The sequence below is a fragment of the Brachybacterium endophyticum genome (assembly GCF_003130585.1).
Taxonomy (GTDB): domain Bacteria; phylum Actinomycetota; class Actinomycetes; order Actinomycetales; family Dermabacteraceae; genus Brachybacterium; species Brachybacterium endophyticum.
On record NZ_QFKX01000001.1, the window covers coordinates 909,001 to 964,603 of the forward strand.

Sequence of the window (55,603 nt, forward strand, 5' to 3'; positions counted from 1 at the left end):
CCAGGACGACGTGCTCACCTCGATCCACATCGAGGAGCACGAGGTCGACGCCCGGGACACCAAGCTGGGGCGTGAGGAGATCACGCGCGACATCCCGAACGTCGGCGACGACGTCCTGGCCGATCTCGACGAGCGCGGCATCATCCGCATCGGCGCCGAGGTCGACGCGGGCGACATCCTGGTCGGCAAGGTCACCCCGAAGGGTGAGACCGAGCTGACCCCGGAGGAGCGCCTGCTGCGCGCGATCTTCGGCGAGAAGGCCCGCGAGGTGCGCGACACCTCGCTGCGCGTCCCCCACGGCGAGTCCGGCACCGTGATCGGCGTCCGGGTGTTCACCGAGGAGGACGAGTCGGACATCCTGCCGACCGGCGTCAACGAGATGGTCCGCGTCTACGTGGCCCAGAAGCGCAAGATCACCGACGGTGACAAGCTCTCCGGGCGTCACGGCAACAAGGGCGTCATCGCCAAGATCCTGCCCGTCGAGGACATGCCGTTCCTCGAGGACGGCACCCCGGTGGACATCATCCTGAACCCGATGGGTGTGCCCGGCCGTATGAACATCGGCCAGGTGATGGAGGTCCATCTGGGCTGGGTCGCCAAGCACGGCTGGTCCCTGGACCCGACGTCCGAGGCCGCGAAGGACCTGCCCGACTCGGCGCTGACCGGTGAGCCCGGAACCCCCGTCGCGGTCCCGGTCTTCGACGGCCTCTCTGGCGCCGAGCTCGAGGGCCTCATCGCCAACCACACGCCGAACCGTGACGGTGAGCGGATGGTCAAGGAGGACGGGAAGGCGCAGCTGTTCGACGGCCGCTCCGGCGAGCCGTTCCCGCGTCCGATCTCCGTGGGCTACATGTACATCCTGAAGCTCCACCACCTGGTCGACGACAAGCTCCACGCCCGTTCGACCGGTCCGTACTCGATGATCACGCAGCAGCCGCTGGGCGGTAAGGCCCAGTTCGGCGGCCAGCGCTTCGGCGAGATGGAGGTGTGGGCCATGGAGGCGTACGGCGCCGCCTACGCCCTCCAGGAGCTGCTGACCATCAAGTCCGACGACATCCCCGGCCGCGTCAAGGTCTACGAGTCGATCGTCAAGGGCGAGAACGTCCCCGAGCCCGGCATCCCGGAATCCTTCCGCGTGCTGCTCAAGGAGATGCAGTCCCTGTGCCTGAACGTGGAGGTGCTCTCCAGCGACGGCACCGCCCAGGAGGTCCAGGAGAACGATGAGGAGGTCTTCCGCGCCGCGGAGGAGCTCGGCATCGACCTGTCCCGTCGTCCCCACGAGGGCGTCGGCTCCATCGAAGAGGTCTGAGGCGTCGGCCCGGGGGAGCGCCGCCTGAGGCCGCTCCCCGGGTCCGCCCCGGTCCACTTGGACATCGATTCCACCAGTCTTCAGATTCGAGAGAAGGACACCTGTGCTCGACGTCAACACCTTCGACGAGCTGCGCATCGGACTCGCGACCGCGGACGACATCCGCACCTGGTCCCACGGCGAGGTCAAGAAGCCCGAGACCATCAACTACCGCACTCTCAAGCCCGAGATGGACGGTCTGTTCTGCGAGCGCATCTTCGGTCCCACCCGGGACTGGGAGTGCTACTGCGGGAAGTACAAGCGCGTGCGCTTCAAGGGCATCGTCTGCGAGCGCTGCGGCGTGGAGGTCACCAAGTCCTCCGTGCGCCGTGAGCGCATGGGCCACGTGGAGCTCGCGGCTCCCGTCACCCACATCTGGTACTTCAAGGGCGTGCCGAGCCGTCTCGGCTACCTGCTGGACCTGGCGCCGAAGGATCTCGAGAAGGTCATCTACTTCGCGGCCTACATGATCACCTCGGTCGACGAGGAGGCTCGTCACGAGGACCTCCCCGACCTGCAGGCGCGTCACGACCTGGAGGTCAAGGAGCTCGAGAACGAGCGCGACGCGGCCATCAACGACCGCGCCGTCTCGGCCGAGCAGGACCTCGCCAAGCTCGAGGAGGAGGGTGCCAAGGCCGACGCCAAGCGCAAGGTCCGCGACTCCTCCGAGCGCGAGCAGGCCCAGATCCGCAAGAAGTACGACGCGGAGATCGCCCGCGTCACCGCGGTGTGGGAGCGCTTCAAGGAGCTCAAGGTCGCCGACCTCGAGGGCGACGAGCAGCTCTACCGCGCCATGAAGCTGCGCTTCGGCACCTACTTCGAGGGCGGCATGGGCGCCGAGGCGCTCCAGCAGCGCCTGCGGGACTTCGACCTCGAGGCGGAGACCGAGACGCTGCGCGACGTCATCGCCAACGGCAAGGGTCAGAAGAAGGCCCGCGCCCTCAAGCGCCTCAAGGTCGTCACCGCCTTCCGAACCACCACCAACTCGCCCGAGGGCATGGTGCTGGACTGTGTCCCGGTGATCCCCCCGGACCTGCGTCCGATGGTGCAGCTGGACGGCGGCCGCTTCGCGACCTCCGACCTCAACGACCTGTACCGCCGCGTGATCAACCGCAACAACCGTCTCAAGCGGCTGCTCGATCTCGGCGCGCCCGAGATCATCGTGAACAACGAGAAGCGCATGCTGCAGGAGTCGGTCGACTCGCTGTTCGACAACGGTCGACGTGGCCGTCCGGTCACCGGGCCGGGCAACCGCCCGCTGAAGTCGCTCTCGGACATGCTCAAGGGCAAGCAGGGTCGTTTCCGCCAGAACCTGCTGGGCAAGCGCGTGGACTACTCGGGCCGCTCGGTCATCGTGAACGGTCCGCAGCTCAAGCTCCACCAGTGCGGTCTGCCCAAGGGCATGGCCCTCGAGCTCTTCAAGCCCTTCGTGATGAAGCGGCTCGTGGACCTCTCCCACGCGCAGAACGTGAAGGCCGCCAAGCGGATGGTCGAGCGTGCGCGCCCCGAGGTCTGGGACGTGCTCGAGGAGGTCATCACCGAGCACCCGGTGCTGCTGAACCGTGCACCCACCCTGCACCGTCTGGGCATCCAGGCGTTCGAGCCGCAGCTGGTGGAGGGCAAGGCCATCCACCTGCACCCGCTCGTGTGCGGCGCCTTCAACGCGGACTTCGACGGCGACCAGATGGCCGTCCACCTGCCGCTGAGCGCCGAGGCGCAGGCCGAGGCCCGCATCCTCATGCTCTCGAGCAACAACATCCTGAAGCCCTCCGACGGTCGCCCGGTGACCATGCCCGCGCAGGACATGATCATCGGTCTCTACCACCTCACCACGGTGCGCGACGACGCCGAGGGCGCCGGCCGCTCCTTCGCCTCGGTCTCCGAGGCGATCATGGCGCACGACGGTGGTGACCTCGAGCTGAACGCCCCCGTGCGGATCCGCTTCGAGGACATCGTCCCGCCGCGCGGCTGGCAGGCGCCGGAGGGCTGGAGCGAGGGCGACCCGATCACCCTGGACACCACCCTCGGCACGGTCTACTTCAACGAGACCCTGCCCGTGGACTTCCCGTACGTGGAGGGCCAGGTCGGCAAGAAGCGTCTGGGCGGGATCGTCAACGAGCTCGCCGAGCGCTACGAGAAGGGGCAGGTCGCCGCGTCGCTGGACGCGCTCAAGGCCTACGGCTTCTCGTGGTCGACCCGCAGTGGTGTCTCCTTCGCCTTCTCCGACGTCATCGCGCCGGAGAACAAGCAGGAGATCCTCCAGAAGTACGAGGAGCAGGCCGCTCGCATCCAGGAGAACCGTGACCTCGGTCTGGTCTCCGAGGCCGAGCGCAACGCCGAGCTGATCGACATCTGGTCCAAGGCGACCGACGAGGTCGACGCCTCCATGCAGAAGAACTTCGAGGAAACCCCGACCAACTCCATCTACCGGATGGTGAACTCGGGCGCCCGAGGTAACTGGATGCAGGTCCGTCAGATCGCCGGTATGCGTGGTCTGGTGACGAACCCGAAGGGTGAGATCATCCCGCGTCCGATCCTCTCCAACTACAAGGAGGGGCTGTCGGTCCTGGAGTACTTCATCGCCTCGCACGGCTCCCGCAAGGGCCTGGCGGACACCGCGCTGAAGACCGCCCAGTCGGGCTACCTCACGCGTCGGCTCGTCGACGTCTCGCAGGACGTCATCGTCCGCGAGGGCGACTGCGGCACCTCGAAGGGCCTCACCCTGCCGATCGCCTCGGAGGAGGCGGGCTCGCTGGTGGCCGACGAGAACATCGAGACCACGGCGTACGGCCGGACCCTCGCGGTCGCGGCGACCGACGCCGAGGGCAACGAGGTCGCCGCCGCGGGCTCCGACGTGGGCGACGTGCTCATCGACAAGCTGATCGCCGCGGGCGTCACCGAGATCAAGGTGCGCTCCGTGCTCACCTGCGACTCGGCCGTCGGCACCTGTGCGCTGTGCTACGGCCGCTCGCTGGCCACCGGCCAGCTCGTGGACATCGGCGAGGCCGTCGGCATCGTCGCGGCCCAGTCGATCGGCGAGCCCGGCACCCAGCTGACCATGCGTACCTTCCACACCGGTGGTGTGGCGAGCGCCGACGGCGACATCACGCACGGTCTGCCGCGTGTGCAGGAGCTCTTCGAGGCCCGCACCCCGGCCGGCTTCGCGCCGATCACCGAGTCGGCAGGCCGCGTGGAGGTCGAGGAGAACGAGAAGCAGCGTCGTCTGACGGTCACGCCCGACGACGGCACCGACCCGGTCACCTACAACGTGCCGCGTCGCGTGAGCCTGCTGGTCGCCGACGGCGACCACGTCGGTGTCGGCCAGCAGCTCTCCCAGGGCTCCGTCGATCCCAAGCAGGTGCTGCGCATCCTCGGCCCCCGTGCGGTGCAGAAGCACCTCGTGGACGAGGTCCAGAAGGTGTACATCAGCCAGGGTGTGGACATCCACGCCAAGCACATCGAGGTCATCGTGCGCCAGATGCTGCGTCGCGTGACGATCATCGAGTCCGGTGAGACCGACCTGCTGCCCGGCGACTACTCGGATCGAGTGGTCTTCGAGCGGGAGAACCGTCGGGTGCTCTCCGAGGGCGGGCAGCCGGCCTCCGGCCGTCCCGAGCTGATGGGCATCACCAAGGCCTCGCTCGCGACCGACTCGTGGCTCTCGGCGGCCTCCTTCCAGGAGACCACCCGCGTGCTCACCGAGGCGGCCCTGAACCGCAAGAGCGACCAGCTCATGGGGCTCAAGGAGAACGTGATCATCGGCAAGCTGATCCCCGCCGGCACCGGACTTCCCCGGTTCCGTCGGATCTCGGTCGAGCCGACCGACGAGGCGAAGGCGCAGATGTACCAGGTGCCGGGCTACGACGAGCTGGACTTCTCCGGCTACGGCGCGGGCGCGGTCAACCTCGACGACATCGACTACTCGGATCCGTTCCGCAGCGACTTCCGCTGATCCTGCGGCGCCGTCTGACGCCGGCGCCCGCAGACCCCAGGACGGGCGGTCCCACCACGGTGGGGCCGCCCGTCCTGCATGTGCGGAGCTCCCCGGCGAGGGCGGCGCGGGGGAGCGGCCGCACGCACCGGGCACGGCCCGAGTGACCGGCGCTACCCCGACGGTCATGCGGTGGTAAAGGAACGCACCGCACGTACTCAAGTTCCATCCAGGGACCTCGCACTGTCCGTACAAGGACGCCAGGATGGAGCCGGAGCAGCAGCCCGGCCACGATGTGTCGGCAGCGCTCGAACCGCCCCTCCTGCGCGATCACCGCGCCCTTCCCTCGGGGCACTGTGACGATTCGAGACCGACAGGTGGGTAGGACGACGTGAAGAAGACTCCGTGGATCATCTCTGCGGCCGTGGCAGGGATGCTGGTCGCCGGGGGCGGCGGCACCGCCTATGCGGTCTCCAACGAGGCGGCCGTGAACGTGTACGGCGAGCAGAGCAGCGTGCGCACCTTCAGCCCGACGGTGCGCGGCCTGCTGGACTCCCAGGGGGTGAAGATCCGCTCCACGGATCTCGTGACCCCGTCCCTCGACTCCAGCGTGACCGACGGGATCGACATCCAGGTGGTCCACCGCAACCTGGCGACGGTGACCGTCGACGGCGAGGAGCACGAGGTGCTCACCACCGGCGACACCGTCCAGGATGCCCTCGACGAGCTGGGCGTGCCGAAGAAGGCCCACGTCAGCCCGGATCCGGAGACCGACCTCAGTGCCGAGGGCACCGCGGTGGACGTCCAGACCGCGAAGTCGGTGACGTTCAAGGGCCAGTACGGCAAGAAGACCTTCGAGGTCTACTCCGACACCGTCGGCGACGGCATGGAGGAGGTCCTGCGGAACATCGAGGACACCGACACCGCCGAGCCCGGTCGGGACGAGCAGCTGAAGGACGGCATGACCGTCACCGTCCAGCGCGTGCGCAAGGACAAGGAGACGAAGACCGAGTCGATCGACTACTCGACCACCACGAAGGACTCCGGCGAGCTCCTCGAGGGGACCACGAAGGTCGACACCGAGGGCAAGAAGGGGACCAAGGAGATCACGGTCCTCGAGAAGTCCGTGGACGGCGAGGTCACCGCGTCCAAGGTCCTCGACGAGAAGGTCACCGAGAAGCCGGTGGACGAGGTCGTCCTGAAGGGCACCAAGAAGGCCCCCGAGAAGGCGGACGAGAAGGCCGACCAGGCGTCGGACGAGACCACCGCCGGCAGCGACGAGGACTCGGCCGCGACGGCCTCGAGCGGCACCTCGTCCTCGAGCGCGTCGAAGCCCTCTCCCGCGAAGAAGACCTCGGTCGACGAGAAGAGCTCGAAGAAGACCTCGGATTCCTCCGAGTCGTCCTCGAAGAAGAGCTCGGGCTCCTCGAAGTCCTCGGGTAGCTCCTCGGCGCCCTCCGTCTCCGGAGGCTCCCGCTGGGACACCATCGCCCAGTGCGAGTCCGGCGGCAACTGGTCCATCAACACCGGCAACGGCTTCAAGGGCGGGCTGCAGTTCACCGACCAGACCTGGAAGGCCTTCGGCGGCGGGGCCTACGCGCCGTCGGCCGACAAGGCGTCGCGGGCCGAGCAGATCGCGGTCGCCGAGAAGGTCCAGGCCGCGCAGGGGTGGGGCGCCTGGCCCGGCTGCACCTCGAAGCTCGGCATCGGCTGATCACGCACGGAACGCGCCGTGGGGCAGGGGGAGACTCCCGCCCCGCGGCGCGTTTTGTCGTCCCGGCGGCGCGGGCCGAGGGGTCCGGATCCATGTGATGTGCGTCCGAAGCATCCGAGCCCTTTGACCCCCTGCGTGCGCGCTCAGTAGACTGACGGGAGCGTCCGGAGTGCCCTCTGGTCGTGATCGGGACTCTTCCCGCGGCTCTCGGCCGCGGGCGTCCCCCGCGAGGAGCGGATCCTTGCGGCATGCCCGAAAGCAGGAGACGGGGCGCAACCCCGCCCGCTCCTGCGGCGCACGGTCACGGTGCACGGATGCTCGGGCGGCGCCAGCCGTCCGCGCGGGTCATCGTCCGATCCTCCCGGTACGGGGAGACGGCGAGGGGTCGCCGACCGCAGCAGCGGTCACAAGAAGGAGATCCGAGGGGACCAACACTCCCGTCGGCACAACAGGAAGAGTCGAAGTGCCCACTATTCAGCAGTTGGTGCGCAAGGGGCGGCAGGACAAGCCCAGCGCCGCCCCGACGCCCGCGCTCAAGGGTTCGCCCCAGCGCCGCGGCGTCTGCACCCGCGTCTACACCCAGACCCCGAAGAAGCCGAACTCGGCGCTGCGCAAGATCGCTCGCGTGCGCCTGTCCACCGGCGTCGAGGTGACCGCCTACATCCCCGGTGTGGGTCACAACCTGCAGGAGCACTCGATCGTGCTCGTGCGCGGCGGCCGTGTGAAGGACCTTCCCGGCGTCCGGTACAAGATCGTCCGCGGCTCCCTGGACACCCAGGGTGTCAAGGGCCGCCAGCAGGCGCGCTCGAAGTACGGTGCCAAGAAGGAGAAGAAGTAATGCCTCGTAAGGGAGCAGCTCCCAAGCGCCAGCTCGTGGTCGATCCCGTCTACGGGTCTCCTCTGGTCACCCAGCTCATCAACAAGGTCCTCCTCGACGGCAAGAAGACCGTCGCGGAGTCGATCGTCTACGGCGCCCTCGAGGGCTGCCGCGAGAAGAACGGCCAGGACCCGGTCGCGACCCTCAAGAAGGCTCTGGACAACGTCAAGCCCAGCCTCGAGGTGCGTTCGCGTCGCGTCGGCGGTGCGACCTACCAGGTCCCTGTCGAGGTCAAGCCCGGCCGTTCGACGACGCTGGCCCTGCGCTGGCTCGTCAGCTACTCGCGCGCCCGCCGCGAGCACACGATGACCGAGAGGCTCATGAACGAGCTCCTCGACGCCTCGAACGGTCTCGGCGCCGCGGTCAAGCGCCGTGAGGACACGCACAAGATGGCCGAGTCCAACAAGGCCTTCGCGCACTACCGCTGGTGAGCCCGTGGGGCTCGCCCGCCCGGTCCTCGGACCCGTGGCGAGCGGGCCCCGCCTCTCACCGCACCTTCGACCAGCAGCCCTCCAGAAAGGCCCAAGCTAGTGGCACTCGCAGTGCTCAGCGACCTCAAGAAGGTCCGAAACATCGGCATCATGGCCCACATCGATGCCGGTAAGACCACCACGACCGAGCGCATCCTCTACTACACCGGTGTCAACTACAAGATCGGCGAGACGCACGACGGCGCCGGGACGATGGACTGGATGGAGCAGGAGAAGGAGCGCGGCATCACGATCACGTCGGCCGCGACGACCTGCTACTGGCACGACAGCCAGATCAACATCATCGACACCCCCGGTCACGTCGACTTCACCGTCGAGGTGGAGCGCTCGCTGCGCGTCCTCGACGGCGCCGTCGCCGTGTTCGACGGCAAGGAGGGCGTGGAGCCCCAGTCGGAGACCGTGTGGCGTCAGGCCGACAAGTACGACGTGCCGCGCATCTGCTTCGTCAACAAGATGGACAAGCTCGGCGCCGACTTCTTCTTCACCGTCCGCACCATCGTCGATCGCCTCGGCGCCAAGCCGCTGGTGATGCAGGTGCCGATCGGCGCGGAGAACGACTTCCGCGGCGTCGTCGACCTCGTCGAGATGAAGGCCTACGAGTGGCCGGACGTCTTCCCCGAGGACGCTCCCAAGCTCGGCAAGAAGAAGGGTGATCCGGCGCTGGGCCAGTACCAGCAGGAGATCCCGATCCCCGAGGATCTCCAGGACTCCGTCGACGAGTACCGGGCCAAGCTCGTCGAGGACGTCGCCGAGAGCACCGAGGACCTCATGAACGCCTACCTCGAGGAGGGCGACCTCACGGTCGACCAGCTCAAGGAGGGCATCCGCCACCTGACGGTGAACTCCGAGGCCTACCCGGTCTTCGCCGGCTCCGCGTACAAGAACAAGGGCGTGCAGCCCATGCTCGACGCGGTCGTTGACTACCTGCCCTCGCCCCTGGACGTCCCGCCGATGATCGGCCACGACGTCAAGGACGAGAGCAAGGAGATCACCCGCAAGCCGTCGACCGAGGAGCCCTTCTCGGCGCTGGCCTTCAAGCTCGCGACGCACCCGTTCTTCGGCACGCTCACCTACGTGCGCGTGTACTCCGGGCACGTCAAGAGCGGCGATGCGGTGCTCAACGCGACCTCCGGGAAGAAGGAGCGCGTCGGGAAGCTCTTCCAGATGCACTCCAACCAGGAGAACCCCGTGGAGGAGGCCTTCGCCGGCCACATCTACGCGTTCATCGGCCTCAAGGACGTCACCACCGGTGACACCCTGTGCGATCTGCAGCACCCGATCGCCCTGGAGTCGATGACCTTCCCCGAGCCCGTGATCTCCGTGGCCATCGAGCCCAAGACCAAGGGCGACCAGGAGAAGCTCTCCGCCGCGCTCCAGAAGTTCCTCAAGGAGGACCCGACCTACCGGGTCGAGCTGGACGAGGAGACCGGCCAGACCGTCATCCGCGGGATGGGCGAGCTCCACCTGGACATCCTCGTGGACCGCATGAAGCGCGAGTTCAAGGTCGAGGCGAACATCGGCAAGCCGCAGGTCGCGTACCGCGAGACCATCAAGCGGACGGTCGAGAAGTACGACTACACGCACAAGAAGCAGACCGGCGGCTCCGGCCAGTTCGGCAAGGTGCAGATCACCTACGCGCCCCTCGAGGACGCGGAGGACGGTGTGTTCTACGAGTTCGAGAACCTCGTCACCGGTGGTCGCATCCCGCGTGAGTACATCCCCTCGATCGATGCGGGCATCCAGGATGCGCTGCAGTCGGGCGTCCTGGCCGGTTACCCGGTCGTGAACGTCAAGGCCCAGCTCATCGATGGTGCGTACCACGATGTCGACTCCTCGGAGATGGCCTTCAAGATCGCCGGTTCGATGGCGACCAAGGAGGCCCTGCACCAGGCCAAGCCGGTCATCCTCGAGCCGCTGATGGCGGTCGAGGTGCGTACTCCCGAGGAGTACATGGGAGATGTCATCGGCGACCTGAACTCGCGTCGCGGGCAGGTCCAGTCGATGGAGGACGCGAGCGGGGTCAAGATCGTCCGTGCTCTCGTCCCGCTGTCGGAGATGTTCGGCTACGTCGGCGACCTGCGGTCCAAGACCCAGGGTCGCGCGGTGTACTCGATGCAGTTCGACAGCTACGCCGAGGTCCCCAAGACCATCTCGGACGAGATCGTCGCGAAGACCCGGGGCGAGTGAGGCTTCGGAGGGGAGGCGGGTAGACTCGATCCGCCTCTCCTCCGACCCCGCGGCGGAGGCCCGCAGGCCGGGCGTCCGCCGCCCCGCACCAGAAGTACCCAGAGATAAGAAGTCCTAGGAGGACACCACCATGGCCAAGGCCAAGTTCGAGCGGACCAAGCCGCACGTCAACATCGGCACCATCGGTCACGTCGACCACGGCAAGACCACGCTGACCGCTGCGATCTCGAAGGTCCTGTACGACCAGTTCCCGGATCTGAACGATCGCCGGGACTTCGACCAGATCGATAACGCGCCGGAGGAGAAGCAGCGCGGTATCACGATCAACATCTCGCACATCGAGTACCAGACCGACAAGCGTCACTACGCGCACGTCGACGCCCCCGGCCACGCCGACTACATCAAGAACATGATCACCGGTGCGGCCCAGATGGACGGCGCGATCCTCGTGGTCGCGGCGACCGACGGCCCGATGGCGCAGACCCGCGAGCACGTCCTGCTCGCCAAGCAGGTCGGCGTTCCCTACCTGCTGGTGGCGCTGAACAAGTCCGACATGGTCGACGACGAGGAGATCCTCGAGCTCGTCGAGATGGAGGTCCGCGAGCTGCTGGCTTCGCAGGACTTCGACGAGGACGCACCGGTCATCCGCGTCTCCGCTCTCAAGGCGCTCGAGGGCGACGAGAAGTGGGTCAAGGCTGTCCAGGAGCTCATGGCCGCTGCCGACGAGAACATCCCGGACCCGGTCCGCGATCTCGACAAGCCCTTCCTCATGCCCGTCGAGGACGTCTTCACCATCCAGGGCCGCGGCACCGTCGTGACCGGCAAGGTGGAGCGCGGCAAGCTGGGGATCAACTCCGAGATCGAGATCGTGGGCATCCGCCCCGCGCAGAAGACCACGGTCACCGGTATCGAGATGTTCCACAAGCAGATGGACGAGGCGTGGGCCGGCGAGAACTGCGGCCTGCTGCTGCGTGGCACCAAGCGTGAGGACGTCGAGCGCGGCCAGGTCGTCGTGAAGCCGGGTTCGATCACCCCCCACACGAACTTCGAGGCGCAGGTCTACATCCTGTCCAAGGACGAGGGCGGGCGTCACAACCCGTTCTACTCGAACTACCGCCCGCAGTTCTACTTCCGCACCACCGACGTCACCGGCGTCATCACGCTGCCCGAGGGCACCGAGATGGTCATGCCCGGCGACAACACCGAGATGTCGGTCGAGCTGATCCAGCCGATCGCCATGGAGGAGGGCCTCGGCTTCGCCATCCGTGAGGGTGGCCGCACCGTCGGCTCCGGCCGAGTCACCAAGATCGTCAAGTGATGATCGCGGGCGTGAGCCCGCTGGTGTGAGGCCGTCCCCTCGGGGACGCACGAAGGCCCCGGACCTTCCCGCTACGGCGGGGGTCCGGGGCCTTCGTCATGTCCGCGGCCGTGTTCACGGTGCGCGGGACCGAGAAGCTTTTGGCGCGCAGAACGTGCGGCAGACGGTGGCCGGCGTGGCCGCGGGGAGCGACAGGGGTGCGTTCCGTGGCAGAAGAAAGCCCCCGGCCGCGGCGCCGGGGAAGGGCGCGAGCGGCCGGGGGCCGGGGCGGCGGGGGACGCCCCGCGTGAGGGTCAGCCCCGGGGCGGGGGGCCGGGGGTCGATCCGCCCTCGTCCTCCGGGTCCGCGGTCGGGGCCGATGCGGTCGCGGAGCCTCCCTCGCGCGCGGGCCTGGGCGAGGCGGGGTCCGTCCCATCGGTCGATGGTCCCGCGCCGGGATCGGAGCCCTGCGTCGCGGGGCGCCCGTACTGGGGCCGTGAGGGTGAGGCCGCCGAGGGCTCCGCGTCCGTGGTCGTGGGCGAGGCCGGGCGACCGTACTGCGGGCGGGACTGGGTGGTTGCGGACTCCGCCGCAGTCGCGGAGGCCGGCGACTCCGGCCGGCCGTAGCTCGGGGCGGACCCCGCGGGGCTGTGCCCGACCTCCTGGCCGCGTGTGCCGGAGCTCGTGTTCCGGCCTCCGGTGCCCTGTCCGCCGGTGTCCTGTCCGAACTGCGGGTGTCCGCCGGTGGTCTGCCCGGAGCCGGCCCACTGGCCCGGGAGCGGCGTCGACGGGGCGGCGGGGGAGCCGGGCACGCCGTGCGTGATGGCCGCCGCCGGAGCAGCGGGCGCGGTGGCGCCGGCGTCCAGGAGGATCTGACGGGCGGCCTGGGCATGGCTGTGCTCGACCATCAGCTCGTACTGCATCGGGATCGTCGCGGTCATCGAGGTGAAGTCGCGGTTCCCGCCCGTGGCCGCGTAGCTGATCGCGGACCAGATCGTGAAGAAGACGACGCCGAAGATGATCCCCGAGACGATGGTGGGGAGGAACTTCCCCGAGAACAGAGCCATCAGCAGGCCGATGAAGAGCCCCATCCAGACACCGCTCAGGGCGCCGTTGCGAAGCACCTTCCCCCAGGTGCGTCGTCCCGTGACCCGCTCCATCAGCTTCAGGTCCGTACCCACGATCATCGTGTTCTGGACAGGGAACTGAGCATCGGCGAGAGCATCGACGACCGCCTGCACCTCGGCATACGTGCTGTACGTGCCCAGCGAGCGCGGGTACTCGAGCTTGTAGAGCCGCGCCGTCAGGGGAGAGGGCTGCTGCTGTGGCTGTGTCATGCTCGCGAGCCTAAGGGACGGGCCAGGGTGGCAGCGCGACATCCGCTGGGTGCCACCTGGACGCCCGCCGTGACGGTCAGCCGCTCCCCGCGGCGCGCCCCTCGGTGCGAAAGAGCTGCGCTCTGTACCCTCGGGGCCGGGTCGGCGGCGCCCGGCGGGGGAATATATCCGGGATGTACGTTTCTACCGTTACGTGTTCGTGACCGAATTGGTGGTGCAACAGTCAGATCTGAGCAGCCCCGCTACTAGGATCTGGGGAGGACGCCGGTTCGGCAGACGGACCGTCGGCTCCGAGAACTCAGAACCATCCCACCCTGTCCACTCAATGACGAAAGCAGGAGACATGGACACGTCCCAGGAGTCCCAGGACATGACGCCCCTCGAGCGTCTCGGTGCATCTCGGCGACGCTTCCTCGCCCTCGCGGGGGCCGGTGGCGGCGCCGTCGCGCTCGCGGCCTGCGCGGGCGGAGGCGGAGGCGGGAGCGAGGACAGCTCCGATTCGGATGTCGCCGACGGCGGCGGCGAGAAGAGCGACGACAACCCGTTCGGCGTCAAGGACGACTCGAAGGTCGACATCGTCATCTTCGACGGCGGCTACGGCGACGAGTACGCCAAGGACGCCGGCAAGGCCTTCGAGAAGCTGCACGAGGGCGTCACCGCGAAGGTGAACTCGACGGTGAACATCCAGCCCGAGCTCCAGCCCCGCTTCGTGGGCGGCAACCCGCCCGACGTCTTCGACAACTCCGGCGCCCAGTCGATGAATATCTCGGCGCTGATCAACCAGGGCGAACTCGCCGAGCTGCAGTCGCTGCTGGATGCCAAGGGCGTGGACGGCACGGCCGTCAAGGACACCCTGCTGCCCGGGGCGACCGAGCCCGGGACCTACTCGGGCAAGTTCCTGGCCATGAACTACGTGTACACGGTGTACGCCCTGTGGTTCTCCACCAAGCAGTTCGACAAGAACGGCTGGTCGGCCCCGAAGACCTGGGACGACATGATGTCGCTCGGCGAGGAGATCAAGAAGACCAAGGCGTACCCCTTCTCCTACGGCGGCCAGAACGCGTCGAACTACTACCAGGAGCTCGCGCTCTCGATGGCCATCAAGGAGGGAGGGGACGAGGTCCGCAAGAAGCTCGACTCCCTCGACGCGAAGGCCTTCGAGCAGGACGCCGTCGTCAAGGCGTACTCCGCGATCGAGGACGCCGTGAAGGCGAAGTTCTTCGCTCCCGGCGGCGAGGGCATCAAGCACACCCAGGCGCAGACGGACTGGGTCACCGGCAAGTCGGTTCTCTACCCCTCGGGTTCCTGGATCGAGAACGAGCAGCGCGATGTCACGCCCGACGACTACGCCATGACCGCGGCCCCGGTGCCGCTGCTCAGCGACGGGGCGAAGATGCCCTACGAGGCCATCCACGGCGCCGCCGGCGAGCCCTTCGTCGTGCCGTCCAAGGCGGCCAACGGAGCGGGCGGCCTGGAGTTCCTGCGGGTCATGCTCTCCAAGGAGCAGGCCACGAACTTCACGAAGCTCACCGGCTCGCCGACCGTGGTCAAGGACGCCGCACCCTCGGACAAGGACGCCTCCACGGCGCTGCAGGCGACGTTGAAGATGATCAGCGACGCCGGCACCAACACCTTCACGTTCAACTTCAGCGACTGGTACGACATGGGGCCCGACACCGTGACCCAGTGGACCGAGTTCCTCTCGGGCGGGATCAGCGCCGAGCAGCTGCGCGAGAAGCAGCAGAAGATGTTCGACAAGATCCGCGAGGACGATTCGATCGACAAGTTCGACGTCAAGTGATGGTTGCTGTCCCCACCTCTGCGCCGACCTCGGAAGCCCCGCGCTCCCGAGGTCGGCGTCAGCGACTGACCCTCGAGCGTGTCATCTTCTTCGCCCTGTTCCTCGGGCTCCCGCTCCTGGTGTACGTCCTGTTCGTGGTCTCCCCGTTCCTGCAGGCGTTCTACTACTCCCTCACGGACTGGCGGGGCGTGAGCGCGCAGCAGACCTTCGTGGGTCTGATGAACTACGCGACGCTGTTCGAGGACGAGAACTTCCGCACCGCGCTGTGGCACAACGGGATCCTGCTGGTGGTGCTGCCGCTGGTGACCATCTCGCTGGCCTACGCCCTCGCCGTGCTCGTGACCATCGGCGGTGACAGCAGGGGAGAGGTCAAGGGGATCAAGGGCGCGAGCGTCTACCGCGTCATCAGCTTCTTCCCCTACGTCATCCCCGCCGTCGTCATCGGCATCCTGTTCGCCTTCATCTATGCCCCGGGCGGCGGACTCCTCAACGGTCTGCTGTCGCTGGTGGGCATCGACTCCCAGATCGCGTGGCTGGGCAGCCCCCGGTTCGCGATGATCGCGGTGCTGGTCGCGGTCGTCTGGAACATGGTCGGGTTCTACATGGTGCTGTTCGTCGCGGCGATCAAGGCCGTTCCCTCGGAGATCATCGAGGCCGCGCGCCTGGACGGCTGCGGGCGGATGCGCCTGTCCGTGCGGATCGTGCTGCCGATGATCCGGGAGAACGTCTCCACGGCCCTCGTGTACATGGGGATCATGGCGCTCGACCTGTTCGTGTTCATCAACGTGATGACGCCGAACGGCGGCACCTCCAAGAGCACCGAGGTCGTCTCCCGCTACCTCTACGAGACGGCCTTCCAGAAGTCGAACTTCGGTCTCGCCTCCGCGATGGGCGTCGTGATGGCCGTGTTCACGATGATCATGGCGATGATCGTGCTGCTGGCGAGCCGGAAGAAGGATTGATGAGTACGACGCAGACGACGGACGCCGCGACGACCTCCCGCACCCACCCCGACTCCGCAGCGCCTCCGGCCCGACGCCAGAAGACCACGGCGGGCGACAGGGTATTCGGGGGCGTCGCCCACACCATCCTGGTGATCTGGGCGCTGATCGTGATCCTGCCGCTGGTGTGGACGGTGTTCAGCTCGTTCAAGGACTCGCGATCGATCCTGTCCTCGCCGTTCTCGCTGCCGCAGTCGTGGAACTTCGACAACTTCGTGCGGGCATGGACGACGGCGGGCATCGGGCGCTACTTCTTCAACACGGTGATCGTGGTCGGCTCGGCCCTGGTGCTGGTGATGCTGCTGGGGGCGATGTGCGCCTACGTGCTGGCCCGCTTCCAGTTCCCCGGCCGCACGGTCATCTACTACGCGCTGATCGCGGGTCTGACCTTCCCTCTGTTCCTCGCCGTCGTCCCGCTGTTCTTCGTGCTGAAGAACATGGGGCTCCAGGGCACCTACCTCGGCCTGATCCTCAGCTACGTGGGCTTCGCCCTGCCGTTCACCGTGTTCTTCCTCTACGCCTTCTTCCGCCAGCTCCCGGAGGAGATCGGCGAGGCGGCCCAGATCGACGGCGCCGGCGATTTCCGCACCTTCTTCCAGGTGATGCTGCCGATGGCGAAGCCGGGACTGGTCTCGATCGCGATCTTCAACTTCCTGGGACTGTGGAACCAGTTCCTGCTGCCGATCGTGCTGAACACCGACCGCGACAAGTACGTCCTCGCCCAGGGGCTCGCGAACATGCAGGCCCAGCAGGGCTATCAGACGGACTGGTCGGCCATGTTCGCTTCGGTGACCATCACGATCATCCCCGTGCTGATCGTGTACGTGATCTTCCAGCGCCAGCTCCAGGGCGGCGTCGGGCCGAGCACGAACAAGTAGGACCCTGCGCGGTAGGGCCGGGCCGGCACGGGCTGCGCATCGGTGGGTCGGAGCCGGGCCGGGTGGAGCCGGGGTGGGCCTCGGCTTGGACCCGGGCCCGGGCCCGGGTCGGGGTCGGGGTCGGGGTGGGCCTGGGACGGACTAATAGCGCAGACACCGCGAAATACTGCAGTGCGTGCTCTATCAGTCCCGCCGCGGCCCCGCGCCCCGCTCCGCCGATCACCACCGTCGCGCCACACCCTCCGCGGACCTCCGTCGGTGCCCGGCCGCGCCGCCGTGTGACTCGCTCCACCTGCCCCGGCCTCGACGCAGGGCATGAGGGGATGGCAGACTGGGGGAGTTGTCTGTGCGGGCCGACATGCCCGGTTCCGTTCTCCACGGCAGCGCTCAGCGCGCCGCGGCGAATGATCACCGGATGAGGCCCAGCCCCAGGATGCGAACGGCGCCACCGCGTCGAGAGCGCATCGTGAGGAGGGAAAGCACGGACCAGCCGGCAACGGTCACTCGCCCATGGGGGCTTCGTCCCCCAGGGAGTGCGACACGCCCGTCCTCGGGTACCGGTGCCGACTGCATGAATGTCCAGACGAGAGAGAGACAGGACGCCATGGCGGGACAGAAGATCCGCATCAGGCTGAAGTCGTACGACCACGAGGTCATCGACAGCTCGGCGCGCAAGATCGTCGACACGGTGAGCCGTGCGGGTGCGACCGTTGTCGGCCCCGTGCCGCTGCCGACCGAGAAGAACGTGTTCTGCGTGATCCGTTCGCCCCACAAGTACAAGGACTCCCGCGAGCACTTCGAGATGCGCACCCACAAGCGCCTCATCGACATCGTCGATCCCACGCCGAAGGCCGTGGATTCGCTGATGCGTCTCGACCTGCCGGCGGACGTCAACATCGAGATCAAGCTCTGAGGTAGGTCGAGATGAGCAATGAACTGACAGGGCAGGCTGCCCGCGCCATCTCCGGCGTGCTCGGCACCAAGCTCGGCATGACGCAGGTCTGGGACGAGAACGGCAAGCTCGTGCCGGTCACCGTCGTGCAGACCGACGCCAACGTCGTCACCCAGGTGCGCTCGGTGGAGAACGACGGCTACGACGCGGTGCAGATCGCGTACGGCCAGATCGATCCCCGCAAGGTGAGCAAGCCGCTCAAGGGCCACTTCGAGAAGGCCGGCGTGACCCCGCGCCGCCACCTCGCGGAGCTGCGCACCAGCAACGCCGCCGACTACACCATCGGCCAGGAGCTCGACGCCTCGGTGTTCGAGGCCGGCCAGAAGGTCGACGTCGTGGGCACCACCAAGGGCAAGGGCACCGCGGGCGTCATGAAGCGCCACGGGTTCGCCGGTGTCGGCGCCTCCCACGGTGCGCACCGCAACCACCGCAAGCCCGGCTCGATCGGCGGAGCCTCCTACCCCGGACGCGTGTTCAAGGGCCTCCGCATGGCCGGCCGCATGGGCAGTGTCCGCACCAGTGTCCAGAATCTGACCGTGCATGCGGTCGACGTCGAGAAGGGCCTCGTGCTCGTCAAGGGTGCCGTTCCCGGCCCCAAGGGCGGCATCGTGCTGGTCCGCTCGGCCGTCAAGAGCCCCGCGAAGGAGGCCTGAGACCGATGGCAGAGAACCTGACCGTCGACGTCCTCGATCCGGCCGGCACCACGTCCGGCACGGCCGAGCTGCCTGCGTCGATCTTCGGCGTGCAGACCAACGTCCCGCTGATCCACCAGGTCGTCGTCGCACAGCTGGCCGCTGCCCGTCAGGGCACGCACAAGGCCAAGACCCGTGCCGAGGTCGCCGGTGGCGGCAAGAAGCCGTACAAGCAGAAGGGCACCGGCCGGGCTCGTCAGGGCTCGATCCGCGCTCCCCAGTTCGCCGGCGGTGGCACCGTCCACGGGCCCGTCCCGCGTGACTACAGCCAGCGCACGCCCAAGAAGATGAAGGCCGCCGCGCTGCGCGGTGCGCTCTCGGATCGCGCCCGCAACGGTCGCGTCCACGTCATCAGCTCGGTGCTGGACGGGGACAAGGCGTCCACCAAGGCTGCTCGCGCGACCCTCTCCAACGTCACCGATCGCGGCCACGTCCTGGTCGTCGTGCGTCGGGACGACGAGCTGGGCGCCCTGAGCACCCGCAACCTGCCCACGGCGCACGTCCTGTTCGCGGACCAGCTGAACACCTACGACGTCATGCTCAGCGACGACGTCGTGTTCACGTCCGGCGGTCTCGAGGACTTCGTCGCCCGCGCCACGCTGTCCCTGCCCACGTCCTCCTTCGCCGCGGCGAAGAGCGCGGGCATCGAGGAGGAGTCCAAGTGACCACGCTGAACAAGGACCCGCGGGACATCGTCCTGGCGCCGGTCGTCTCCGAGAAGAGCTACGGGCTGATGGACGAGGGCCAGTACACCTTCGAGGTGGACCCCCGCGCCAACAAGACCGAGATCAAGATCGCGGTCGAGCAGATCTTCGACGTGAAGGTCTCCTCGGTCAACACGATCAACCGCCAGGGCAAGGCGCGCCGCACCCGCTACGGCATCGGCAAGCGCAAGGACACCAAGCGCGCCGTCATCACCCTGACCGACGGAACCATCGACATCTTCGGAGGGTCGGTCGCCTGAGCGACCGACCACCGAGGATCCGAAGAGAGTCAGAGGGAAACCCACCATGGGAATTCGCAAGCACAAGCCGACCACGCCGGGCCGTCGCGGCTCGAGCGTTGCCGACTTCGTCGAGATCACCCGCAGTGAGCCGGAGAAGTCGCTGGTCCGTCCGCTCTCCAAGAGCGGCGGCCGCAACGCCAACGGCCGCGTCACCTCGCGTCATCGCGGTGGCGGTCACAAGCGCGCTTACCGCCTGATCGACTTCCGCCGTGCCGACAAGGACGGCGTGAACGCCAAGGTCGCTCACATCGAGTACGACCCCAACCGCACCGCGCGCATCGCGCTGCTGCACTACGCGGACGGCGACAAGCGCTACATCCTCGCCCCCGCGAAGCTCCGTCAGGGCGACTGGATCGAGAACGGTCCGGGCGCGGACATCAAGCCGGGCAACAACCTGCCGCTGCGCAACATCCCGCTCGGCACGGTGGTGCACGCCATCGAGCTGCGTCCCGGTGGCGGCGCGAAGATCGCCCGCAGCGCGGGTGCCTCCGTGCAGCTGGTCGCCAAGGAGGGCCGCTTCGCGCAGCTGCGCATGCCCTCCGGCGAGATCCGCAACGTGGATGCGGACTGCCGCGCCACCATCGGCGAGGTCGGCAACGCCGAGCAGTCGAACATCAACTGGGGCAAGGCCGGCCGCATGCGCTGGAAGGGCAAGCGTCCGCACGTGCGTGGCGTCGTCATGAACCCCGTCGACCACCCGCACGGCGGTGGCGAGGGCCGCACCTCCGGTGGTCGTCACCCGGTGTCGCCCTGGGGTCAGCCCGAGGGCCGCACCCGGCGTCCGAACAAGGAGAGCGAGAAGCTCATCGTCCGTCGTCGCCGCACGGGCAAGAAGCGCTGATAGGGAGCTAGAAGTATGCCTCGCAGTATTGCCAAGGGCCCGTTCGTGGACGACCACCTGCAGAAGAAGGTGGACGTCGCCAACGAGAAGGGCACCAAGAACGTCATCAAGACCTGGTCGCGTCGTTCGGTCATCACACCGGACTTCCTCGGCCACACCTTCGCAGTGCATGACGGCCGCAAGCACGTCACGGTGTTCATCACCGAGTCGATGGTGGGCCACAAGCTCGGCGAGTTCGCCCCCACGCGGACTTTCAAGGGCCACGAGAAGGACGACCGGAAGGGCCGCCGTCGCTGACGCGAGTCGGTGAGGCAGCACTTTCGAACTCGAAGAGAGGACAGCAATGGAAGCCAAGGCGCAGGTGCGGTATCTCCGCATGACGCCCATGAAGGCCCGGCGCGTTGTGGACCTGATTCGTGGCAAGAGCACGGTCGAGGCCGAGAACATCCTGCGGTACGCGCCGCAGGCTGCTTCGGAGCCTGTGCTGAAGCTCGTGAAGTCCGCGATCGCCAACGCCCGTGTGAAGGCCGATCAGGCGGGGGAGCGTTTCGATGAGCGAGAGCTCGTCGTCTCCGCCGCATACGTCGACGAGGGTCCGACCATGAAGCGGTTCCAGCCGCGCGCTCAGGGTCGTGCCTTCCAGATCAAGAAGCGCACCAGCCACGTCACCGTGGTGGTCGCTCCCGTGAACAAGTAAGGAGTCCCGTATGGGCCAGAAGGTCAATCCCAATGGGTTCCGCCTCGGGATCACCACGGAGCACACCAGCCGGTGGTTCGCCGACTCCGCCAAGGAGGGGCAGCGGTACCGCGACTACGTGAAGGAAGACGTCGCGATCCGCAAGCTCATGTCCAAGGGGCTCGAGCGTGCCGGCATCTCCAAGGTCGAGATCGAGCGCACCCGTGATCGTGTCCGCGTCGACCTGCACACCGCCCGCCCGGGCATCGTCATCGGGCGCCGTGGTGCGGAGGCCGAGCGTCTGCGCGGCGAGCTCGAGAAGCTCACCGGCAAGCAGATCCAGCTGAACATCCTCGAGGTCAAGAACCCCGAGGCCGACGCTCAGCTGGTCGCCCAGGGCATCGCCGAGCAGCTCGCTGCTCGCGTGTCGTTCCGTCGCGCCATGCGCAAGGGCATCCAGTCCGCGCAGCGCGCCGGCGCCAAGGGCATCCGCGTGGCGGTCTCGGGCCGTCTGGGCGGTGCCGAGATGAGCCGCAGCGAGTTCTACCGTGAGGGCCGCGTGCCCCTGCACACCCTCCGGGCGAACATCGACTACGGCCTCTACGAGGCCCGCACCGCCTTCGGCCGCATCGGCGTGAAGGTGTGGATCTACAAGGGCGACGTCACCGCCAAGGAGCTCGCGGCCCAGCAGGCCGCCTCGCAGGGTCCGCGGTCCGGCCGCGGCCCGCGTGCCGAGCGTCCGCGCGGTCGTCGCAACGAGCGCAACGCCGCTGCCCGTCAGCAGCGCGGTGAGCAGACCGAGCAGGCTGCCCCCGCCGCTGCCGAGCAGAGCGCTGCGCCCGCAGAGTCCGGAACGGAGGCCTGAGCGACATGCTGATCCCGCGCAGGACCAAGCACCGCAAGCAGCACCACCCCAGCCGCAGCGGCATGTCCAAGGGCGGCAACGATCTCGCGTTCGGTGAGTACGGCATCCAGGCGCTCGCGCCGGCGTACGTCACCAACCGCCAGATCGAGGCCGCACGTATCGCCATGACCCGCTACATGAAGCGCGGCGGCAAGGTGTTCATCAACATCTACCCCGATCGCCCGCTCACCAAGAAGCCTGCCGAGGTCCGCATGGGCTCCGGTAAGGGTTCCGTCGAGTGGTGGATCGCCAACGTCAAGCCCGGTCGCGTCATGTTCGAGGTGGCCGGTGTGTCCGAGGAGGTGGCTCGCGAGGCGCTGCGTCTGGCGGCCCACAAGCTCCCCATGAAGTGCCGCATCCTGAGCCGAGAGGGTGGTGACATCTGATGGCAGCGACCAAGCTCACCGCCGAGGATCTCGACAAGCTGGACGACCAGAAGCTGGCCGACGAGCTGTCGAAGGCCAAGGACGAGCTGTTCAAGCTCCGCTTCCAGTCCGCGACCGGCCAGCTCGAGAGCTCCGGCCGCCTGCGGTCCGTCAAGAAGGACATCGCGCGGATCTACACGATCCTGCGTGAGCGCGAGCTGGGGATCCGTCAGGCCCCGGCCGCCGAGTGACTGCGAATCCAGGAGAAGACATGAACGACAACGTCCACGAGGACGCCGCCGTCGAGGGGCACCACGCCTCCTCGCACGACCGTCCCTACCGCAAGACCCTGCGCGGGTACGTCGTCTCCGACAAGATGGAGAAGACCATCGTCGTCGAGGTCGAGGAGCGCGTGAAGCACTCCCTGTACGGCAAGGTCATGACCAAGACCAAGAAGTTCAAGGCGCACGACGAGGAGAACACCGCCGGCATCGGCGACCAGGTCCTCCTGATGGAGACGCGTCCGCTCTCGGCGTCCAAGAACTGGCGCCTGGTCGAGATCATCGAGCGCGCCAAGTGACCCTCTGATCCCCTGAGGATCCGAGGCGCTACGCGCCGACGAGGCCGGTCACCCCACGGGGTGGCCGGCCTCGTCCGTGTCCGGGGTCCCTTTCGAGCGGGTGCCCTACCGGTCTCGCGCGGGGGCTCCGCTACGGCCCCGTAACGTCCTCACGACGGTCCCTGGATGCAGGTCGGGACGGTGCAGATCGTGAAGCCCGACACGCCCTGTGAGACATCACCGTCTGCACAGGTCAACGCCCAGTTCGTGGCATTCGAGCAGGTCATGGATCTGACAACGGCGCTGAAACCTGCTTTCCTGGTTCGTCGTGATCGCCCCTCCGCGGTCCCGCGGCCGTGTGCCGCTCCCGCGTGACGGAGGCACGAGGCAGGAAGCGCCGCTCGTCGGCCCCTCGGTACGAAGCCCTATCAAGGCAGGCCCATGTCCTCACCAGAGTCGTCCCCCATGCCCGCATCACGGCGTCCCGGTCGCCCACCACGCGGACGCAAGCCCGTCGAGCCCCGCCTCGAGGTCGATGACGTCCTGGTCGTGAAGACCTCGAAGATGCGCACGGCCATCGGCGGCACCGTCGTCGGCAACATCATGGAGTGGTTCGACTTCGGGGTCTACGGATACATGACCCTGATGCTCTCGCAGCTGTTCTTCAACACCGGCAGCGAGGCCCTCGACAACATCCTGACCCTGCTCGGCTTCGCCGTGAGCTTCCTGGTGCGCCCGCTAGGCGGCCTCGTGCTGGGCCCGCTCGGCGACAAGATCGGCCGACAGAAGGTCCTGTTCTTCACGATGGCGATGATGGCTCTGGCCACCGCTCTCATCGGCGTCCTGCCCACCGTCGCCGACATCGGCGTCTGGGCGGCGTTCCTGCTCTACGCACTGAAGCTCCTCCAGGGCTTCTCCACGGGCGGCGAGTACGCGGGAGCGACCACCTACGTCTCGGAGTACTCCCCGGACCGCAAGCGCGGCTTCTACGCCTCGATGCTCGACGTCGGCTCGTACCTGGGCTTCGCCCTCGGTGCCGGCAGCGTCGCGCTGACCCACCTGATCACCTCGCAGGTCTGGGGCCCCGACACGATGGAGCAGTGGGGATGGCGCGTGCCGTTCCTGCTCGCGATCCCGCTCGGCGCGGTCGCCATCTGGTTCCGTGCCCGCATCCCTGAGACCCCCGCCTTCGAGGCCACCGAGGCCGAGCAGGAGGCCGAGGCGAACGGCGCATCGGCGAGCGAGGATGCCGGGTCGCTGCATGCGCGCAAGGGGCCCTTCGGCATCATCAGGTACCACTGGCGCGAGCTCCTGATCGCCGTGGCGATCGTGGCGGCGACCAACACCGCCGGCTACGCGCTCACCAGCTACATGCCCACCTACCTGGGCACGCAGTTCGGCTACAACGAGATGACCAGCGCGGCGACCACGATCCCCGCTCTGCTCATCCTGTGCGTGATGATCCCGATCGCCGGGAAGGCGTCGGACCGCTTCGGTCGCCGCGCGGTGTACTTCGCGGGCTCGCTGGCCTCGATCCTGCTGATGCTCCCCGCGTTCTGGCTGATGCACCAGAGCGCCTTCCTGGAGATCCAGGTGGCGATGGTGATCGTGGCGATGCCGGTGGCGATGTTCATCGGTCCCTCGGCCGCGGCGCTGCCGGCGCTGTTCCCGACGGCCGCCCGCTACGGCGCGATGGGCATCGCCTACAACATCTCCGTCTCGCTGTTCGGCGGCACCACCCCGGTGGTCTCCCAGACGCTGATCGAGTGGACCGGCAACAGCTACATGCCGGCGCTGTGGATCATGTTCTTCGGACTGCTGGCCGGGATCGCCGTGATCTTCATGCGGGAGAGTGCGAAGCGCCCGCTGCTGGGCTCCTTCCCCTCGGTCGAGACCGAGCAGGAGGCGCGTGAGCTGGTCGCGCACCAGGACTCCAACCCGCTGCTGAACACCTCGGAGATGCCGATCGTGGTCGACCCCGAGATGGAGGCCGAGATCGAGGACGCCCTCGACGTCCCCGGTGCGGGGCTCCCCTCGGACGGCGACCGCGGCGTGGGGGAGGGCGGCGGTGCGGGCTCAGACCCCGCCGACGTGCGCTCGTGACGCCCACGATCTGACGCCCGACGCAGCGGCGGCGTGGCGGCGGTGATCCCGCCCCACGCCGCCGCTCCGTGTCTGCGCGGGAGGGCGCGGGCGCCCGTCCATGAGCAAGGCCACAGCGTGCTGGGCGCCCAGGCCTTCCGCCGAGGGCGGTCCAGCGCCTACACTTGAACAGTTGCTGATCTCGTGCGCGCCCTCGGGTGCGCACGGAGGATGCGGACCGCAGCGTCCATCCCCCGTCGGAGACCGCACACCACCGGCTCCCCGTGAGCCCCAGGTGTGACCGAGTCCGCCGGAGGGTTTTTTGATGCCCGCCGCGCTCCGCGCCGCGACCCGGCCCCGTGGCCGGAGAGCGGGCAATGGTCCATATCCGTTCCGCAAGGCTGGCGCTCCCGTCCTCGGGTGGGCGAGAACCGGCGAGACGACAGGAGTACTGAGTGATTCAGCAGGAGTCGCGACTGAAGGTCGCCGACAACACGGGTGCGAAGGAGATTCTCTGCATCCGCGTTCTCGGTGGCTCCGGTCGCCGTTACGCAAGCATCGGCGACACCATCGTGGCGACCGTCAAGGACGCCATCCCCGGTGGCAACGTCAAGAAGGGCGACGTCGTCAAGGCTGTCGTCGTGCGCACCTCCAAGGAGCGCCGTCGCGCCGACGGGTCCTACATCCGTTTCGATGAGAACGCCGCGGTCATTCTGAAGACCGACGGCGAGCCGCGTGGTACGCGCATCTTCGGCCCCGTGGGCCGCGAGCTGCGCGACAAGCGGTTCATGAAGATCATCTCGCTGGCGCCGGAGGTGCTGTGACATGGCAGGCATGAAGATCAAGAAGGGTGACCTGGTCCAGGTCATCACCGGCCGCACCAGCGACGCCGCAGCCATCGACGCCCGCAACACGCGGCGTGAGAAGGCCGAGCGCGCCACGCTGGAGCCGGGAGACAAGGGCAAGCAGGGCCGCGTGCTCGAGGTGTTCACCGACACCCAGCGCGTGCTCGTCGAGGGCGTCAACCGGCGCACCCGTCACCTGCGTCCGACCCAGCAGGGCGGCGCGGGCGGCATCGAGCAGCGCGAGGCGCCGATCCACGTCTCGAACGTGGCGCTCGTCGACCCCGAGGACAACCGTCCCACCAAGGTCGGGTACCGCGTCGAGAGCGTCGAGCTCGAGAACGGCCGCACCAAGCAGGTCCGCGTGCGCTACTCCAAGCGCTCCGGGAAGGACATCTGATGACCACCGTCGACACGACCACCCAGGCGCCCAGCCCGCGCCTGAAGAGCACGTACAGCGAGACGATCAAGCCGCAGCTCACCGAGCAGTTCGGCTACGAGAACGTCATGCTGGTCCCGTCGCTGACGAAGATAGTCGTGAACATGGGAGTCGGCGACGCCGCTCGCGACTCCAAGGTGATCGACGGCGCGATCCGCGATCTCGCCACCATCACCGGTCAGAAGCCCCAGGTCACCAAGGCCCGCAAGTCGATCGCGCAGTTCAAGCTGCGTGAGGGCATGCCGATCGGCGCCCACGTGACGCTGCGTGGCAACCGCATGTGGGAGTTCCTGGACCGTCTGCTGTCCACCGCTCTTCCGCGCATCCGTGACTTCCGCGGACTGTCGCCGAAGCAGTTCGACGGCAGCGGCAACTACACCTTCGGTCTCACGGAGCAGGTCATGTTCCACGAGATCGACCAGGACGAGATCGACCGGGTCCGCGGTATGGACATCACGGTCGTGACCACCGCGAAGACCGACGACGAGGGACGCGCCCTGCTCAAGCTGCTCGGCTTCCCCTTCAAGGAGAACTGACATGGCAAAGACAGCGCTGATCAAGAAGCAGGAGCGCAAGCCGAAGTTCGGCGTGCGCGCGTACACCCGGTGCCAGCGGTGCGGTCGTCCGCACTCGGTCTACCGCAAGTTCGGGCTCTGCCGCGTGTGCCTGCGCGACATGGCTCACCGCGGTGAGCTGCCCGGCGTCACGAAGAGCAGCTGGTAAGGACTATCACCACAGGTCCTGCATCGAGCGCCACGGCGCCGTCGCGGGAAACCAGGTGAGGAAGAAGCACTGAGACATGACCATGACCGACCCGATCGCGGACATGCTGACGCGGATCAGGAACGCCTCCGGCGCGTACCACGACACCGTCACCATGCCGTACTCGAAGCTGAAGAGCGGCATCGCGAACATGCTGAAGACCGAGGGGTACATCCTCGGCTGGCACGAGGAAGAGGCCGAGGTGGGTAAGAACCTCGTCCTCGAGCTGAAGTACGGCCAGAGCCGCGAGCGCGCCATCTCCGGCGTGCGCCGCATCTCGAAGCCCGGCCTTCGCGTGTACGCCAAGTCCACCAATCTGCCCAAGGTCCTCGGCGGCCTGGGCGTGGCGATCCTGTCCACGTCCTCCGGCCTCCTGACCGACAAGCAGGCTGCCAAGAAGGGTGTGGGCGGGGAAGTCCTCGCCTACATCTGGTGAGCGGGAGAGGAGCACACCGAAATGTCCCGCATCGGATTCCGACCGGTCCCCGTGCCGGCAGCCGTCCAGAACGTCAGCATCGATGGCCGCACCGTCACGGCGACGGGCCCCAAGGGCGAGCTCTCGCACACCGTGCCTGAGCCCCTGACCATCGAGCGCAACGACGCCGGCGAGATCGTCGTCCGTCGTCCCGACGACGAGCAGGAGAACCGTGCGCTGCACGGGCTCACCCGCACGCTCGTCAACAACATCCTCCTCGGCGTGACCGAGGGCTACGAGAAGAAGCTGGAGATCGTGGGCACGGGCTACCGTGTGACCGCGAAGGGCACCGACCTCGAGTTCGCGCTCGGCTTCTCCCACCCCGTCATCGTGAAGGCCCCGCAGGGGATCTCCTTCGCGGTCGAGTCGCCCACCAAGTTCTCGGTGTCCGGCATCGACAAGCAGCAGGTGGGACAGGTCGCTGCGAAGATCCGCGGTATCCGTCCGCCCGAGCCCTACAAGGGCAAGGGCGTGCGCTACGCGGACGAGGTCGTGCTGCGCAAGGCCGGAAAGGCTGGTAAGTGATCATGGGTTACGCAGAGAAGCACACCAGCGGTGCCCGCGGCAGCCGGCTGCGCTCGCGCGGCCGTCGCCACCTGCGCGTGCGTCGCCGCATCGTCGGCAGCGCCGAGCGTCCCCGCCTGGTGGTCACCCGCTCGCAGCGCCACATGTTCGTCCAGGTCGTCGACGACGCCAAGGGTCTCACCCTGGCATCGGCCTCCACCATGGAGCAGGACCTGCGCGGAGCAGAGGGCACGAAGTCGGACAAGGCCCGCACCGTCGGGACCCTCGTCGCCGAGCGTGCCAAGGCCGCCGGCATCGACGCGGTCGTCTTCGACCGCGGTGGCAACAAGTACCACGGCCGCGTGGCCGCCGTCGCTGACGGTGCGCGCGAGGCCGGCCTGGCACTGTGATCGCCCCCCGGACACAGGACGAGAAGAGGAACTGATATGGCTGCACAGCAGCGAAGCAGCGGTCCCGCGGCCTCCGGCCGGCGGGGCGAGAACTCCAACACGGATCAGCGCGGCGGCAACGACCGCGGTCGTGGCGGCCGTCGCGGCGAGGGCCGCGGTCGCCAGCAGGAAGCGGAGAAGTCCGCCTTCCTCGAGCGCGTCGTGAGCATCAACCGCGTCTCGAAGGTCGTCAAGGGCGGCCGTCGTTTCTCCTTCACCGCCCTCGTGGTGGTGGGTGACGGCGACGGAACCGTCGGCGTCGGCTACGGCAAGGCCAAGGAGGTCCCCTCGGCGATCTCCAAGGGTGTCGAGGAGGCGAAGAAGAACTTCTTCCGCGTCCCGCGCATCCAGGGCACCGTCGTGCACACCGTCCAGGGCCACGACGCAGCGGGCACCGTCCTGCTGCGCCCCGCGGCTCCCGGTACCGGTGTGATCGCCGGCGGTCCGGTCCGCGCCGTCCTCGAGTGCGCGGGCGTCAACGACGTGCTCTCGAAGTCGCTCGGATCGAGCAACCAGATCAACATCGTGCGTGCGACCATCGACGCGCTCAAGCAGCTCGAGGAGCCCGAGGCCGTCGCGGCCCGTCGTGGCCTCCCGGTCGAGGACGTCGTCCCGGCGCCCCTGCTGCGTGCGCAGGCCGCCGGTCGTGCCGCCGCTCGTGAGGCCAAGGCCTCCGAGAAGGTGGGTGCGTGATGCAGCTGAAGGTGACCCAGGCGCGATCCGTCATCGGCGAGAACCAGAACCAGCGTGCCACCCTGCGCGGCCTCGGCCTCAAGCGCATCGGTGACACGGTGGTGAAGGAAGACCGCCCCGAGATCCGCGGCATGATCCGCTCCGTCACCCACCTGGTGACGGTCGAAGAGGTGGACTGACACATGACTGACTCCAACCAGAACCCTCTGAAGCTCCACGACCTGCGCCCCGCGCCCGGTGCCAAGACCGCGCGCACCCGCGTCGGCCGTGGTGAGGCATCCAAGGGTAAGACCGCCGGTCGTGGCACCAAGGGCACGAAGGCCCGTTACCAGGTGCCCGCAGGCTTCGAGGGCGGTGCGATCCCTCTGCACATGCGGCTTCCGAAGCTGCGCGGCTTCACCAACCCCTTCCGCGTCGAGTACCAGGTCGTGAACCTGTCGGCCCTCTCCGAGCTGTTCCCCGAGGGCGGCACGGTCACGGTCGAGGACCTCGTCGCCAAGGGTGCGGTGCGCAAGAACCAGCCCGTCAAGGTGCTGGGGACCGGCGATGTGAGCGTCAAGCTCGACATCACCGCGCAGAAGTTCTCCGCCTCGGCGGAGCAGAAGATCACCGCGGCGGGCGGCACTGCCCGCACCGCGTGAGCGCGCTCGCGCTTCTTTGACGGGGCGCCGCAGGGAGAAATAGCCTTCCTGCGGTGCCCTGTCGGCATGTCCGGGCCCTTCCCGCGGGCCCCTGAGAAGGGAGTCACGTGAACGCGTTCGTCCGAGCGTTGCGCACACCCGAGCTGCGGGCGAAGATCCTCTTCACCCTCGCTCTCCTGGCGGTCTACCGCCTCGGCGTCTTCATCCCCACCCCCGGGTTCGACTACACCAACGTCACCGCTTGCGCCCAGCAGGCCCAGTCGGGCAGCGGCAGCGTGCTGGGGATGGTCAACCTGTTCTCCGGCGGTGCCCTGCTGCAGATGTCGGTGTTCTCCCTGGGCGTGATGCCCTACATCACGGCCTCGATCATCATCCAGCTCCTGCGCGTGGTGATCCCGCGCTTCGAGGAGCTGCACAAGGAGGGCCAGGCGGGCACCGCCAAGCTCACCCAGTACACGCGGTACCTGACGATCGGCCTCGCGGTCCTGCAGGCCACCACCATCATCACGATGGTCCGCACGGGCAGCTTCTTCCAGGGCTGCAACCTCCAGGTGATCCCCGACCAGGCCATCACCGCCCTCGTCCTGATGGTGCTGACGATGACCGTGGGCACCGTGATCATCATGTGGATGGGCGAGCTCATCACCGAGCGCGGCATCGGCAACGGCATGTCGCTGCTCATCTTCACCTCGATCGCCGCCGCCTTCCCCTCCTCGATGGGGCAGATCTGGCAGCTCCAGGGGTGGATGACCTTCAGCCTGATCGTGCTGGTCGCCCTGGTGATCATGGTCGGCGTGGTCTTCGTCGAGCAGTCCCAGCGGCGCATCCCCGTGCAGTACGCCAAGCGCATGGTGGGCCGTCGCATGTACGGCGGCACCTCGACGTACATCCCCGTGAAGGTCAACCAGGCCGGCGTCATCCCGGTGATCTTCTCGAGCTCGATCCTGGCCCTTCCCCAGCTGATCGCCTCCTTCGGCGATCCCTCGGCCGGATGGGTCAAGTGGGTCAACGCCCACCTCGTGATGGGCTCGAGCTTCTCCTGGATCTACGCGGTCGTGTACGTCAGCCTGATCGTGTTCTTCGCCTTCTTCTACGTCTCGATCACCTTCAACGCGGAGGAGATCGCCGACAACATGAAGAAGTACGGCGGCTTCGTCCCCGGCGTGCGCGCCGGCAAGCCCACCGAGCGCTACCTGCAGTACGTCATCAACCGTGTGCAGACGCCGGGCGCGATCTACCTCGCGGTGATCTCCCTGATCCCGCTGTTCGCCCTCGTCTACCTGGGCGCGAACCAGAACTTCCCGCTCGGCGGCGCGTCGCTGCTGATCATCATCGGTGTCGGCCTCGACACCGTGAAGCAGGTCGACGCGAAGCTGCAGCAGCACCACTACGAAGGGATCCTCCGATGACCGATCAGCCTCAGGACGCCCCGTCCGCCGACGTCCCCTCCCGGGACGCAACGGGCGGTGACGCCCCCGCGGCCGGCGCCCGTCGCCTGCTGATCATCGGTGCGCCCGGTGCGGGCAAGGGGACCCAGGCGAGCCGCATCACCGAGGCCCTGGGCATCCCGGCGATCTCGACCGGGGACATCTTCCGCCGCAACGTCTCCGAGCAGACCGAGCTCGGGACGCTCGCGAAGTCCTACATGGACGCCGGCGAGTACGTCCCCGACTCCGTCACCAACGACATGGTGCGGGACCGGCTGGCCGAGGACGATGCGCGGGAGGGCTTCCTGCTCGACGGGTACCCCCGCACCCTCGACCAGGTCACCGCGCTCGACGAGATCCTGGCCGGCTCGGACTCCGCCGTCGACGCGGTGCTGATGCTCGAGGTCGACTACGACGCCGTGATCCAGCGTCTGCTGGAGCGCGGCGCCGCGGAGGGCCGCAGCGACGACACCGAGGAGACCATCCGTCACCGTCTCGAGGTCTACGCCGAGCAGACCACCCCTCTGGTCGACGTGTACGAGCGTCGCGGGCTGCTGCACCGCGTCAACGGCATGCTCGGCATCGACGAGGTCACCGACGAGCTGCTGGCCGTCCTCGGCGCCCGATGAGCCGACTGCGCCGCGAGCGCGTCGAGCTCAAGACCCCTGAGCAGATCGCGCTGATGCGCGCGGGCGGACTGCTGCTGAGCCGGGTCCACGACATGCTGGCCGAACGGATCCGGCCCGGCGTCACCACCGCGGAACTCGACCGCCTCGCCGAGGAGATGATCCGCGACGAGGGAGCGACCCCGAACTTCAAGGGGTACATGGGGTACCCGGCCACCGTGTGCATCAGCGTGAACGACGTGGTCGTCCACGGCATCCCGGGCGACCACACCCTCGACGAGGGCGATCTGGTCTCGATCGACGGCGGCTGCATCCTCGAGGGCTGGCACTCCGACGCCGCCCGCACGCACGTGGTCGGTGACTTCCGGTCCGCTGCGGACGAGCGCCTCGTGGACGTCACCCGTGAAGCCATGTGGCAGGGAATCGCCGCCCTTGCCGACGCCCGTCGCGTGGGGGAGGTCGGCGGGGCCATCGAGGACTACGTCGAGGCAGCCGCCCCGGGCGAGCTCTTCCACCTCGAGGAGTTCGGCGGCCACGGCATCGGCAGCGCCATGCACCAGCCGCCCGACGTGATGAACTTCCGCACCCGCGACCGCGGCCCGAAGATCGTGCCGGGGATGTGCCTGGCGATCGAGCCGATGCTGATCCAGGGATCGGGGGAGTGGGAGATGCTCGCCGACGACTGGACCGTCCGCGCGACGGGCGGAGGACGCGCCGCGCACGTCGAGCACTCCGTCGCCGTCACCGACGAGGGCCTGGTCGTCCTGACCGCATCCGACGCCGGCGCCGCGGAGCTCGCGGCCCGCGGGGTCGCGGCCGCGCCCGACCCGGCCTCGGCGTGACGGGGGTCATTGCCCATCGGCCTCGGCCTGGCGATGCTTCGACGGTAGGATGGTCGATCGGGTGTGCTCCGTTCGCGTTCGGGCGCACCCAGGCGTATCCCCGTTCTCCCGGCCCGTCCGGCGATGGCGCGGTGCGCTCGGAGACCGACGCGAGACCCCGCCCCGCACCCGCGGCGGCGAGGAGATAGGGGAGGCATGGCCAAGAAGGACGGCGTGATCGAGGTCGAAGGCACGGTCAAGGAGGCGCTCGCCAATGCGCGTTTCCGGGTCGAGCTGGACAACGGGCACAAGGTGCTTGCGCACATCTCCGGGAAGATGCGTCAGCATTACATCCGGATCCTGCCCGAGGACCGCGTGGTCGTCGAGCTCAGCCCCTATGACCTCGACAAGGGCCGCATCGTCTACCGCTACAAGTGATCTCCGGCGCCGCGCACCCGAGCGCGGTCGTCGGCGGGGCCCTGTGCCCCTGAACCAGCGAGAAGGAAGTCATGAAGGTCAAGCCGAGCGTCAAGCCGATCTGTGACAGCTGCAAGGTGATCCGTCGCCACAGCGTGGTCATGGTCATCTGCAAGAACCCGCGGCACAAGCAGCGCCAGGGCTGATCAGGTCCCGTACCGATCTGGCCGCGCGAGCAGCCGCGCCCGTGAGGGGACCGAGGGTCCCGTCGCAGGCAGCCCGGTCCGCCGGGCACGGGGGCACAGCCCCGACACAACAGAAGAGCCGACACCACCGGCGAGGAGAGATCCCGTCGGTCACCCGCAGGCGGAGGCTGCGGCGCACGTGACGTGCGAGGTGTCGTCTCAGGCCTCCGAGACAGTAGGAGAACTGCACCATGGCACGTCTTGTTGGTGTCGACCTGCCGCGCGAAAAGCGCGTCGAGGTCGCCCTGACGTACATCTTCGGCATCGGGCGCACCCGCGCCCTCGAGACCCTCGCCGCCACCGGCGTGGAGCCGAGCACCCGAGTGCGCGACCTCAGCGACGAGGACCTCGTCAAGCTGCGTGACCACATCGAGGCGAACTACCAGCACGAGGGCGACCTGCGTCGCGAGGTTGCTGCGGACATCCGCCGGAAGGTCGAGATCGGCAGCTACCAGGGCCTGCGCCACCGCCGTGGCCTGCCCGTGCACGGACAGCGCACCAAGACCAACGCGCGCACCCGCAAGGGCCCCAAGCGCACCGTGGCCGGCAAGAAGAAGTCCCGCTGATCCACGGGCACCGCGCCCTGCAGCAACTCCGCGCCGTCCCCGCACGGTGCACCGATCATCTGAACTGAACCGAGGAGCTCCGCCTCATGGCTACGAAGACCCGCCAGGCGGCGGCGCGCAAGCCGCGTCGCAAGTCCAACAAGAACATCGTGAACGGTCAGGCTCACATCAAGAGCACGTTCAACAACACCATCGTCTCCATCACCGATCCCACCGGTGCCGTGATCTCCTGGGCCTCCGCGGGCCAGGTCGGCTTCAAGGGCTCGCGCAAGTCCACGCCCTACGCCGCGCAGATGGCCGCCGAGGCCGCTGCCCGCCGCGCGCAGGAGCACGGGCTGAAGAAGGTCGACGTGTTCGTCAAGGGCCCCGGCTCGGGCCGCGAGACCGCGATCCGTTCGCTCACCGCGACCGGCCTCGAGGTCGGCTCGATCCAGGACGTCACCCCCCAGGCCCACAACGGCACCCGTCCCCCCAAGCGTCGTCGCGTCTGAGATGCAGCAGTCGCCGACCCGGTCTTCCCACCTCGGGAGACGGCCGGGGCGGCGACCCGTGGTCACCCACCCCTCATGAGCGTCATATGGCGGACGCTCGCAGAAAGGACACACCGTGCTCATTGCACAGCGCCCCACGCTGACCGAAGAGGTCGTGTCGGAGAATCGCTCTCGGTTCGTCATCGAGCCGCTCGAGCCCGGGTTCGGCTACACGCTCGGCAACTCGCTGCGCCGCACCCTCCTGTCCTCGATCCCTGGAGCCGCGGTCACCTCGATCCGCATCGACGGCGTGCTGCACGAGTTCAGCACCGTCCCCGGGGTCAAGGAGGACATCACCGAGGTCATCCTGAACATCAAGGGCCTGGTCGTCTCCTCGGAGAACGACGAGCCGGTCGTGATGTACCTGCGCAAGGAGGGTGAGGGCGACGTGACCGCCGCCGACATCACCCCGCCCGCAGGCGTGGAGATCCACAACCCGGATCTGCACATCGCGACCCTCGCCGGCAAGGGCCGCCTGGAGATCGAGCTGGTCGTCGAGCGCGGCCGCGGCTACGTCTCCGCCGCGCAGAACAAGGGCGTGGACGCCGAGATCGGCCGCGTGCCGGTCGACTCGATCTACTCGCCCGTGCTCAAGGTGACCTACAAGGTCGAGGCGACCCGTGTCGAGCAGCGCACCGACTTCGATCGTCTGATCGTGGACGTCGAGACCAAGCCGGCCATCTCGCCGCGCGATGCCATCGCGTCGGCCGGGAAGACCCTGGTCGAGCTGTTCGGCCTCGCTCACGAGCTGAACAACGAGGCCGAGGGCATCGAGATCGGCCCGTCGCCGACCGATCAGGCGCTCGCGCAGGACCTGGCCCTGCCGATCAGCGACCTGAACCTCACGGTCCGCTCGTACAACTGCCTCATGCGCGAGGGCGTGCACACCGTCGGTGAGCTCACCTCCCGCTCCGAGGCCGATCTGCTGGACATCCGCAACTTCGGGCAGAAGTCCATCGACGAGGTCAAGGCGAAGCTCGCCGACCTCGGTCTGTCGCTCAAGGACTCGCCGGCCGGATTCGACCCCTCGGCCATCGCGACCTACGACGACGACTACGGCGACCAGTACTGACCTTCCGTTTCTTGATCTAGGAGAACGACCATGCCTGCTCCCACCAAGGGTGCGCGCCTCGGTGGATCGCCCGCCCACGAGCGGATGATCCTCGCGAACCTCGCGACCGAGCTGTTCCGTCACAAGTCCATCACCACCACCGAGACCAAGGCGAAGCGGCTGCGCCCCGTCGCCGAGCGCCTCGTGACCTTCGCGAAGAAGGGCGACCTGGCCTCGCGCCGTCGCGTCATGCGCACCGTCCGCGACCGCGGCGTCGTGCACACGCTCTTCGAGGAGATCGCCCCGACGCTCGCGGAGCGTCCCGGTGGCTACACCCGCATCACCAAGGTCGGCCCCCGCAAGGGCGACAACGCCCCGATGGCGGTCATCGAGATCGTCTCCGAGGCGTACTCGCCCAAGCAGGAGGTCGTGAAGGAGGCCGAGGGTGCCGCCCGCGGCGCCGCCAAGGCCGAGTCCGAGGCCCCCGCGGCCGAGGCCGCGTCCTCGGAGGCCGCCGAGGCCCCCTACGGCGAGGACTCCTTCCGCGGGGAGAACCCGCCCGAGGGCTTCGACATCAAGGGCAACGAGGACTCCATGAAGTTCCACGCCCCGGATTCGCCCTGGTACGGCCGCACGGTCGCCGAGGTCTGGTTCCGCACCCCCGAGGCCGCCGAGAAGGCCGGCTTCGTCAACGCGGTGAAGAACGCCGACGAGGAGTCCGAGGAGGCCTGAGCCTCCCCACCTCCCCGGTGACAGAACGAAGGGCCCGCCGAGCATCGCTCGGCGGGCCCTTCGTCGTCGGTGCCACCTGTGGTCTCGGGGCGCCGGTCCCGCGGCGCGCCGAGATCCCCGGCACGGGTGGGGTTCAGGCGCGGGCGTAGGAGGACTGGGTGCCCTGACGCGTCACCGAGTCGGCCGCATAGGCCGTCCCCGCACGGATCGCCGCGGCGATGTCGCGCGTGCGCACCCAGCTGGTGGCGAAGCAGCCGATGAACGCGTCCCCGGCCCCTGTGGTGTCCACCGCCTGCACGCGCGGTGCCTCGATGAGCTCCTGTCCACCCTCGTGCACCCACAGCGCGCCCCGCGCGCCGAGGGTGACGATGACGTCGTGGACCCCGGCCTCCAGCAGCACCTCGGCGGCGCGGCGGACGTCCTCGAGGTCATCCACGGGCATCCCCGTGAGCAGCTCGAGCTCGGACTCGTTGGGGACCAGGAAATCCACCGAGCGGAGCTGGGCGATGTCCAGGTCGGGGGAGGCCGGTGCCGGGTTCAGCAGCACCGGGATCCCCAGCTCCCGCCCCAGGTCCATCGCCGCGCGGACGGTCTCCAGAGGGATCTCGAGCTGCAGCACGATCAGCTCGCAGCGGGCGACGGCCGGCCGCGCCGCCTCCACGTCCTGCGGAGTGAGCAGGGCGTTGGCGCCCTTGATGATGAGGATCGAGTTCCTGGACTCGGGGTCCACGAAGATGGGCGCGACGCCCGAGGAGGCCCTGGTGCGCAGCACGTGCTCGGTGTCGATCCCGTTGTCCGCGAAGTTCCGCAGGGTGGTGTCGGCGAAGACGTCGTCGCCGACCCGCGTCACCATCACCACCTCCGAGCCCAGGCGTGCCGCAGCGACCGCCTGGTTCGCGCCCTTCCCTCCGCAGCCCATGCGGAAGTCGGGTGCCTCGACCGTCTCGCCCTCGCCGGGCATGCGATGGATGTACGAGATCAGGTCGACCATGTTCGAGCCGATGACGGCGATGGGGCCCACCCGTGGTCCGTCGGCACCCATCTCAGCGCTCCTCGGGGGACGGGGCCCGGTCGGAGCCCGGGGCGTCGGCCGTGGCCGCCGAGGCGCTGAGCTCCCGCTCGCCGCCGACGCGACGGCGCAGCACCAGGAAGTAGACCAGGATCGCGGCGAAGCAGAACAGGTTGACGATGAAGCTGAAGCGCATCGACCCCGTCGCATCCGAGATCAGCCCCTGCAGAGCGGGGATCACGGCACCGCCGATGATCGACATGACGATGATCGCGCCGCCGGTCTCGGTGAAGCGCTTGTCCTCGATGACGTCGAGGTTGCGGGCGAAGATCGTCGCCCAGCACGGGCCCAGCAGGGCCGAGGCGACGATCGCCGCGTAGACGGACGTGAAGTTCGGCGCTGCGACCACGTACAGGATCGTCGCCATCCCCAGCGCGGAGTAGACGACGAGCACGAGGTCCTCGTCGACGCGGGTCATCAGCAGGTTCGCCACGAACTTTCCGACGAAGAAGGCGATGAAGGCAGCGATCAGGTAGGAGGCGGCCTCCTTCTCGTTCAACCCGTCGTCCAGGACCAGGGCGAGACGGATGGTGAAGGACCACAGCGCCGTCTGCATGCCGACGTAGAGGAACTGGGTGACGATGCCCGCGCAGAAGATCCGGTTGCGCAGCAGGTAGGAGAGCGTCTCGCCGATCGAGGCCTTCTGCTCCGTGGCGTCGGTGCGCAGGGGCTTGGAGTGCGGGTACTGGGTGATCGCGATGAGCACCACGAGCACCAGCAGCAGAACCAGGATCACCTTGTACGGGGCCAGGGTGCGCCCCAGCGCCTCGGAGGTGATCGCCACGCGCTCGGCCTGCGAGGAGGCGTCTGCGACGCGCTCGTGCAGGGCGTCGCCGTCGGTGAACACGAGGAACTTGCCCAGCAGCGCGCCGCCCAGGAAGCCGAAGGCGGTGAAGGTCTGCGAGATGTTAAGACGCAGCGTGGCACGGCGGCGGGGGCCGATCATCGAGGAGTAGGTGTTGGCCGAGGTCTCGAGGAAGGACAGCCCGATCGCGATCGCGAACAGCGAGCACAGGAACACCGAGTAGGTGGCGACCTGCGAGGCGGGGAAGAACAGCACGCAGCCCAGCACGTAGACGCTGAGGCCGATCAGCAGGCCCGTCTTGTAGCTGGTCCTGCGGATCACGCGGCTGGCGGGGATCGCGACCAGGAAGTAGCCCCCGTAGAACGCCGACTGCACGAAGGCCGAGGCGAAGTCGGACAGCGTGAACACGGCCTTGAACTGCGTGATGAGGATGTCGTTCATGCTCGCCGCCATGCCCCACATCGGGAAGCAGATCGACAGCAGAATGAACTGGAACAGGGGCGTGCGGTCGAGGTAGCCGTCCTTCAGCTGACGGGCGCGGTCCTTGATGAGGCCGCGGGAGGTGTTCGGGACACCCTCCTCGCCCACGACGGTGTGCGTGGTACTCATTCCAACTCCTTTGTTCGGACACCTCAGTGAAGGCGGCATGCCCGGGAGCCCGCAATCACCGGGTGGCACATATGTGCCGATCCGTTGCGGGGTCAGGGAGTCGGGAGGTCGGCGAGGCGCCGAGCGGTCGCGACGTCGGTCACGAGATGGTTCGCGTAGCGCCGTTCGAGAGCCGCTCGGATCACCTCGGTGACCGCCTCCCCGCCCGCCACCAGCACCGTGCACCGTGCGCGTCGGAGCTCGGAGAGGGTCGGACCACCGGTGCGCTGGCTCAGCGTCGGTGCGACGACCCGCCCGTGCGCGTCGATGAAGCGTCCGCAGATCCGGCCGACGGACCGCTCGCGCACCTGCACGCATTCCTCGCTCGACGCGCACGTCGAACCCGCGAGGAGGCCCGGATCAGGGAGCTCGGCACCGAAGACGAGCACCCGGGCGCTGCGGCGCAGGGTCTCGTGCGCGCGCACTCCGGGATCCTCCTCGGCCGCGAGACGCTCCTCGAGCGAGCGGTGCACGAGGGGCGAGGGCGAACGCTCCACGGGAACGCCGGCGCGGGCGGTGAAGGCCTCGAGGGACGGCGGCGAGGTGCCGTCGACCTCGGAGCCGCCCAGTTGCACGAGGGCCCGCGGGCGTTCGTGCATCCGGAGGATCGCCGCCTCGGCCGTCTCCCGGATGGTGCTCGACCACCACAGCCCGATTACCTGGTCCTCGAGGAGCCCGGCGGCGCTGATCATCTCGGCCGCACCGACTCCGAGCGCATGGTCGCGATCGTTCGGTCCTCGACCGGCGGGCACCACGAGGCGGACGTCGGCCAGGGCGAAACGGTCGCGCAGTGCACCCACCAGCTCGCGGTCCGACTCGCGGGGATCGAGGACGAGCGTGCGGACGAACCCCTTCTCCCGCGCGGTCGCCAGCAGCTTGGAGACCTGGGGGCGCGAGACGTGCAGCCGGTCCGCGACCTGCTGCTGGGAGAGCCGCTGGCCGTGGGCGAGCTTGGCCGCGTCCAGGGCCAGGCGCTCCCTGCCGGTCAGGCCCGACTCGTCCCGGCTCACGGCATCCCTCAGCCGAAGTGGCGGGGGAGGGTCCCCTCGCGCAGCTCCCGCAGCTCGGCGAGACCGACGGCCTCGAGGGACGCGACGGCGAGAGTCGCGCCGCCCGTGGAACCGACGCCGATGGCGGGCACGCCGTGCTCGCGAGCGAGATCCAGCAGCTCCTGCTCCCTCCCCGCCTCGACGGCGACGAGTGCGCGGCCCTGGGACTCGGAGAACAGGGCGGTGAACAGGTCGACGCCGTCGCGACGCGTGAGCCCGTCGAGCGAGACCTCGGCGCCGACACCGAAGCGCACGGAGCCCTCGACGAGCGCCTGGGCCAGCCCGCCCTCGGAGAGGTCGTGCGCGGCGGCGGCGAGACCGCCGGCGCCCGCGGTGATCAACACCTCTGCGAGAGCCCGCTCCGCCTCGAGGTCGACCTGCGGGGGCAGACCGCCCAGATGATCGTGGGCGACCTGCGCCCAGGCCGAGCCCGACAGCTCCTCGCGGGTGGTCCCCAGCAGGATCAGACGGAGTCCGTCCTCGTGCCACCCGGAGGGGGTGCGGGCGGTGACGTCCTCCATCACGCCCAGCACGCCGACGACGGGCGTCGGGTGGATGGCCGAGTCGATCCGCCCGGGCTCCCCGGTGGAGTTGTACAGCGAGACGTTCCCGCCGGTGACGGGGACGCCCAGGGTCTCGCAGGCCTCGGCGAGCCCGCCGATCGCCTCGACGAGCTGCCACATGGGCCCCGGATCCTCGGGCGAGCCGAAGTTCAGGCAGTCGGTCACCGCGAGCGGCCTCGCGCCGACGGTCGCGACGTTCCGGTAGGCCTCGGCGAGGGCGAGACGGGCACCGGTGCGCGGATCGAGCTTGGTGTAGCGGCCGTTGGCGTCGGTCGCGATCGCGACCCCGCGGTTGGTGGTCTCGTCCACCCGCAGCACGCCCGCGTCGTCGGACATCGCCAGGGCCGTCTGCCCGCCCACGTAGCGGTCGTACTGGTCGGTGACCCAGTGCGAGGAGGCGAGGTTCGGGGAGGAGACCAGGGCCCGGAGGGTCGCGGTGATCTCCTCGGGCGTGCTCGGGCGGGGAAGGGCCTCGGCCGCGTCCGCCTGCAGCGCGTCCTGCCAGTCGGGGCGTGCGTAGGGGCGCTCGTAGGTCGGCCCGCCGTGGGCCACGGTGACCGGGTCGACGTCGACGATGCGGGTGCCGTGGTGGTCGATGGTGAGGCGGCCGTCGCCGGTGACCTCGCCGATCACCGAGGTCTCCACGTCCCACTTCCCGGTGACCGCGAGGAACGCCTCGAGGTTCTCGGGCGTGACCACGGCCATCATCCGCTCCTGCGACTCGCTCATCAGGATCTCGCCCGCGTTCAGGGTCGGATCGCGCAGCAGCACGTTCTCGAGGTCCACGTGCATCCCGGAGCCGCCGTTGGAGGCGAGCTCGCTGGTGGCGCAGGAGATGCCGGCCGCACCGAGGTCCTGGATGCCCTCGACGACGCCGCCGTGGAAGAGCTCCAGGCAGCACTCGATGAGCACCTTCTCCATGAAGGGGTCGCCCACCTGGACGCTCGGACGCTTCAGCGGCCCGCCCTCCTCGAAGGTCTCCGAGGCCAGGATCGACGCGCCGCCGATCCCGTCGCCGCCGGTGCGGGCGCCGAAGAGCACCACCTTGTTGCCCGTGCCCGTCGCGGAGGCCAGGTGGATGTCCTCATGGCGCAGCACGCCGACGGCGAGGGCGTTGACCAGGGGATTGGTCTGGTACGAGGCGTCGAAGACGGTCTCGCCGCCGATGTTCGGCAGCCCGAGGGAGTTGCCGTAACCGCCGACGCCGGAGACCACGCCGTGCACGACCCTGGCGGTGTCCGGGTGGTCGATCGCGCCGAAGCGCAGCTGATCCATCACCGCGACCGGCCGGGCGCCCATGGCGATGATGTCGCGCACGATCCCGCCCACGCCCGTGGCGGCCCCCTGGTGGGGCTCGACGTAGGAGGGGTGGTTGTGGGACTCGACCTTGAAGGTCACGGCCCAGCCGTCGCCGATGTCGACGACGCCGGCGTTCTCGCCCATGCCGACCAGCAGGTGCTCGGTCATCTCCTCGGTGATGTGGTCGCCGAAGGTCTTCAGGTGGACCTTCGAGGACTTGTACGAGCAGTGCTCGGACCACATCACCGAGTACATGGCGAGCTCGGCGTTGGTGGGGCGCCGCCCCAGGATCTCGCGGATCCGCGCGTACTCCTCGTCCCGCAGCCCCAGCGCCTGGTACGGCTGCTGCGCGTCGGGGTCGGCGATCGCGTCCTCGACGGTGTCGACGTCGGAACGGGAGTCGACCGCGTCCAGCGGGTCGTGCGGGTCGTGGTGCTCGGAGGTGGTGCTGGGCTGGCTCATCGCTCGGTCTGCGTCCGTTCGTCGCGCACGGTGGAGGGGACCGGATCAGTCTACGGGCGCGGGTGGACCGCCCACACGGGTGACCGGTGGGCGGTCCCCGGGTCAGCGGGTGCCGGACGGACGCTGGGCCTTCTGCTGCTTCTTGCGCTCGGCCGCGAGCGCCTTCTCGCTCACCGGCGCATCGGCCGACGCGCGCTGCGCCCGGTGGTAGGCGGCCGCTTCGTCCTGGCGCTCCTTCTCGGCGCCGAGAGCGATCGGTGCCCGGAGGTGCCCCGGGCGGACGTCGAAGGCGGCGACGAGATCGGCGACGTGCAGGCGCAGCCGCCACAGCAGCCGCTTGATGTCCACGGCGACCTGCCGGCCGCGCTGGGTCGAGAGCTGCCCGTTGAGCAGGTACCACGCGAGGTCGTCCTGCAGGAGCGTGAGGCCGAACAGGTCTCGCACGTCGGTGAGGATCTGCCGCGATCCCTCGTCCTCGATCTGGGCGATGCCGGCCGTGAACGCCCGCCAGCGCACGAGGTCGGCGTGAGCGCGCGCCGCGTCGAGCATCTCCACCTGGTGCTTGTTGACCAGGGCCGCAGCCGTGGCCGGATCCATCTTCCCGGCCGAGCGCAGGGCGAGTGCGACCTCCTCGACCTTGACCCGTGCCCGCTCGGCGAGCAGGTGCTCCTGGACCTCGGCCTGACGCAGCGTCTCCGAGGAGCGGCGCGCGTTGCCCGCGTCGGAGGCGGTCTGCACGAGACGGCCCCAGGGAGTGTGGCGGTGGGCGAGGACGTCGGCCCGCTGCGCGATGAAGCGGCCGATGCCGGCGCGGTCGATGCTCTTGAGGTCGTGGGTGTAGTCGGCCAGCAGTCGCTTGGCGACCAGCTGCAGCAGAACCGTGTTGTCGCCCTCGAAGGTCGCGTACACGTCGAGGTCCTGGTGCAGGCCGACCAGCTGGTTCTCGGCGAGGAAACCCTGGCCACCGCAGGCCTCGCGGCACTCCTGGATGGTGTCCAGGGCGAGGTTCGTGGAGGTGGGCTTGAGGGCTGCGGCCAGGGTCTCGAGGTCCTCGCGGGCCTCGGGGTTGTCCCCGCGACCGGAGAACACGTCGTCGAAGGCCTGCAGCAGCTGCTCGTGGGCGAAGGTGCCCGCGTAGGTCGCGGCGAGCTTCGGCAGCAGGCGCGACAGATGGCTCTGGTAGTCCAGCAGCACGGTCTCCTCCGTCGGCGAGGCGGCGGAGAACTGCCGACGCTGGGAGGCGTAGGTCAGCGCGATCGTGAGGGCGAGCTGGCTGGCCCGGTTCGCCGAGCCGTCCAGCGAGACGCGCCCCTGCACGAGCGTGCCCAGCATGGTGAAGAAGCGCCTGCCAGGGGAGTCGATCGGCGAGGTGTAGGTGCCGTCCGCGGCGACGTCGCCGTAGCGGTTGAGCAGATTGGTGCGCGGCACCCGGACGTGATCGAAGGCGAGACGGCCGTTGTCGATGCCGTTCAGCCCGCCCTTCTCGCCGTCGTCCTCGCTGTGCACGCCCGGCAGCAGCTCCCCGGAACCGTCGCGCACGGGCACGTAGAAGCAGTGCACGCCGTGGTCGACGCCGCGGGTGATCAGCCGGGCGAACACGGTGGCGGCGCGCGCGTGGATGGCGGCGTTGCCCAGGTAGTCCTTGGTGGCGGCGCGGAACGGGGTGTGGATCACCCACTCCTCGGCCTCGGTGTCGTACGTCGCCGTGGTGCCGAGCGACTGCACGTCGGATCCGTGGCCGATCTCGGTCATCGCGAAGGCCCCGGGGGTCTCCAGGCTCATCGCGTCCGGGATCCACGTGTGATGGTGCTCCTCGGTGCCCAGCTGCAGGATCGCCGAGGTGAACAGCCCCCACTGCACCCCGGCCTTGATCTGCAGCGAAGGGTCGGCGACGACGAGCTCCTCGAAGCCCGCGACGTTGGCGCCGTTGTCGTTGGGACCGCCCAGGTGCTCGGGCAGCATCGGCCAGGAGACGTTCTCCTTCGCCAGGGTCTGCATCTGCGCGAAGACCCGTGCCCGGTGCTCGGCGACGGTCGCGTCGAGGGGGCGGTGCATCTCGGGCCGGGCCGCACGCTCGCGCGCCTGGTCGCGGGTCTCCGCCCACTGCCCGAGGAGGGCGCGGGTGACGGCGTCGACGTCCAGGTGCGGGTCGCCGTCGGGGACGGTCGGGGCGGGGCCCGGTGGGACGGGAGCGGTGGGCGCCGGCCCGGTCGGGGTCGGGATCGCCTCGGCCCCGGAGGCCGGGGCGGCGGTGGTCGTGGTGCGGTCGGTCCTCTGCGTCGAGGCGCTCATTGCATTCCCTTCATCAGCCAGGTCACGAGATGGTCGGAGAGATCGTCGGCGCTCGGACGCGAAGCATCCGGGTCGCGCATCCAGCGGTCCACGGCCCGTTCGACGAAGCCCACGGCGCCCGAGGCCCACAGCACGGGGGCGGGGTGGTCCCGGGGCAGCGCGGCCGAGGCGAGACGGGTCGCGGATTCCAGGAAGTGGTTGAGCCCGTCGCTGGGGCGGGTGACGAAGGCGTAGACATGGGGCGAGCGCTGCGCGGTGTCGACGTAGGTCGAGATCATCGCCCGCAGATGCTCCTGAGCGGAGACCGGGGTGGTGCTGTCGCCGGCCGCGGCGAGGCCGCGCACCTCCTCGGTCAGCCGCTTCTGCATCGCGCTGAGGATGTGCAGGCCGAGCGCTCGCTGCAGGTGCGCCTTGTCGGCGAAGTAGCGGTAGATGATGGACTTCGAGGTGCCGGAGGCGGTGGCGATCTCCTCCATGGTCACGTCCGGTCCGCGCTCGTGGATGAGGTGGCGGGCGACGTCCAGCAGCTCGGCCCGGCGGCGTTCGCGGTGCAGTGCCCAGCGGGCGGTGCGGCCATCGCTCTCGGCAGCGCTCGTCCTCGCGTCCTTCATGGGGGAGGGGGTGAGCGCCTCCGGGGCGCCAGGCGTCTTCGCGTTCACGAAACCGAGGGTATCAAGTACCGGCGGTTGCATGTAAGGTCTCTCCCGGGTCGGATCCCGTCCGCCCCGTCCTGCGTTCCGACGACCCGAAGAGGTGTCCCGTGACCGACGCACCCGCGTCCCGCTCCACCCCGTACACCGTGCCCTCCGCAGTGCGCGATGCCTACGTCCTGGGTGGCAACCGCCTGCCCTTCGCCCGCTCGGGCGGCGCCTATGCCGGCGTCTCCGAGCAGGACATGCTGACCGCCGCGCTCGAGGGCCTGGTCGCGCGGTTCGGTCTGCAGGGAGCCCAGCTCGGCGAGGTCGCCGGAGGCGCCGTCCTGAAGCTCGCGGGCGACCTCAACCTCACCCGCGAGAGCGTGCTGGGCACGCCGCTGGACGCCCGGACGCCCGCGATCGACATGTCCAAGGCCTGCGCGACCGGCCTGGAGACCGTCACCCACGTCAGCAACAGGATCCGTCTCGGCCAGATCGAGGCCGGCGTGGCCTGCGGCGTCGACTCCGCCTCGGACGCCCCGATCGAGGTGTCCGTGCGACTGCGCCGGCTGCTGCACCGACTCTCCCGCGCCAGGACCGCCGTGCAGCGGGCCCAGGTGATCTCCGGTCTGCGCCCGGGAGACCTCGCGCCGCTGCCCCCGCGCAACTCCGAGCCGCGCACGGGTCTGTCGATGGGTGACCACCAGGCCGTCACCAACGCCCACTGGGGTATCACCCGTGAGGCGCAGGACGAACTCGCTCTGGCCAGCCACCGCAATCTCGCCGCCGCCTACGGGGCAGGTCTGCTCGACGACCTCGTGACCGGCTACCGAGGACTCGGGCGCGACGAGAACCTGCGCCCCGACAGCTCGATGGAGAAGCTCGCGAAGCTCAAGCCCGTCTTCGGCACCTCGAACCCGGCGATCGCCGAGCCCACCATGACCGCGGGCAACTCGACCCCGCTCTCCGACGGCGCCTCGAGCGTCCTGGTCGCGAGCCGTCAGTGGGCCGAGGAGAACGGCCATGCACCGCTGGCACGCATCGTCGACACCCGGATCGCGGCCGTCGACTACGTCCACGGTGACGAGGGCCTGCTGATGGCCCCCGCCTACGCCGTCCCCGCACTGCTCGATGCGCACGGACTGGGCCTGGAGGACCTCGACCTGATCGAGATCCATGAGGCCTTCGCCTCCACCGTCCTGACGACGCTCGCAGCATGGGAGTCCGAGGAGTTCGGGCGCGAGCGCCTGGGGCGCCAGGGCGCCTTCGGAAGCGTCGACCGCAGCCGCCTGAACATCGCCGGGTCCTCGCTCGCCGCCGGGCACCCCTTCGCCGCCACCGGCGGGCGCATCGTCGCGACCCTGTCCAAGCTGTTGCACGCCCAGGCGAAGCAGAAGGGGAAGGTCCAGCGCGGGCTCGTCTCCGTGTGCGCCGCCGGCGGCCAGGGGAGCGTGCTCCTGCTCGAGTCCGACGGCAAGTGAGACGACGACACCTGAAAGGAGGGCTTCGATGACCGACGCCTACACCCGATTCACCCGCACAGCCCTGGGACGACAGATCGTCAAGAAGGCGGGGCTCCCGAATCCGGCGCGGCTCCCGCGCCAGGCGGACCGGCCGGAGCCGGTCCTCGACCCCGTCGTCGTGCTCGGCTCGAGCGCGGGCGCCGACGAGGTCGCGGCCCTGCTGCTGGACTGGGGCGCCGACGTGCGCCGTCGCTTCGAGGAGACCCCTCGGGTCGGCTCCGTCGTCGTGGTCCTCGACGAGGTCTCCGCGCCCCGTGAACTGGGCGAGATCGTGCTGCCGCTGGCCGGCGCCATGCGCTCGCTCGCCCCCGGCGCGCGGGTCGTCACCCTCTCCCGGCCGGCCACGGGCGAGGACCTCGCCCGGGATGCCGCCCGCGGGGGCGTCGAGGGCTTCGTGCGCACCCTGGGACACGAGATGCGCCGCGGCGGCACCGCCAACGGCATCCAGGTCGCCGACGGGGTCGCCCTGACCGCCCCCGGCGTCGCGACCACCCTGCGCTTCCTGCTCTCGGCACGCAGCGCGTTCGTCGACGGTCAGCTGATCGAGGTCTCCACCGACGCCGGCCGCCGTCCGCAGCAGTGGGACCGTCCTCTCGAGGGTAAGACGGCGCTGGTCACGGGCGCCGCACGCGGCATCGGCGCTGCGATCGCCCGCACCCTGGACTCCCTGGGCGCCGAGCTCGTGCTGCTGGACGTGCCCGCCTCCGGCAGCGAGCTCAGCCGCGTCACCAACGAGCTGCGCGCGACCCCGCTCCAGCTCGACGTCACCTCCGAGGCGGCCGGGGCACGCACGATCGCGTTCCTGCGCGAGCGCGGCATCACGCTGGACGTGCTCGTGCTGAACGCCGGGATCACGCGCGACAAGATGTTCGCCAACATGACCGCCGACCGCTGGGACGCGGTGATCGCCGTGAACATCTCCAGCCAGATCTCCCTCGTCGAGGCTCTCCTCTCGGCGGGCGACGACGGGGCCGACGTCCTCGCCGAGGATCTGCGCGTGGTCTCCCTCGCCTCCACCAGCGGCATCGCCGGCAATCGCGGGCAGGCGAACTACGCGACCTCGAAGGCCGGCGTGATGGCGCTGGTCGCCGCGCTCGCGCGACGCCTCGGGGAGCGCGGGACGGCCAATGCGGTCGCCCCCGGCTTCATCGAGACCGACATGACCGGGAGGATCCCCCCGCTCCAGCGCGAGATCGCCCGGCGGGCGAACTCCCTGCAGCAGGGCGGGCTGCCGCTCGACGTCGCCGAGACCATCGGCTTCCTCTGCGCGCCCGGTGCGGCCGGACTGCGCGGTCAGACCGTGCGCGTGTGCGGCCAGAACATGGTGGGCAGGTGAGCCGCGTGAGCACGCACGAGCAGGTCAAGGACCTCGGCGACGTCCCCTCCTTCCCCGCGGTCTATGCCGCGGCGCTGACCAGGCGCCCGGGGGCCAAGCGCTCGGCGACCCTGCCCGACCTCGCCCACCGGGTGCGGAAGGTGCGGATCGACCCGGCGCGGGCCGCGGCCTTCGACCATCTGATGGGTGGTGCGGCCACGGACCTCGTGCACCCCGGCGTGCTCCACGTGCTCGCCTTCCCCGTCTCGCTGTCGCTGATGGCGCGCTCGGACTTCCCGGTGGGACTGCTCGGTCTGGTGCACGTCAGCAACCGAATCCTGCAGCACCGCAGCGTCGAGGTCGGGGAGCTCGTGGACGTCGAGTGCCGCACCCGCGACCTGCGGCCGCACCGGCGAGGGCGTCTTTTCGACTCCGTCACCACGATCCTCTCCGAGAACGGCGAGATCATCGCGACCGACGTCTCGACCTACCTCGCCAAGGGGGCCGCGCCCCAGGGCGAGGACGCGGGTGCCCAGGGGCAGTCGCGCGATGGCCGAGCCGGTGGCGACGGGAGCGAGCGCTCCTCGCGCGCGGAGTTCGTGCCCTCGGCCCCGACGGGCCGATGGAGCCTGGACGCCGGCACCGGCAGGCGCTACGCCGAGGTCTCCGGGGACGCTAACCCGATCCACATGTCCTCGCTGACGGCGCGGGCCTTCGGGTTCCCGCGGGCCATCGCCCACGGGATGTACACCGCCTCGCGGGCCTTCACCGAGTCGCGACCGGATCTGACGCGCCCCCTGCAGTGGGACGTGACCTTCGAGGCCCCGGTGACGCTGCCCGGCACGGTCCTGGTGCGCTACGAGGACGACGGCGACGGCGGCACACGCTGCGAGGGGTGGAAGCCCGCGCGCGGCGGCAAACCGGCTCGCCGCCACTTCTCGGTCGAGGTGACTCCGGCCGATCTCGGCTGAACCCGCGGACCGCGGGCCGCACGGAGAGTGGGCCGAGCCGCCTGCGGTCCGCACCGCCCGCGGCCCGAATGGTCTGCGGCCCGAATGGACCTGGGCCGGACGGCAGGCCAGACTGGCCCGATGGATTCCTCGAGCCCGGATGAGACCGCCCCCGCCGCCGACCAGACCGACCGTCTGATCCTCGAGGTCGCCCGCACCGAGCTGGGTCTGGGCGCGAACGGCGGCGCAGACGGGGACCTGGTCGTCCTCGACGATGCGACAGGTGCTCTGACGCGAGCCGCCCTCGATGCTCTCGAGGGGACGCAGCATCGTGTGGTGGTCCAGGAGACTTCCGTGCAGCATGCGCTCGCGCTCGCCGAGGAGCACCGGGGAGCGCTGGGCGAGGGGCGGCTGCTGATCGCAGGACTCGAGGACGCGCCGGCTGACCTGGCCACGCTGCTCGCCGGTCGATCGGTCCACCTCGCGCTCGCACGCCTGCCCAAGGCCCTCGCGGCCCTCGAGGTGCGGGCGAGCTCCCTGGCGCGCGCCGGCGTGCCCGCACTGATCGCCGGCGGGCGCGTCAAGCACATGACGCGCAGCCAGAACGAGGTGCTCGCCGAGGTCTACGACGAGGTCCACGCGACCCGCGGGCTGGGCAAGTCGCGCGCCCTGGTCGCGCGCACTGCGCGGGATGACCTCCGCGAGCTGCCGCCGCGCAGCAGTGAGGTAGAGATCGCGGTGCGCGGCATGCGCACCGCGGTCACCCTGTCCGGGATCGGGAGCGTCTTCGGCGGTGCGAGCGCGGACGCCGGGAGCCTGCTGCTCCTGGACGCGCTGGACCAGGCGATCAGCGCGGGCGAGATCGAGGACACGACGCGGAGCGATGGGGCCGACGGGGAATCCGACGGTGCCCCGGAGGAGGCCCGGGCCGCGACACCGGGTGAGGGGTCGCCCGCGGTGCTCTCGGCCCGCTCTGTCATCGATCTGGGCTCGGGCAACGGCCTGCTCGCGGCCTATCTGCGCAGCGCGCTGCCCGCGGCCCGGCTGCTCGCCACCGACGACGACCTCGACGCCGTCGCCTCCACCCGGGCGACGCTCGAGTCCCTCGCGGCGGACGCTGCGACGAGCGACGGGGCCGTGGGGACCGAGGAGTCCGTGGGGGTCGACGCCGGCGGTCGCCCGGGCGAGGCGCGCGTGCTGTGGGAGGCGTCGCTCGCGGGTCAGGCCGCGGACAGCGCCGACCTCGTGCTGCTGAACCCGCCGTTCCACGACGGAGCGGCGATCGATGCGACGCTCGTGCAGGGCCTGCTGGACGCCGTCGCCCGCGTGCTGCGTCCGGGTGGGCAACTGTGGTTCGTCCACAACTCCCATCTGCGCTATCGCCACGAACTGGAGAGCCGGATCGGGTCCGTGCAGCAGCGTGCCCGCGACCGCCGCTTCACGGTGCTGCAGGCGACCCGGAGCTGAGACGGTCCGCGTCCCGCGGGCTCGGCGCCCGCTCGCGATCGGTCCGCGTCTGCCCGCTCGCGATCAGTACGTGGCGCCGAAGCGCCGCTCCAGCACCCGGAGGAGATGGTCGACGAAGGTGTCGGCGTCGGCCTCGACCATGAGGTCGACGTTCGGGTCGAGTCCCCAGCGCCCCAGCCAGTCGCCGACCGTCTGACCCCGGGTGAGGGTGCCCTCGAGCTCGACGTCCACGGCGAGCGGGCTGGTGCGGGCGAGACCGGGCTCGAGGGCGTGGGCGACCACGAGCGGATCGTGCACGTGCGCCATCCAGCCGAAGCCGTCGGCCTCGTGGAACTCGAAGTACCAGCGCAGGGCATCCACGAGCACGGTGATCACCGGATGCGCGGAGATCGCCCGCAGTCGGTCCACGGTCTCCTGGGTGAAGCGCACGGCCTCGGTCGCATCCAGGGGTGCGAGCACCGGTCGCTGCGGAGCGGCGGTGAAGGCCGCGAGCACTCGCCGGGCGGCGTCGGGGTCCACCGCGATGTTCCACTCGGTCGTGGGCAGGGTGTTGCCGCGGTGGTTGATCGCCCCTCCCATGATGTGCAGACGCCGCAGCAGGCTCGGCAGCTCGGGCTCGATCTCGAGCGCGAGGGCGAGGTTCGTGTGGGGACCGATCACCAGTCCCACCAGCTCGCCGGGATGCGCCCGGGCCGCATCGACCCAGAGCTGGGCACCGCTGCGGGGGTCGGCGGTGCGGGGGCTCCCCGCCGGCTGCGGGAGGATCGCATGGCCCAGCCCCGTCGGCCCGTGGGTGTCCTCGGCGGTCATCAGCTCCTGGACCAGCGGGGCGGCTGCGCCGCGGGCGACCGGTGCCTCGATCCCGAGCATCGCCGAGAGTGCGAGGTTGTTGGCGAGCACCTGCTCGGTGCCCACGTTGCCCGCGGTGGAGACGATCCCGACGATCTCGACGTCGTCGCGGGCCTCCAGGTAGGTCAGGGCGATGGCATCGTCGATGCCGGTGTCGCAGTCGAGCAGGACAGGCGTGTGCGGGGCGGTCACGTCGTCATCGTACGGCGGAGCGGGAAGGAATCTTCTTGAAACTACTTGCCAATACGGAAAGTAGTTGATGTACTCGGAGCATCGGTGCCGACATGGCCCCGAGCGACGGAGCCGGAGCCCCGCACGGGGCACGGGAGGACTCCCAGGAAGGACACCCGTCATGAGCACGTCACCCACGCCCCGCATACCCGGTGGTCACCCCCGTGACACGGAGGTGTCGAGCACCGAGGCCGAACGGGACCAGGCGCGTCGCCGTCTCGAGGAAGCGCAGGGGCGGTTCCGCCGGCTTCCGGCCTCGATCCCTGCAGCATTCATCACCTATGGCATGCTCTGCGCGATCGGTTCGCTCACCGTGATCGCCCTGCATCTCGCCGAGAAGGTCCCGCCGACACCCGGCTTCGCGTCCGCCACGCTCGTCATCGTCTTCTCGCTCATCTGGGTGGCCGTCGCGATGATCCCGCTGATGATGTTCCGTGATCGGTGGCGGCGCGGTCTGGGGCGCCGATGGGTTCTCCTGATGGCTGCCTGGGGCGCGGTGTGGGTCCTCGGGGTGGTCGTGGCCACCACGCGGTTCGGGCTGGTCGTCGCCCCGGTCTTCTTCGTCCTGTTCGCCGTGGCCATCGCCGGGGAGGCTGCGGCGCTCCGGTCACGGGCCGGGGGAGCGCAGGAGGGGACTCGATGAGCGCTCCCGACCGCAGTCATCCGCGGTTCCGACTCGAGAACGAACTCGCCCATCCCGTGCGATTCTCGATCGTGGCGGCGCTCGCTGCGGTCGAGTCGCTCGTCTTCGGGGAGCTTCGTGACGAGTTGCAGGTCAGCGACTCCGTCCTGTCGAAACAGATCACGGAGCTCGAGAACGCAGGGTTCGTCAAGGTCTCCAAAGGGTTCGTGGGCAAGCGCCCACGCACCACCCTCTCGCTGACCAAGGAGGGGGTCAGTCGTTGGCGAGCACATCTCGAGACCCTGCAGGCAATCGCCGGCACCCCGTGAGGGGGAGACGCGAGGCAGGTCAGGACACCAGGGAACCCAGCACCGAGGTGAAGAAGCGACGGCCGTCGGTGCCCGTACGGGTGCCGCGGTCGGGCTCGTCGGGGCCGAAGCCCGGCTCGATCGCGTGCTCGGGATGCGGCATCAGGCCGACGACGTTCCCGCGCTCGTTCGTCACGCCCGCGATGCCGTGGCGCGAACCGTTGGGGTTCTCCTCGAAGCCCGCAGGCCCGTGGGTGGCGCCGGCGACGTAGCGGAAGACCACGCGGTTCTCGTCCTCGAGCTGGGCGAGGGTGCGCTCGTCGGCCACGTACTGGCCGTCCTGGTTCTTCAGCGGGATCCGGATGACCTCCTGGTCCGCGAACTCCGAGGTCCAGGCGGTCGCGGAGTTCTCGACACGCAGAGGCTGGTCGCGGCAGATGAACGAACGGTGCGCGTTCTTGATCATCGACCCCGGCAGCAGGTGGGACTCGCACAGGATCTGGAAGCCGTTGCAGATGCCGAGCACGGGCATGCCGCCGTTCGCGGCGTCGACCACGCGCCCCATCACGGGGGCGAAGCGGCTGATCGCCCCGGCGCGCAGGTAGTCGCCGTAGGAGAACCCGCCCGGCAGCACCACGGCGTCGACGTCGTGCAGGGTGTCGTCCGCGTGCCAGAGGGCGACGGGCTCGCCGCCCACCTGGGCGATCGCGCGCAGGGCGTCACGGTCGTCGAGGGTGCCCGGGAAGGTGACGACGCCGATGCGCATCAGGCGCCCTCTCCGAGCACCTCGATGTCGACGACATCCTCGATCACGGGGTTCGACAGCAGCGTCTCGGCCGCTTCGCGCAGGCGGGCGATCGCGGCCTCGTCGGCCGGGCCCTCGAGCTCGAGCTCGAACCTCTTGCCCTGGCGCACCGAGGCGATGCCCTCGAATCCGAGCCGGGGGAGGGCCGCAGCGACGGCCTTGCCCTGGGGGTCCAGGATCTCGGGCTTGGGCATGACGTGGACCACGACGCGTGGCATGGGCTCTCCTGTCGGGACTGTGCTCCGGAGGACTGCCGTCGCGCGCCGGCCAGAGGTCTGCAGCGCGGACGACGGTGTGCGAGTCTTCATCCTAGAGGTGAGGGAGCATGCGATGCGCGGCGCGTCCGCGCGACGGTCTCCCTCACGCCCCTGCCCGACGGGCAGGCATCCGGCAGTGCCAGACAAGGAGGACATGATGAGGATCCGACACCTGGGCCATTCCTGCCTCGCGGTCGAGGCCGCGGACACCCGTGTGCTCGTGGATCCCGGCTCGTTCAGCGATGCCGAGGACGTTCTCGCGGCCGGCCCCTACGACGCCGTCGCGATCACCCATCAGCACGCCGATCACGTGGCGCCCGCGCTGCTCGCCCGCGTGCTCGAGGCCTCCCCGCAGGCGCTGGTCCTCGCCGAGCCGCAGACCGCCGCGGGGCTGCGAGGGGAGACGGAGCTGCCTGGCGGCGCGTTCGAGGGAACGCTCCCTGCGGACCGGCTGGTGGAGCTTCCTGCCGGATCCTCGCAGCGCGCCGGCGGCATCGAGGTCGCGGCGGTCGGCGGGGACCACGCCGTGATCCACCCCGACATCCCCCGGGTGGGCAACTCGGGCCTGGTGCTCTCGACGCCGGGGGAGCCGCGACTGGGCATCACCGGTGACTCCCTCGAGGAGGTCCCGGAGTTCGAGGGCATCGACGTGCTCGCCTTCGCCGTCGTCGCCCCCTGGTCGAAGATGCGCGAGACCATCGACTTCCTGCGCGCCGTGCGCCCTGGGCTCGCACTGCCCGTGCACGACGCGGTGGTCAGCACGCAGGGCCGCACCATCTACATCACGCAGTCCACGAACCTCGCACCCGAGGGCACCGAGGTGCGGGACTGGCCCGAGGGGGAGAGGGTCGTCGAGGTCGCCGCGTCCGAGCGGTGAACTCGGGTCCGCGACGGCTGCGGCAACTGCCGGCGCTCAGAACGTGAGGCCGGTGAGCCTCTCGTAGGCCTCGATGTAGCGGTCGCGGGTCTGGGCGACGATCGCGTCCGGCAGCCGGGGCGGCTCCTGCCCGCTGCTGCGATCCCAGCCCGAGGCGCTCGACGTCAGCCAGTCGCGCACGAACTGCTTGTCCAGGCTCTGCTGGGTCTCGCCCTCGCGGTAGGAATCGGCGAACCAGAAGCGCGAGGAGTCCGGCGTGAGGACCTCGTCGCCCAGGGTGAGGGCCCCGTCGGTGCGCGAGAAGCCGAACTCGAGCTTGGTGTCGGCGATGAGGATGCCGCGCTCGGAGGCGATGCGCTGCGCTGTGGAGTACACGGTGCGGGTGAGCTCGTCGAGACGGTCGGCGAGGTCCGCGCCCAGGCGCTCCCGAGCCTGCGCGACGGTGATGTTCTCGTCGTGCTCTCCCTGCTCAGCCTTGGTCGAGGGGGTGAACAGCGGCTCGGGCAGACGCGAGGCCTCGACCAGGCCGCCGGGGAGCGGGTGGCCGCCCACGGCGCCGTCGCGCTGGTAGTCCGCGCGACCGGAGCCGGTGAGGTACCCGCGCACCACGCACTCCAGCGGGATCATGTCGAGACCGCGGCAGCGCAGCGCGCGCCCGCGCACCTGTTCGGGGACGTCCTCGGCCGAGAGCACGTGATGGGGGACCACGTCGGCGAGCTGCTCGAACCAGAACAGGGAGATGCCGGTGAGCACCCGCCCCTTGTCCGGGATCCCCGGGGCGAGCGAGAAGTCGTAGGCGCTGATGCGGTCGGTCGCGACCACGAGCACCTCGCGGGCGGTCGCGACGTCCTCACCCGAGGGCACGTAGAGCTCCCGGACCTTGCCGGAGACCGCGTGGTCCCAGCCGGGCAGGGCGGGGGCGAGGACGAGGGGGTCGCCGCCGAGGTGGTCGTCGCCGAGAGGCGTGCCGCCGAGAGGAGCGCCGCCGAGACCGCTCATGCCTCGCTGCCCGCCGGGTTCTCCTCGGGTGCGGTCGGCGGGGTCACGCGCGCGGCGGCCTCGGCCTCCGCGGCGCCCTGCGCGATGTCGCTGCGATGGTGCGCGCCGCTCAGATGCATCCGGGCGATCCCGGCGTAGGCCCGCTCCCGGGCCGCCGTGAGATCGGGACCGGTGCCCACGACGGACAGCACACGGCCGCCCGAGCTCACCAGGTGGCCCTCGGGGTCGACGTCGGTGCCGGCGTGGATCACGATCGCGCCCTCGGCGGCGGCATCGGCGAAGCCGGAGATGTGATCGCCGACGGTCGCCCGACGGGGGTAACCGGGAGCGGCGAGCACCACGGTCACCGCGGCCTCGTCCGACCAGGTGGGCTGCGGGGCGGTGTCCAGCTCGCCCCGGGCGGCCGCGAGCAGCAGCTC

General features: G+C 69.3%; 60 protein-coding genes (2 of these 60 running past the window's edge). 48 read left to right on the forward strand and 12 right to left on the reverse strand.

The genetic code is table 11. From position 1 onward, the window contains the following. The 7 genes from rpoB to tuf all read left to right on the forward strand — a co-directional run. Window positions 1-1,309, forward strand: the end of a protein-coding gene (gene rpoB, locus DEO23_RS03990; RefSeq protein WP_109274665.1) for a DNA-directed RNA polymerase subunit beta. The gene continues 2,180 nt to the left of window position 1, outside the view; the window shows 1,309 of its 3,489 coding nt (coding positions 2,181-3,489); its start codon lies off the left edge, out of view; it ends in the stop codon at window positions 1,307-1,309. Window positions 1,310-1,412: 103 nt separating this feature from the next. Beyond that, on the forward strand, window positions 1,413-5,300 hold the full coding sequence (locus tag DEO23_RS03995) for a DNA-directed RNA polymerase subunit beta' (protein ID WP_109274666.1): 3,888 nt from the start codon (window positions 1,413-1,415) through the stop codon (window positions 5,298-5,300). A 370-nt stretch (window positions 5,301-5,670) separates the two neighbouring features. Beyond that, window positions 5,671-6,993: a resuscitation-promoting factor gene (locus DEO23_RS16490; protein WP_109274667.1), complete on the forward strand. Its 1,323-nt coding sequence runs from the start codon at window positions 5,671-5,673 to the stop codon at window positions 6,991-6,993. A gap of 463 nt (window positions 6,994-7,456) precedes the next feature. Further along, complete coding sequence (gene rpsL / locus DEO23_RS04005) at window positions 7,457-7,831, forward strand: 30S ribosomal protein S12 (protein ID WP_109274668.1); 375 nt, start codon at window positions 7,457-7,459, stop codon at window positions 7,829-7,831. Next, window positions 7,831-8,301 carry a 30S ribosomal protein S7 gene (gene rpsG / locus DEO23_RS04010; RefSeq protein ID WP_109274669.1) on the forward strand — a complete coding sequence of 157 codons (471 nt, stop codon included), beginning with the start codon at window positions 7,831-7,833 and terminating at the stop codon, window positions 8,299-8,301. The genes rpsL and rpsG overlap by 1 nt, the downstream gene beginning before the upstream one ends. A gap of 99 nt (window positions 8,302-8,400) precedes the next feature. Next, the gene (fusA, locus tag DEO23_RS04015; protein ID WP_109274670.1) at window positions 8,401-10,548 is read left to right on the forward strand and encodes an elongation factor G; all 2,148 of its coding nucleotides are present in this window, start codon (window positions 8,401-8,403) and stop codon (window positions 10,546-10,548) included. Between the two features lie 130 nt (window positions 10,549-10,678). Continuing rightward, the gene (tuf, locus tag DEO23_RS04020) at window positions 10,679-11,866 is read left to right on the forward strand and encodes an elongation factor Tu (protein WP_109274671.1); all 1,188 of its coding nucleotides are present in this window, start codon (window positions 10,679-10,681) and stop codon (window positions 11,864-11,866) included. A gap of 293 nt (window positions 11,867-12,159) precedes the next feature. Here the strand turns inward: tuf and DEO23_RS04025 are convergent, their stop codons facing one another. Beyond that, window positions 12,160-13,182: a YflT domain-containing protein gene (locus DEO23_RS04025; protein WP_205678833.1), complete on the reverse strand. Its 1,023-nt coding sequence runs from the start codon at window positions 13,180-13,182 to the stop codon at window positions 12,160-12,162. A gap of 343 nt (window positions 13,183-13,525) precedes the next feature. On the opposite strand from DEO23_RS04025, the gene ngcE reads away from it, so the two are divergent. The 34 genes from ngcE to rplQ all read left to right on the forward strand — a co-directional run bounded on the left by ngcE (window position 13,526) and on the right by rplQ (window position 36,159). Further along, window positions 13,526-14,983: an N-acetylglucosamine/diacetylchitobiose ABC transporter substrate-binding protein gene (gene ngcE / locus DEO23_RS04030; protein WP_109274672.1), complete on the forward strand. Its 1,458-nt coding sequence runs from the start codon at window positions 13,526-13,528 to the stop codon at window positions 14,981-14,983. Next, entirely contained in the window at window positions 14,983-15,945 is a 963-nt protein-coding gene (locus DEO23_RS04035) for a carbohydrate ABC transporter permease (RefSeq protein ID WP_165831712.1), read from the forward strand. Before ngcE ends, DEO23_RS04035 begins: the two co-directional genes overlap by 1 nt. Next, complete coding sequence (locus DEO23_RS04040) at window positions 15,945-16,862, forward strand: carbohydrate ABC transporter permease (RefSeq protein ID WP_109274674.1); 918 nt, start codon at window positions 15,945-15,947, stop codon at window positions 16,860-16,862. Before DEO23_RS04035 ends, DEO23_RS04040 begins: the two co-directional genes overlap by 1 nt. A gap of 604 nt (window positions 16,863-17,466) precedes the next feature. Next, window positions 17,467-17,775 carry a 30S ribosomal protein S10 gene (gene rpsJ / locus DEO23_RS04045; RefSeq protein WP_050668652.1) on the forward strand — a complete coding sequence of 103 codons (309 nt, stop codon included), beginning with the start codon at window positions 17,467-17,469 and terminating at the stop codon, window positions 17,773-17,775. Between the two features lie 11 nt (window positions 17,776-17,786). Beyond that, the gene (rplC, locus tag DEO23_RS04050; protein ID WP_109274675.1) at window positions 17,787-18,467 is read left to right on the forward strand and encodes a 50S ribosomal protein L3; all 681 of its coding nucleotides are present in this window, start codon (window positions 17,787-17,789) and stop codon (window positions 18,465-18,467) included. Between the two features lie 5 nt (window positions 18,468-18,472). Next, a complete protein-coding gene (gene rplD, locus DEO23_RS04055; RefSeq protein ID WP_109274676.1) occupies window positions 18,473-19,171 on the forward strand; it encodes a 50S ribosomal protein L4 in 699 nt (232 codons plus the stop codon). Then, window positions 19,168-19,470 carry a 50S ribosomal protein L23 gene (gene rplW, locus DEO23_RS04060; protein WP_109274677.1) on the forward strand — a complete coding sequence of 101 codons (303 nt, stop codon included), beginning with the start codon at window positions 19,168-19,170 and terminating at the stop codon, window positions 19,468-19,470. The genes rplD and rplW overlap by 4 nt, the downstream gene beginning before the upstream one ends. A 46-nt stretch (window positions 19,471-19,516) precedes the next feature. Then, on the forward strand, window positions 19,517-20,353 hold the full coding sequence (rplB, locus tag DEO23_RS04065) for a 50S ribosomal protein L2 (protein WP_109274678.1): 837 nt from the start codon (window positions 19,517-19,519) through the stop codon (window positions 20,351-20,353). A 15-nt stretch (window positions 20,354-20,368) separates the two neighbouring features. Further along, window positions 20,369-20,650: a 30S ribosomal protein S19 gene (gene rpsS / locus DEO23_RS04070; RefSeq protein ID WP_109274679.1), complete on the forward strand. Its 282-nt coding sequence runs from the start codon at window positions 20,369-20,371 to the stop codon at window positions 20,648-20,650. 46 nt (window positions 20,651-20,696) lie between these two features. Then, window positions 20,697-21,050, forward strand: coding sequence for a 50S ribosomal protein L22 (rplV, locus tag DEO23_RS04075; RefSeq protein WP_109274680.1), 354 nt, complete (start codon window positions 20,697-20,699; stop codon window positions 21,048-21,050). A gap of 10 nt (window positions 21,051-21,060) precedes the next feature. Next, on the forward strand, window positions 21,061-21,894 hold the full coding sequence (rpsC, locus tag DEO23_RS04080) for a 30S ribosomal protein S3 (RefSeq protein WP_109274681.1): 834 nt from the start codon (window positions 21,061-21,063) through the stop codon (window positions 21,892-21,894). A gap of 5 nt (window positions 21,895-21,899) precedes the next feature. Next, window positions 21,900-22,319 carry a 50S ribosomal protein L16 gene (gene rplP / locus DEO23_RS04085; protein ID WP_109274682.1) on the forward strand — a complete coding sequence of 140 codons (420 nt, stop codon included), beginning with the start codon at window positions 21,900-21,902 and terminating at the stop codon, window positions 22,317-22,319. Then, window positions 22,319-22,549: a 50S ribosomal protein L29 gene (gene rpmC / locus DEO23_RS04090; RefSeq protein WP_109274683.1), complete on the forward strand. Its 231-nt coding sequence runs from the start codon at window positions 22,319-22,321 to the stop codon at window positions 22,547-22,549. Before rplP ends, rpmC begins: the two co-directional genes overlap by 1 nt. A gap of 20 nt (window positions 22,550-22,569) precedes the next feature. Next, on the forward strand, window positions 22,570-22,878 hold the full coding sequence (rpsQ, locus tag DEO23_RS04095; RefSeq protein ID WP_109274684.1) for a 30S ribosomal protein S17: 309 nt from the start codon (window positions 22,570-22,572) through the stop codon (window positions 22,876-22,878). A gap of 444 nt (window positions 22,879-23,322) precedes the next feature. Then, complete coding sequence (locus tag DEO23_RS04100) at window positions 23,323-24,960, forward strand: MFS transporter (protein ID WP_109274685.1); 1,638 nt, start codon at window positions 23,323-23,325, stop codon at window positions 24,958-24,960. A 434-nt stretch (window positions 24,961-25,394) separates the two neighbouring features. Continuing rightward, window positions 25,395-25,763, forward strand: coding sequence for a 50S ribosomal protein L14 (rplN, locus tag DEO23_RS04105; RefSeq protein WP_109274686.1), 369 nt, complete (start codon window positions 25,395-25,397; stop codon window positions 25,761-25,763). 1 nt (window position 25,764) lies between these two features. Next, entirely contained in the window at window positions 25,765-26,181 is a 417-nt protein-coding gene (rplX, locus tag DEO23_RS04110; protein WP_109274687.1) for a 50S ribosomal protein L24, read from the forward strand. After that, window positions 26,181-26,756, forward strand: coding sequence for a 50S ribosomal protein L5 (gene rplE, locus DEO23_RS04115; protein WP_109274688.1), 576 nt, complete (start codon window positions 26,181-26,183; stop codon window positions 26,754-26,756). Before rplX ends, rplE begins: the two co-directional genes overlap by 1 nt. A gap of 1 nt (window position 26,757) precedes the next feature. Next, entirely contained in the window at window positions 26,758-26,943 is a 186-nt protein-coding gene (locus DEO23_RS04120) for a type Z 30S ribosomal protein S14 (protein WP_109274689.1), read from the forward strand. A gap of 76 nt (window positions 26,944-27,019) precedes the next feature. Then, window positions 27,020-27,418, forward strand: a complete 399-nt coding sequence (gene rpsH, locus DEO23_RS04125) for a 30S ribosomal protein S8 (RefSeq protein ID WP_109274690.1) — start codon at window positions 27,020-27,022, stop codon at window positions 27,416-27,418. A gap of 21 nt (window positions 27,419-27,439) precedes the next feature. Further along, window positions 27,440-27,982, forward strand: coding sequence for a 50S ribosomal protein L6 (gene rplF, locus DEO23_RS04130; protein WP_109274691.1), 543 nt, complete (start codon window positions 27,440-27,442; stop codon window positions 27,980-27,982). A gap of 2 nt (window positions 27,983-27,984) precedes the next feature. Beyond that, window positions 27,985-28,371, forward strand: a complete 387-nt coding sequence (gene rplR, locus DEO23_RS04135; RefSeq protein WP_109274833.1) for a 50S ribosomal protein L18 — start codon at window positions 27,985-27,987, stop codon at window positions 28,369-28,371. Window positions 28,372-28,407: 36 nt separating this feature from the next. Further along, complete coding sequence (gene rpsE, locus DEO23_RS04140; protein ID WP_109274692.1) at window positions 28,408-29,103, forward strand: 30S ribosomal protein S5; 696 nt, start codon at window positions 28,408-28,410, stop codon at window positions 29,101-29,103. Further along, window positions 29,100-29,282, forward strand: coding sequence for a 50S ribosomal protein L30 (gene rpmD, locus DEO23_RS04145; RefSeq protein WP_165831713.1), 183 nt, complete (start codon window positions 29,100-29,102; stop codon window positions 29,280-29,282). Before rpsE ends, rpmD begins: the two co-directional genes overlap by 4 nt. Window positions 29,283-29,285: 3 nt before the next feature. After that, window positions 29,286-29,744 (forward strand): 50S ribosomal protein L15, encoded by a 459-nt coding sequence (gene rplO / locus DEO23_RS04150; protein WP_109274694.1) that lies wholly within the window; start codon window positions 29,286-29,288, stop codon window positions 29,742-29,744. Between the two features lie 107 nt (window positions 29,745-29,851). After that, window positions 29,852-31,153, forward strand: a complete 1,302-nt coding sequence (secY, locus tag DEO23_RS04155; protein ID WP_109274695.1) for a preprotein translocase subunit SecY — start codon at window positions 29,852-29,854, stop codon at window positions 31,151-31,153. Next, the gene (locus DEO23_RS04160; protein ID WP_109274696.1) at window positions 31,150-31,800 is read left to right on the forward strand and encodes an adenylate kinase; all 651 of its coding nucleotides are present in this window, start codon (window positions 31,150-31,152) and stop codon (window positions 31,798-31,800) included. The genes secY and DEO23_RS04160 overlap by 4 nt, the downstream gene beginning before the upstream one ends. Continuing rightward, window positions 31,797-32,639, forward strand: coding sequence for a type I methionyl aminopeptidase (gene map, locus DEO23_RS04165; protein WP_109274697.1), 843 nt, complete (start codon window positions 31,797-31,799; stop codon window positions 32,637-32,639). The genes DEO23_RS04160 and map overlap by 4 nt, the downstream gene beginning before the upstream one ends. A gap of 195 nt (window positions 32,640-32,834) precedes the next feature. Beyond that, window positions 32,835-33,056: a translation initiation factor IF-1 gene (gene infA / locus DEO23_RS04170; protein ID WP_109274698.1), complete on the forward strand. Its 222-nt coding sequence runs from the start codon at window positions 32,835-32,837 to the stop codon at window positions 33,054-33,056. Between the two features lie 71 nt (window positions 33,057-33,127). Continuing rightward, on the forward strand, window positions 33,128-33,241 hold the full coding sequence (gene rpmJ, locus DEO23_RS04175; protein ID WP_087105259.1) for a 50S ribosomal protein L36: 114 nt from the start codon (window positions 33,128-33,130) through the stop codon (window positions 33,239-33,241). Window positions 33,242-33,471: 230 nt separating this feature from the next. Further along, window positions 33,472-33,846 (forward strand): 30S ribosomal protein S13, encoded by a 375-nt coding sequence (gene rpsM / locus DEO23_RS04180; RefSeq protein WP_109274699.1) that lies wholly within the window; start codon window positions 33,472-33,474, stop codon window positions 33,844-33,846. An 86-nt stretch (window positions 33,847-33,932) separates the two neighbouring features. Continuing rightward, on the forward strand, window positions 33,933-34,337 hold the full coding sequence (gene rpsK / locus DEO23_RS04185; RefSeq protein WP_109274700.1) for a 30S ribosomal protein S11: 405 nt from the start codon (window positions 33,933-33,935) through the stop codon (window positions 34,335-34,337). Between the two features lie 115 nt (window positions 34,338-34,452). After that, window positions 34,453-35,448 (forward strand): DNA-directed RNA polymerase subunit alpha, encoded by a 996-nt coding sequence (locus tag DEO23_RS04190; protein ID WP_109274701.1) that lies wholly within the window; start codon window positions 34,453-34,455, stop codon window positions 35,446-35,448. A 30-nt stretch (window positions 35,449-35,478) separates the two neighbouring features. Continuing rightward, window positions 35,479-36,159, forward strand: coding sequence for a 50S ribosomal protein L17, sunset domain variant (gene rplQ / locus DEO23_RS04195; protein WP_109274702.1), 681 nt, complete (start codon window positions 35,479-35,481; stop codon window positions 36,157-36,159). A gap of 133 nt (window positions 36,160-36,292) precedes the next feature. On the opposite strand, the gene rbsK is transcribed toward rplQ, so the two are convergent. The 6 genes from rbsK to DEO23_RS04225 form a co-directional block, all read right to left on the reverse strand. Continuing rightward, a complete protein-coding gene (gene rbsK, locus DEO23_RS04200; RefSeq protein WP_109274703.1) occupies window positions 36,293-37,201 on the reverse strand; it encodes a ribokinase in 909 nt (302 codons plus the stop codon). Window position 37,202: 1 nt separating this feature from the next. Beyond that, the gene (fucP, locus tag DEO23_RS04205) at window positions 37,203-38,642 is read right to left on the reverse strand and encodes an L-fucose:H+ symporter permease (protein WP_109274704.1); all 1,440 of its coding nucleotides are present in this window, start codon (window positions 38,640-38,642) and stop codon (window positions 37,203-37,205) included. Between the two features lie 92 nt (window positions 38,643-38,734). After that, complete coding sequence (locus DEO23_RS04210) at window positions 38,735-39,691, reverse strand: sugar-binding transcriptional regulator (RefSeq protein ID WP_205678836.1); 957 nt, start codon at window positions 39,689-39,691, stop codon at window positions 38,735-38,737. Window positions 39,692-39,699: 8 nt separating this feature from the next. After that, window positions 39,700-42,054 carry a phosphoribosylformylglycinamidine synthase subunit PurL gene (purL, locus tag DEO23_RS04215; RefSeq protein WP_109274705.1) on the reverse strand — a complete coding sequence of 785 codons (2,355 nt, stop codon included), beginning with the start codon at window positions 42,052-42,054 and terminating at the stop codon, window positions 39,700-39,702. 102 nt (window positions 42,055-42,156) lie between these two features. Continuing rightward, entirely contained in the window at window positions 42,157-44,346 is a 2,190-nt protein-coding gene (locus DEO23_RS04220; RefSeq protein ID WP_109274706.1) for an acyl-CoA dehydrogenase family protein, read from the reverse strand. Next, window positions 44,343-45,005 (reverse strand): TetR/AcrR family transcriptional regulator, encoded by a 663-nt coding sequence (locus tag DEO23_RS04225; protein WP_240613195.1) that lies wholly within the window; start codon window positions 45,003-45,005, stop codon window positions 44,343-44,345. Before DEO23_RS04225 ends, DEO23_RS04220 begins: the two co-directional genes overlap by 4 nt. 101 nt (window positions 45,006-45,106) lie before the next feature. On the opposite strand from DEO23_RS04225, the gene DEO23_RS04230 reads away from it, so the two are divergent. The 4 genes from DEO23_RS04230 (at window position 45,107) to DEO23_RS04245 (ending at window position 50,236) form a co-directional block, all read left to right on the forward strand. Then, on the forward strand, window positions 45,107-46,462 hold the full coding sequence (locus DEO23_RS04230; protein WP_240613196.1) for an acetyl-CoA C-acetyltransferase: 1,356 nt from the start codon (window positions 45,107-45,109) through the stop codon (window positions 46,460-46,462). Window positions 46,463-46,490: 28 nt separating this feature from the next. Next, complete coding sequence (locus DEO23_RS04235; protein WP_109274708.1) at window positions 46,491-47,840, forward strand: 3-oxoacyl-ACP reductase; 1,350 nt, start codon at window positions 46,491-46,493, stop codon at window positions 47,838-47,840. A 5-nt stretch (window positions 47,841-47,845) separates the two neighbouring features. After that, window positions 47,846-48,790: a MaoC family dehydratase gene (locus DEO23_RS04240; RefSeq protein ID WP_240613197.1), complete on the forward strand. Its 945-nt coding sequence runs from the start codon at window positions 47,846-47,848 to the stop codon at window positions 48,788-48,790. Window positions 48,791-48,910: 120 nt separating this feature from the next. Next, window positions 48,911-50,236: a class I SAM-dependent methyltransferase gene (locus tag DEO23_RS04245; protein WP_109274710.1), complete on the forward strand. Its 1,326-nt coding sequence runs from the start codon at window positions 48,911-48,913 to the stop codon at window positions 50,234-50,236. Window positions 50,237-50,299: 63 nt separating this feature from the next. Here the strand turns inward: DEO23_RS04245 and DEO23_RS04250 are convergent, their stop codons facing one another. Next, the gene (locus DEO23_RS04250) at window positions 50,300-51,277 is read right to left on the reverse strand and encodes a nucleoside hydrolase (protein ID WP_240613198.1); all 978 of its coding nucleotides are present in this window, start codon (window positions 51,275-51,277) and stop codon (window positions 50,300-50,302) included. Between the two features lie 160 nt (window positions 51,278-51,437). Between DEO23_RS04250 and DEO23_RS04255 the strand changes: the two genes are divergently transcribed. Both DEO23_RS04255 and DEO23_RS04260 read left to right on the forward strand, forming a co-directional pair. Further along, window positions 51,438-51,959 (forward strand): hypothetical protein, encoded by a 522-nt coding sequence (locus DEO23_RS04255; RefSeq protein ID WP_133249831.1) that lies wholly within the window; start codon window positions 51,438-51,440, stop codon window positions 51,957-51,959. Then, window positions 51,956-52,267: a winged helix-turn-helix domain-containing protein gene (locus DEO23_RS04260; protein ID WP_109274713.1), complete on the forward strand. Its 312-nt coding sequence runs from the start codon at window positions 51,956-51,958 to the stop codon at window positions 52,265-52,267. Before DEO23_RS04255 ends, DEO23_RS04260 begins: the two co-directional genes overlap by 4 nt. A gap of 19 nt (window positions 52,268-52,286) precedes the next feature. On the opposite strand, the gene purQ is transcribed toward DEO23_RS04260, so the two are convergent. Together purQ and purS are read right to left on the reverse strand one after the other, a co-directional pair. Next, entirely contained in the window at window positions 52,287-53,012 is a 726-nt protein-coding gene (purQ, locus tag DEO23_RS04265) for a phosphoribosylformylglycinamidine synthase subunit PurQ (RefSeq protein ID WP_109274714.1), read from the reverse strand. Further along, window positions 53,012-53,269, reverse strand: a complete 258-nt coding sequence (gene purS / locus DEO23_RS04270; protein WP_109274715.1) for a phosphoribosylformylglycinamidine synthase subunit PurS — start codon at window positions 53,267-53,269, stop codon at window positions 53,012-53,014. The genes purQ and purS overlap by 1 nt, the downstream gene beginning before the upstream one ends. 196 nt (window positions 53,270-53,465) lie before the next feature. Here purS and DEO23_RS04275 point away from each other — a divergent pair, with 196 nt between their 5' ends. Next, on the forward strand, window positions 53,466-54,185 hold the full coding sequence (locus tag DEO23_RS04275) for an MBL fold metallo-hydrolase (protein ID WP_109274836.1): 720 nt from the start codon (window positions 53,466-53,468) through the stop codon (window positions 54,183-54,185). 36 nt (window positions 54,186-54,221) lie between these two features. Here the strand turns inward: DEO23_RS04275 and DEO23_RS04280 are convergent, their stop codons facing one another. Further along, entirely contained in the window at window positions 54,222-55,184 is a 963-nt protein-coding gene (locus DEO23_RS04280; protein ID WP_109274716.1) for a phosphoribosylaminoimidazolesuccinocarboxamide synthase, read from the reverse strand. Further along, window positions 55,181-55,603, reverse strand: the 3' portion of a protein-coding gene (purD, locus tag DEO23_RS04285; protein ID WP_109274717.1) for a phosphoribosylamine--glycine ligase. Its footprint extends 909 nt past the window's final position; the window shows 423 of its 1,332 coding nt (coding positions 910-1,332); the start codon falls outside the window, past its right edge — the gene reads right to left on this strand; it ends in the stop codon at window positions 55,181-55,183. Before purD ends, DEO23_RS04280 begins: the two co-directional genes overlap by 4 nt.

Excerpts from the sequence above, each read along its gene's own strand:
- infA (WP_109274698.1), top strand. The coding sequence starts at position 32,835 with ATGGCCAAGAAGGACGGCGTGATCGAGGTCGAAGGCACGGTCAAGGAG.
- DEO23_RS04100 (WP_109274685.1), top strand. The coding sequence starts at position 23,323 with ATGCCCGCATCACGGCGTCCCGGTCGCCCACCACGCGGACGCAAGCCC.
- DEO23_RS04160 (WP_109274696.1), top strand. The coding sequence starts at position 31,150 with ATGACCGATCAGCCTCAGGACGCCCCGTCCGCCGACGTCCCCTCCCGG.
- map (WP_109274697.1), top strand. The coding sequence starts at position 31,797 with ATGAGCCGACTGCGCCGCGAGCGCGTCGAGCTCAAGACCCCTGAGCAG.
- DEO23_RS04260 (WP_109274713.1), top strand. The coding sequence starts at position 51,956 with ATGAGCGCTCCCGACCGCAGTCATCCGCGGTTCCGACTCGAGAACGAA.
- rplV (WP_109274680.1), top strand. The coding sequence starts at position 20,697 with ATGGAAGCCAAGGCGCAGGTGCGGTATCTCCGCATGACGCCCATGAAG.
- ngcE (WP_109274672.1), top strand. The coding sequence starts at position 13,526 with ATGGACACGTCCCAGGAGTCCCAGGACATGACGCCCCTCGAGCGTCTC.
- rplD (WP_109274676.1), top strand. The coding sequence starts at position 18,473 with ATGGCAGAGAACCTGACCGTCGACGTCCTCGATCCGGCCGGCACCACG.
- DEO23_RS04245 (WP_109274710.1), top strand. The coding sequence starts at position 48,911 with ATGGATTCCTCGAGCCCGGATGAGACCGCCCCCGCCGCCGACCAGACC.
- rplP (WP_109274682.1), top strand. The coding sequence starts at position 21,900 with ATGCTGATCCCGCGCAGGACCAAGCACCGCAAGCAGCACCACCCCAGC.
- rplO (WP_109274694.1), top strand. The coding sequence starts at position 29,286 with ATGACTGACTCCAACCAGAACCCTCTGAAGCTCCACGACCTGCGCCCC.
- DEO23_RS04025 (WP_205678833.1), bottom strand. The coding sequence starts at position 13,182 with ATGACACAGCCACAGCAGCAGCCCTCTCCCCTGACGGCGCGGCTCTAC.
- rpsK (WP_109274700.1), top strand. The coding sequence starts at position 33,933 with ATGGCTACGAAGACCCGCCAGGCGGCGGCGCGCAAGCCGCGTCGCAAG.
- rplE (WP_109274688.1), top strand. The coding sequence starts at position 26,181 with ATGACCACCGTCGACACGACCACCCAGGCGCCCAGCCCGCGCCTGAAG.
- purQ (WP_109274714.1), bottom strand. The coding sequence starts at position 53,012 with ATGCGCATCGGCGTCGTCACCTTCCCGGGCACCCTCGACGACCGTGAC.
- rpsE (WP_109274692.1), top strand. The coding sequence starts at position 28,408 with ATGGCTGCACAGCAGCGAAGCAGCGGTCCCGCGGCCTCCGGCCGGCGG.
- purS (WP_109274715.1), bottom strand. The coding sequence starts at position 53,269 with ATGCCACGCGTCGTGGTCCACGTCATGCCCAAGCCCGAGATCCTGGAC.
- DEO23_RS04280 (WP_109274716.1), bottom strand. The coding sequence starts at position 55,184 with ATGAGCGGTCTCGGCGGCGCTCCTCTCGGCGGCACGCCTCTCGGCGAC.
- rpmC (WP_109274683.1), top strand. The coding sequence starts at position 22,319 with ATGGCAGCGACCAAGCTCACCGCCGAGGATCTCGACAAGCTGGACGAC.
- rpsH (WP_109274690.1), top strand. The coding sequence starts at position 27,020 with ATGACCATGACCGACCCGATCGCGGACATGCTGACGCGGATCAGGAAC.
- DEO23_RS04275 (WP_109274836.1), top strand. The coding sequence starts at position 53,466 with ATGAGGATCCGACACCTGGGCCATTCCTGCCTCGCGGTCGAGGCCGCG.
- DEO23_RS04120 (WP_109274689.1), top strand. The coding sequence starts at position 26,758 with ATGGCAAAGACAGCGCTGATCAAGAAGCAGGAGCGCAAGCCGAAGTTC.
- DEO23_RS04220 (WP_109274706.1), bottom strand. The coding sequence starts at position 44,346 with ATGAGCGCCTCGACGCAGAGGACCGACCGCACCACGACCACCGCCGCC.
- rplR (WP_109274833.1), top strand. The coding sequence starts at position 27,985 with ATGGGTTACGCAGAGAAGCACACCAGCGGTGCCCGCGGCAGCCGGCTG.
- DEO23_RS04035 (WP_165831712.1), top strand. The coding sequence starts at position 14,983 with ATGGTTGCTGTCCCCACCTCTGCGCCGACCTCGGAAGCCCCGCGCTCC.
- rpsQ (WP_109274684.1), top strand. The coding sequence starts at position 22,570 with ATGAACGACAACGTCCACGAGGACGCCGCCGTCGAGGGGCACCACGCC.
- rpsJ (WP_050668652.1), top strand. The coding sequence starts at position 17,467 with ATGGCGGGACAGAAGATCCGCATCAGGCTGAAGTCGTACGACCACGAG.
- rplQ (WP_109274702.1), top strand. The coding sequence starts at position 35,479 with ATGCCTGCTCCCACCAAGGGTGCGCGCCTCGGTGGATCGCCCGCCCAC.
- DEO23_RS04255 (WP_133249831.1), top strand. The coding sequence starts at position 51,438 with ATGAGCACGTCACCCACGCCCCGCATACCCGGTGGTCACCCCCGTGAC.
- rplF (WP_109274691.1), top strand. The coding sequence starts at position 27,440 with ATGTCCCGCATCGGATTCCGACCGGTCCCCGTGCCGGCAGCCGTCCAG.
- rpsM (WP_109274699.1), top strand. The coding sequence starts at position 33,472 with ATGGCACGTCTTGTTGGTGTCGACCTGCCGCGCGAAAAGCGCGTCGAG.
- tuf (WP_109274671.1), top strand. The coding sequence starts at position 10,679 with ATGGCCAAGGCCAAGTTCGAGCGGACCAAGCCGCACGTCAACATCGGC.
- DEO23_RS04040 (WP_109274674.1), top strand. The coding sequence starts at position 15,945 with ATGAGTACGACGCAGACGACGGACGCCGCGACGACCTCCCGCACCCAC.
- fucP (WP_109274704.1), bottom strand. The coding sequence starts at position 38,642 with ATGAGTACCACGCACACCGTCGTGGGCGAGGAGGGTGTCCCGAACACC.
- rplC (WP_109274675.1), top strand. The coding sequence starts at position 17,787 with ATGAGCAATGAACTGACAGGGCAGGCTGCCCGCGCCATCTCCGGCGTG.
- rpsS (WP_109274679.1), top strand. The coding sequence starts at position 20,369 with ATGCCTCGCAGTATTGCCAAGGGCCCGTTCGTGGACGACCACCTGCAG.
- rplB (WP_109274678.1), top strand. The coding sequence starts at position 19,517 with ATGGGAATTCGCAAGCACAAGCCGACCACGCCGGGCCGTCGCGGCTCG.
- DEO23_RS04235 (WP_109274708.1), top strand. The coding sequence starts at position 46,491 with ATGACCGACGCCTACACCCGATTCACCCGCACAGCCCTGGGACGACAG.
- rpsC (WP_109274681.1), top strand. The coding sequence starts at position 21,061 with ATGGGCCAGAAGGTCAATCCCAATGGGTTCCGCCTCGGGATCACCACG.
- rpsG (WP_109274669.1), top strand. The coding sequence starts at position 7,831 with ATGCCTCGTAAGGGAGCAGCTCCCAAGCGCCAGCTCGTGGTCGATCCC.
- rbsK (WP_109274703.1), bottom strand. The coding sequence starts at position 37,201 with ATGGGTGCCGACGGACCACGGGTGGGCCCCATCGCCGTCATCGGCTCG.
- rplX (WP_109274687.1), top strand. The coding sequence starts at position 25,765 with ATGGCAGGCATGAAGATCAAGAAGGGTGACCTGGTCCAGGTCATCACC.
- purL (WP_109274705.1), bottom strand. The coding sequence starts at position 42,054 with ATGAGCCAGCCCAGCACCACCTCCGAGCACCACGACCCGCACGACCCG.
- rpmJ (WP_087105259.1), top strand. The coding sequence starts at position 33,128 with ATGAAGGTCAAGCCGAGCGTCAAGCCGATCTGTGACAGCTGCAAGGTG.